The 56,193-nt window shown below is 63.1% G+C and carries 56 protein-coding genes and 1 pseudogene (2 of these 57 running past the window's edge); 23 read left to right on the top strand and 34 right to left on the bottom strand.

Annotation, left to right across the window (positions count from 1 at the left end):
* The 3 genes from araD to CO670_RS14925 all read left to right on the top strand — a co-directional run.
* A protein-coding gene (gene araD, locus CO670_RS14935; RefSeq protein WP_097590937.1) for an L-arabinonate dehydratase crosses the window boundary here: on the top strand, positions 1-148 show its final stretch. Its footprint begins 1,589 nt before the window's first position; the window shows 148 of its 1,737 coding nt (coding positions 1,590-1,737); its start codon lies off the left edge, out of view; it ends in the stop codon at positions 146-148.
* Positions 149-161: 13 nt separating this feature from the next.
* A complete protein-coding gene (locus CO670_RS14930) occupies positions 162-887 on the top strand; it encodes a ribonuclease activity regulator RraA (protein ID WP_097590936.1) in 726 nt (241 codons plus the stop codon).
* A 74-nt stretch (positions 888-961) separates the two neighbouring features.
* Complete coding sequence (locus CO670_RS14925) at positions 962-1,447, top strand: YidB family protein (protein WP_097590935.1); 486 nt, start codon at positions 962-964, stop codon at positions 1,445-1,447.
* A gap of 60 nt (positions 1,448-1,507) precedes the next feature.
* Here the strand turns inward: CO670_RS14925 and CO670_RS14920 are convergent, their stop codons facing one another.
* The 9 genes from CO670_RS14920 to CO670_RS14880 form a co-directional block, all read right to left on the bottom strand.
* Positions 1,508-3,127, bottom strand: a complete 1,620-nt coding sequence (locus tag CO670_RS14920) for a GMC family oxidoreductase (RefSeq protein WP_097590934.1) — start codon at positions 3,125-3,127, stop codon at positions 1,508-1,510.
* A gap of 2 nt (positions 3,128-3,129) precedes the next feature.
* Positions 3,130-4,659 carry an FGGY-family carbohydrate kinase gene (locus tag CO670_RS14915; RefSeq protein WP_097590933.1) on the bottom strand — a complete coding sequence of 510 codons (1,530 nt, stop codon included), beginning with the start codon at positions 4,657-4,659 and terminating at the stop codon, positions 3,130-3,132.
* Positions 4,660-4,745: 86 nt separating this feature from the next.
* Positions 4,746-5,588 (bottom strand): class I fructose-bisphosphate aldolase, encoded by an 843-nt coding sequence (locus CO670_RS14910; protein WP_097590932.1) that lies wholly within the window; start codon positions 5,586-5,588, stop codon positions 4,746-4,748.
* Positions 5,561-7,309 (bottom strand): glycerol-3-phosphate dehydrogenase/oxidase, encoded by a 1,749-nt coding sequence (locus CO670_RS14905; protein ID WP_176538938.1) that lies wholly within the window; start codon positions 7,307-7,309, stop codon positions 5,561-5,563. Before CO670_RS14905 ends, CO670_RS14910 begins: the two co-directional genes overlap by 28 nt.
* 11 nt (positions 7,310-7,320) lie before the next feature.
* Positions 7,321-8,316 (bottom strand): aldo/keto reductase, encoded by a 996-nt coding sequence (locus CO670_RS14900; protein ID WP_097590931.1) that lies wholly within the window; start codon positions 8,314-8,316, stop codon positions 7,321-7,323.
* Complete coding sequence (locus CO670_RS14895) at positions 8,313-9,320, bottom strand: sugar-binding transcriptional regulator (RefSeq protein WP_097590930.1); 1,008 nt, start codon at positions 9,318-9,320, stop codon at positions 8,313-8,315. Before CO670_RS14895 ends, CO670_RS14900 begins: the two co-directional genes overlap by 4 nt.
* Before the next feature lies 1 nt (position 9,321).
* The gene (locus CO670_RS14890) at positions 9,322-10,311 is read right to left on the bottom strand and encodes an ABC transporter permease (RefSeq protein WP_176538937.1); all 990 of its coding nucleotides are present in this window, start codon (positions 10,309-10,311) and stop codon (positions 9,322-9,324) included.
* A 22-nt stretch (positions 10,312-10,333) separates the two neighbouring features.
* A complete protein-coding gene (locus CO670_RS14885; RefSeq protein ID WP_097590928.1) occupies positions 10,334-11,860 on the bottom strand; it encodes a sugar ABC transporter ATP-binding protein in 1,527 nt (508 codons plus the stop codon).
* 63 nt (positions 11,861-11,923) lie between these two features.
* Positions 11,924-12,952, bottom strand: a complete 1,029-nt coding sequence (locus CO670_RS14880; protein ID WP_097590927.1) for a substrate-binding domain-containing protein — start codon at positions 12,950-12,952, stop codon at positions 11,924-11,926.
* A gap of 437 nt (positions 12,953-13,389) precedes the next feature.
* Between CO670_RS14880 and CO670_RS14875 the strand changes: the two genes are divergently transcribed.
* Complete coding sequence (locus CO670_RS14875) at positions 13,390-14,394, top strand: hypothetical protein (protein ID WP_097590926.1); 1,005 nt, start codon at positions 13,390-13,392, stop codon at positions 14,392-14,394.
* 49 nt (positions 14,395-14,443) lie between these two features.
* Here the strand turns inward: CO670_RS14875 and CO670_RS14870 are convergent, their stop codons facing one another.
* From CO670_RS14870 to CO670_RS14840, 7 genes are all read right to left on the bottom strand, one after another.
* Positions 14,444-15,850 (bottom strand): ATP-binding cassette domain-containing protein, encoded by a 1,407-nt coding sequence (locus CO670_RS14870; protein ID WP_245425824.1) that lies wholly within the window; start codon positions 15,848-15,850, stop codon positions 14,444-14,446.
* The gene (locus tag CO670_RS14865; protein ID WP_097590925.1) at positions 15,847-16,671 is read right to left on the bottom strand and encodes an ABC transporter permease; all 825 of its coding nucleotides are present in this window, start codon (positions 16,669-16,671) and stop codon (positions 15,847-15,849) included. Before CO670_RS14865 ends, CO670_RS14870 begins: the two co-directional genes overlap by 4 nt.
* Positions 16,668-17,621: an ABC transporter permease gene (locus CO670_RS14860; RefSeq protein WP_176538936.1), complete on the bottom strand. Its 954-nt coding sequence runs from the start codon at positions 17,619-17,621 to the stop codon at positions 16,668-16,670. The genes CO670_RS14865 and CO670_RS14860 overlap by 4 nt, the downstream gene beginning before the upstream one ends.
* On the bottom strand, positions 17,618-19,132 hold the full coding sequence (locus tag CO670_RS14855; RefSeq protein ID WP_245425823.1) for an ABC transporter substrate-binding protein: 1,515 nt from the start codon (positions 19,130-19,132) through the stop codon (positions 17,618-17,620). Before CO670_RS14855 ends, CO670_RS14860 begins: the two co-directional genes overlap by 4 nt.
* 291 nt (positions 19,133-19,423) lie before the next feature.
* Positions 19,424-20,623: an integrase core domain-containing protein gene (locus CO670_RS14850; RefSeq protein ID WP_097590923.1), complete on the bottom strand. Its 1,200-nt coding sequence runs from the start codon at positions 20,621-20,623 to the stop codon at positions 19,424-19,426.
* Between the two features lie 107 nt (positions 20,624-20,730).
* Entirely contained in the window at positions 20,731-21,453 is a 723-nt protein-coding gene (locus CO670_RS14845) for a response regulator transcription factor (protein WP_097590922.1), read from the bottom strand.
* 12 nt (positions 21,454-21,465) lie between these two features.
* Positions 21,466-22,704 (bottom strand): sensor histidine kinase, encoded by a 1,239-nt coding sequence (locus tag CO670_RS14840; RefSeq protein WP_097590921.1) that lies wholly within the window; start codon positions 22,702-22,704, stop codon positions 21,466-21,468.
* Between the two features lie 277 nt (positions 22,705-22,981).
* Here CO670_RS14840 and CO670_RS14835 point away from each other — a divergent pair, with 277 nt between their 5' ends.
* The 6 genes from CO670_RS14835 (at position 22,982) to CO670_RS14810 (ending at position 28,906) form a co-directional block, all read left to right on the top strand.
* Positions 22,982-23,998, top strand: a complete 1,017-nt coding sequence (locus CO670_RS14835; protein ID WP_097590920.1) for an ABC transporter substrate-binding protein — start codon at positions 22,982-22,984, stop codon at positions 23,996-23,998.
* Positions 23,999-24,068: 70 nt separating this feature from the next.
* Positions 24,069-25,520, top strand: a complete 1,452-nt coding sequence (locus CO670_RS14830) for a sugar ABC transporter ATP-binding protein (protein ID WP_097590919.1) — start codon at positions 24,069-24,071, stop codon at positions 25,518-25,520.
* Positions 25,517-26,464 carry an ABC transporter permease gene (locus CO670_RS14825; RefSeq protein WP_097590918.1) on the top strand — a complete coding sequence of 316 codons (948 nt, stop codon included), beginning with the start codon at positions 25,517-25,519 and terminating at the stop codon, positions 26,462-26,464. Before CO670_RS14830 ends, CO670_RS14825 begins: the two co-directional genes overlap by 4 nt.
* Positions 26,461-27,411, top strand: a complete 951-nt coding sequence (locus CO670_RS14820; protein WP_097590917.1) for an ABC transporter permease — start codon at positions 26,461-26,463, stop codon at positions 27,409-27,411. The genes CO670_RS14825 and CO670_RS14820 overlap by 4 nt, the downstream gene beginning before the upstream one ends.
* A 14-nt stretch (positions 27,412-27,425) precedes the next feature.
* The gene (locus CO670_RS14815; protein WP_097590916.1) at positions 27,426-28,340 is read left to right on the top strand and encodes an SMP-30/gluconolactonase/LRE family protein; all 915 of its coding nucleotides are present in this window, start codon (positions 27,426-27,428) and stop codon (positions 28,338-28,340) included.
* Between the two features lie 110 nt (positions 28,341-28,450).
* The gene (locus CO670_RS14810; RefSeq protein WP_097590915.1) at positions 28,451-28,906 is read left to right on the top strand and encodes a pyridoxamine 5'-phosphate oxidase family protein; all 456 of its coding nucleotides are present in this window, start codon (positions 28,451-28,453) and stop codon (positions 28,904-28,906) included.
* A gap of 1 nt (position 28,907) precedes the next feature.
* Here the strand turns inward: CO670_RS14810 and rbsK are convergent, their stop codons facing one another.
* The 6 genes from rbsK to CO670_RS14780 all read right to left on the bottom strand — a co-directional run bounded on the left by rbsK (position 28,908) and on the right by CO670_RS14780 (position 35,124).
* Positions 28,908-29,837, bottom strand: coding sequence for a ribokinase (gene rbsK / locus CO670_RS14805; RefSeq protein ID WP_097590914.1), 930 nt, complete (start codon positions 29,835-29,837; stop codon positions 28,908-28,910).
* Entirely contained in the window at positions 29,834-30,295 is a 462-nt protein-coding gene (locus tag CO670_RS14800; RefSeq protein WP_088678117.1) for an RbsD/FucU domain-containing protein, read from the bottom strand. The genes rbsK and CO670_RS14800 overlap by 4 nt, the downstream gene beginning before the upstream one ends.
* 44 nt (positions 30,296-30,339) lie before the next feature.
* Entirely contained in the window at positions 30,340-31,368 is a 1,029-nt protein-coding gene (locus tag CO670_RS14795; RefSeq protein ID WP_097590913.1) for a LacI family DNA-binding transcriptional regulator, read from the bottom strand.
* Between the two features lie 17 nt (positions 31,369-31,385).
* Positions 31,386-32,297, bottom strand: coding sequence for a carbohydrate ABC transporter permease (locus CO670_RS14790; RefSeq protein WP_097590912.1), 912 nt, complete (start codon positions 32,295-32,297; stop codon positions 31,386-31,388).
* Positions 32,297-33,415 (bottom strand): sugar ABC transporter permease, encoded by a 1,119-nt coding sequence (locus CO670_RS14785; protein ID WP_097590911.1) that lies wholly within the window; start codon positions 33,413-33,415, stop codon positions 32,297-32,299. Before CO670_RS14785 ends, CO670_RS14790 begins: the two co-directional genes overlap by 1 nt.
* Positions 33,416-33,483: 68 nt before the next feature.
* On the bottom strand, positions 33,484-35,124 hold the full coding sequence (locus CO670_RS14780) for an extracellular solute-binding protein (protein ID WP_097590910.1): 1,641 nt from the start codon (positions 35,122-35,124) through the stop codon (positions 33,484-33,486).
* A gap of 326 nt (positions 35,125-35,450) precedes the next feature.
* Between CO670_RS14780 and ugpC the strand changes: the two genes are divergently transcribed.
* On the top strand, positions 35,451-36,533 hold the full coding sequence (gene ugpC, locus CO670_RS14775; protein ID WP_097590909.1) for a sn-glycerol-3-phosphate ABC transporter ATP-binding protein UgpC: 1,083 nt from the start codon (positions 35,451-35,453) through the stop codon (positions 36,531-36,533).
* 149 nt (positions 36,534-36,682) lie between these two features.
* Entirely contained in the window at positions 36,683-36,880 is a 198-nt protein-coding gene (locus CO670_RS14770) for a hypothetical protein (RefSeq protein WP_348628104.1), read from the top strand.
* 73 nt (positions 36,881-36,953) lie between these two features.
* On the opposite strand, the gene CO670_RS32940 is transcribed toward CO670_RS14770, so the two are convergent.
* Together CO670_RS32940 and CO670_RS14765 are read right to left on the bottom strand one after the other, a co-directional pair.
* Positions 36,954-37,127, bottom strand: a complete 174-nt coding sequence (locus tag CO670_RS32940) for a hypothetical protein (RefSeq protein ID WP_176538935.1) — start codon at positions 37,125-37,127, stop codon at positions 36,954-36,956.
* Between the two features lie 190 nt (positions 37,128-37,317).
* On the bottom strand, positions 37,318-37,509 hold the full coding sequence (locus CO670_RS14765) for a hypothetical protein (protein ID WP_097590907.1): 192 nt from the start codon (positions 37,507-37,509) through the stop codon (positions 37,318-37,320).
* A gap of 176 nt (positions 37,510-37,685) precedes the next feature.
* Between CO670_RS14765 and CO670_RS14760 the strand changes: the two genes are divergently transcribed.
* On the top strand, positions 37,686-38,492 hold the full coding sequence (locus tag CO670_RS14760) for a nucleotidyltransferase family protein (protein ID WP_097590906.1): 807 nt from the start codon (positions 37,686-37,688) through the stop codon (positions 38,490-38,492).
* A 10-nt stretch (positions 38,493-38,502) separates the two neighbouring features.
* A complete protein-coding gene (locus tag CO670_RS14755) occupies positions 38,503-39,225 on the top strand; it encodes a metallophosphoesterase (RefSeq protein WP_088678108.1) in 723 nt (240 codons plus the stop codon).
* Between the two features lie 14 nt (positions 39,226-39,239).
* Here the strand turns inward: CO670_RS14755 and CO670_RS14750 are convergent, their stop codons facing one another.
* Complete coding sequence (locus CO670_RS14750) at positions 39,240-39,446, bottom strand: hypothetical protein (RefSeq protein ID WP_097590905.1); 207 nt, start codon at positions 39,444-39,446, stop codon at positions 39,240-39,242.
* Between the two features lie 207 nt (positions 39,447-39,653).
* Here CO670_RS14750 and CO670_RS14745 point away from each other — a divergent pair, with 207 nt between their 5' ends.
* Both CO670_RS14745 and CO670_RS14740 read left to right on the top strand, forming a co-directional pair.
* The gene (locus tag CO670_RS14745) at positions 39,654-40,823 is read left to right on the top strand and encodes a zinc-dependent alcohol dehydrogenase (protein WP_097590904.1); all 1,170 of its coding nucleotides are present in this window, start codon (positions 39,654-39,656) and stop codon (positions 40,821-40,823) included.
* Positions 40,824-40,834: 11 nt separating this feature from the next.
* The gene (locus CO670_RS14740) at positions 40,835-41,635 is read left to right on the top strand and encodes an SDR family NAD(P)-dependent oxidoreductase (protein WP_097590903.1); all 801 of its coding nucleotides are present in this window, start codon (positions 40,835-40,837) and stop codon (positions 41,633-41,635) included.
* A 32-nt stretch (positions 41,636-41,667) separates the two neighbouring features.
* Here CO670_RS14740 and CO670_RS14735 read toward each other — a convergent pair whose 3' ends face one another.
* Complete coding sequence (locus tag CO670_RS14735; RefSeq protein WP_088678332.1) at positions 41,668-41,931, bottom strand: hypothetical protein; 264 nt, start codon at positions 41,929-41,931, stop codon at positions 41,668-41,670.
* A 36-nt stretch (positions 41,932-41,967) separates the two neighbouring features.
* Positions 41,968-42,210: a hypothetical protein gene (locus CO670_RS14730; protein ID WP_097590902.1), complete on the bottom strand. Its 243-nt coding sequence runs from the start codon at positions 42,208-42,210 to the stop codon at positions 41,968-41,970.
* A gap of 158 nt (positions 42,211-42,368) precedes the next feature.
* Between CO670_RS14730 and CO670_RS14725 the strand changes: the two genes are divergently transcribed.
* The 5 genes and pseudogenes from CO670_RS14725 to CO670_RS14705 all read left to right on the top strand — a co-directional run bounded on the left by CO670_RS14725 (position 42,369) and on the right by CO670_RS14705 (position 46,476).
* Entirely contained in the window at positions 42,369-44,348 is a 1,980-nt protein-coding gene (locus CO670_RS14725; RefSeq protein ID WP_097590901.1) for a protein-L-isoaspartate(D-aspartate) O-methyltransferase, read from the top strand.
* A gap of 63 nt (positions 44,349-44,411) precedes the next feature.
* Positions 44,412-44,927, top strand: a pseudogene (locus CO670_RS14720) (protein-L-isoaspartate(D-aspartate) O-methyltransferase); the annotation flags it as partial.
* A gap of 10 nt (positions 44,928-44,937) precedes the next feature.
* Positions 44,938-45,390 (top strand): YetF domain-containing protein, encoded by a 453-nt coding sequence (locus CO670_RS14715; RefSeq protein WP_097590900.1) that lies wholly within the window; start codon positions 44,938-44,940, stop codon positions 45,388-45,390.
* 114 nt (positions 45,391-45,504) lie between these two features.
* The gene (locus CO670_RS14710; protein WP_097590899.1) at positions 45,505-46,032 is read left to right on the top strand and encodes a DUF4142 domain-containing protein; all 528 of its coding nucleotides are present in this window, start codon (positions 45,505-45,507) and stop codon (positions 46,030-46,032) included.
* Between the two features lie 48 nt (positions 46,033-46,080).
* A complete protein-coding gene (locus CO670_RS14705; protein ID WP_097590898.1) occupies positions 46,081-46,476 on the top strand; it encodes a DUF2934 domain-containing protein in 396 nt (131 codons plus the stop codon).
* Between the two features lie 127 nt (positions 46,477-46,603).
* On the opposite strand, the gene CO670_RS14700 is transcribed toward CO670_RS14705, so the two are convergent.
* The 7 genes from CO670_RS14700 to CO670_RS14670 form a co-directional block, all read right to left on the bottom strand.
* The gene (locus CO670_RS14700; protein ID WP_097590897.1) at positions 46,604-47,368 is read right to left on the bottom strand and encodes a FadR/GntR family transcriptional regulator; all 765 of its coding nucleotides are present in this window, start codon (positions 47,366-47,368) and stop codon (positions 46,604-46,606) included.
* 24 nt (positions 47,369-47,392) lie between these two features.
* A complete protein-coding gene (locus tag CO670_RS14695) occupies positions 47,393-48,457 on the bottom strand; it encodes a four-carbon acid sugar kinase family protein (RefSeq protein ID WP_097590896.1) in 1,065 nt (354 codons plus the stop codon).
* On the bottom strand, positions 48,454-49,446 hold the full coding sequence (locus CO670_RS14690; RefSeq protein ID WP_097590895.1) for an oligopeptide/dipeptide ABC transporter ATP-binding protein: 993 nt from the start codon (positions 49,444-49,446) through the stop codon (positions 48,454-48,456). The genes CO670_RS14695 and CO670_RS14690 overlap by 4 nt, the downstream gene beginning before the upstream one ends.
* Positions 49,446-50,453 carry an ABC transporter ATP-binding protein gene (locus CO670_RS14685; protein WP_097590894.1) on the bottom strand — a complete coding sequence of 336 codons (1,008 nt, stop codon included), beginning with the start codon at positions 50,451-50,453 and terminating at the stop codon, positions 49,446-49,448. The genes CO670_RS14690 and CO670_RS14685 overlap by 1 nt, the downstream gene beginning before the upstream one ends.
* Positions 50,450-51,409, bottom strand: a complete 960-nt coding sequence (locus CO670_RS14680; RefSeq protein ID WP_064829551.1) for an ABC transporter permease — start codon at positions 51,407-51,409, stop codon at positions 50,450-50,452. The genes CO670_RS14685 and CO670_RS14680 overlap by 4 nt, the downstream gene beginning before the upstream one ends.
* Positions 51,410-51,411: 2 nt before the next feature.
* Positions 51,412-52,368 carry an ABC transporter permease gene (locus tag CO670_RS14675; protein ID WP_097590893.1) on the bottom strand — a complete coding sequence of 319 codons (957 nt, stop codon included), beginning with the start codon at positions 52,366-52,368 and terminating at the stop codon, positions 51,412-51,414.
* 129 nt (positions 52,369-52,497) lie between these two features.
* Positions 52,498-54,135, bottom strand: a complete 1,638-nt coding sequence (locus CO670_RS14670; RefSeq protein WP_097590892.1) for an ABC transporter substrate-binding protein — start codon at positions 54,133-54,135, stop codon at positions 52,498-52,500.
* 328 nt (positions 54,136-54,463) lie between these two features.
* Here CO670_RS14670 and CO670_RS14665 point away from each other — a divergent pair, with 328 nt between their 5' ends.
* Positions 54,464-55,369 carry a dihydrodipicolinate synthase family protein gene (locus CO670_RS14665; RefSeq protein WP_097590891.1) on the top strand — a complete coding sequence of 302 codons (906 nt, stop codon included), beginning with the start codon at positions 54,464-54,466 and terminating at the stop codon, positions 55,367-55,369.
* Between the two features lie 11 nt (positions 55,370-55,380).
* Positions 55,381-56,193: the 5' portion of an exo-alpha-sialidase gene (locus tag CO670_RS14660; protein ID WP_097590890.1), read on the top strand. The gene runs 375 nt beyond the window's last position; the window shows 813 of its 1,188 coding nt (coding positions 1-813); the start codon lies at positions 55,381-55,383; its stop codon lies beyond the right edge, outside the window.

The raw sequence follows: 56,193 nt of genomic DNA, 5'->3' as shown, positions 1-56,193 counted from the left end.
TGATGCATGGAAGGCGCCGGAGCCGCATTTCCAGCGCGGCTACGGCTGGATGTTCTCCCGCCATGTGACGCAGGCCGACCAGGGCTGCGACTTCGATTTTCTCGAAACCGGCTTCGGCAAAAGCGCCGGCGAACCGGATATTTATTGAGGGAGGAATGAGCATGACCGACTATGTGCTGAGCGACGCGACCCGGGCGAAATTCAAGAAGATCTCCACCGCATCGATCGCGACCGCGCTCTTCAAGCGTGGCCTTCGAAACCAGTTCATCCAGGGCGTCGTGCCCGTGGCGCCCAAGGCCGAGGTGATGGTGGGGCAGGCTTTCACGCTGCGCTATATTCCCGCCCGCGAAGACCGCAATCCGATCAGCGTCTTCCAGAATCCGAACCATCCGCAAAGAGTTGCGATGGAGACTTGCCCTCCCGGGCAGGTGCTGGTGATGGATGCCCGCAAGGACGCGCGGGCCGCGACGGCCGGGTCGATCCTGATCACCCGGCTGGCGTTGCGCGGCGCGGCCGGCGTCGTGTCGGACGGTGGTTTTCGCGATGCGGCGGGTATCGGCGCACTCGACATGCCGGCCTACTACGCCAAGCCGTCCGCTCCGACCAATCTCACGCTGCATGAAGCGCTCGACATCAATGTGCCGATCTCCTGCGGCGACGTGGCGGTGTTTCCAGGCGACGTGCTGGTCGGCGACCGCGACGGCGTCATGGTCATCCCGGCCCATCTGGCCGACGAGATCGCCGATGAATGCACGAATATGGAGAGCTATGAGGACTTCGTCCTCGAACAGGTCAAGGCTGGGGAAACGATCATCGGCCTCTACCCCTGCACGAAGGACGAGCACCAGCAGAAATACCAGGCCTGGCGTCGGGAAAACGGCCGTTGATCCCGCCGCGCTGGCCGATGGAACCATAATCCCTTCTGCAGGTTTCCTTTGGTCAAAAACTGGAGGAGATCACGATGAACCGCAATCTTACCGCCCTGCTCGGCATCCTCGCTGTGGCCGGCTACCAGAATCGTGACAAGATCAATGAAATTCTGAAAAGCCTGACCCAGGGTGGCCAGCGCGCTCCGGGCCAGATGGCTCCAGGAGCCGCACAGGGTGGCCTCGGCGATATTCTCGGCAACCTGACGAGAGGCGGCGGCCTCGCTGATCTCATTCGCGGCGGGTCCGCCGGCGGCATCCTCAGCGGCGGCCTGGGCGGCCTTGTGGATCAGCTGACGAAAAGCGGCCGCGGCGATGTGGCGGACTCCTGGGTGAAACCCGGGCCGAACCAGCCGATCGAACGTCCCGAACTTGCCGATGCGCTGGGCGATGAAGTCCTGTCGGAACTGACTGAGAAGACCGGCCTCAGCCGGGAAGAGATCGTCGCGCGTCTGTCTCGTGACCTTCCGCGCGCCGTCGACGACCTGACGCCCGACGGCAGGGTGCCGGACAGCATATGATCGAAGCGAGATGGCGGCGCCTTGCGGACCGATGCCGCAGGCGCCGCCAACGAACCGGCTTTAATCGCCTTTCAGGATCGCTTCCGCCGCCTTCTCCGCAATCATGATCACCGGCGAATTCGTATTGCCGGAGACGATCGTCGGCATGATCGAGGCATCGACGACCCGGAGCTTCGCGACGCCGTGGACGCGCAGCCGCGTATCCACCACCGCCATCGGATCGCTGCCCATCTTGCAGGTGCCGACGGGATGGAAGATCGTCGTGGCGATGTCGCCGGCACGGCGGATCAGGTCGTCGTCGGTCTCGTATTCCCGGCCCGGCAGCATTTCCTGCGGGTTGAAGCGGGAGATGGCCCTCGTCTGCATCAGGCTGCGGGCGTGGCGGATGGATTTTGCCGCAAGCAGCCGGTCGCCGGCCGTCGACAGATAGTTCGGGCGGATTTCCGGCGGCTGGCCGGCGTCGCCGGTCGTGACATGCACGGTGCCGCGGCTTTCCGGCCGCAGATTGCAGACAGAAACGGTGACCGCGGGATAGCGGTGCAACGGCTCGCCGAGCCGGTCGGTGCTGAGCGGCTGGACATGATATTCGAGGTCCGCGGTCGCAACGGCTGGGTCGCTTTTGGCGAAGATGCCGAGCTGGCTCGGCGCCATCGAAAGCGGGCCTGACCGGTTGACGGCATATTGCAGCCCCATGCCGGCGCGGCTGAAGAGGCTGTGATAAAGTTGGTTCAGCGTGCGTGCGCCTTCGATCTTGAAGACCGTACGGATCTGCAGGTGATCCTGAAGGTTTTCGCCGACGCCCTGAAGCGCGTGGCGAACCGGAAGATCGAGCGCCGAAAGAACCTCCGGCCGGCCGATGCCGGACAGTTCCAGGATCTTCGGCGAGTTGATGGCGCCCGCCGACAGCACGACCTCGCGGGATGCGCGGGCAATGCAAAGCCGGCCGCCGAGGCGGAAGCGCACCCCGGCAACGGCCTTGCCGTCGAACTCCAGCCGTTCGGTCTCGGCGCCCGTCAGGACGCGGAGATTCCCACGCTTCATCGCCGGCCGCAGGAAGGCTTTCGTCGTGTTCCAGCGCAGGCCGCCCTTCTGGTTGACCTCGAAATAGCCGGAGCCTTCATTGTCGCCATCGTTGAAATCGTCGGTTTTCGGAATGCCGAGTTCTTCCGCCGCATCGCGGAAGGCATCGAGTATCGGCCAGGAGAGGCGCTGGCGCTCGACGCGCCATTCGCCGCCGGCGCCGTGCATGACGGATCTGCCGCGGTAATTGTCTTCCGACTTCAGGAAATAGGGCAGCACATCGTCCCAGCCCCAACCGGCGTTGCCGGCCTGCCGCCAGCCGTCATAATCGGCCGCCTGCCCGCGCATGTAGATCATGCCGTTGATCGACGAACAGCCGCCGAGAAGTTTCCCGCGCGGGTAGTTCAAGGCGCGGCCGTTGAGCCCGGCCTCGGCGGCCGTCTTCATCATCCAGTCGGTGCGCGGATTGCCCATGCAGTAGAGATAGCCGATCGGCACATGGACCCAGTGATAACGGTCGGTGCCTCCCGCCTCCAGCAGCAGCACCCGATTCCCAGGATCGGCCGAGAGCCTGTTTGCCAGAACACAGCCGGCGGAGCCGGCGCCGACGATGATGAAATCGTAGCTTCCCTCGTCCATCGGCGTTTCATTACCATCCATCGTCACGCCGCAGCTCCCGTCGCCGTAGGTTCGGCTGCCGAAAGCCGCCGCCAGAGCGGCGCCATGGCTTCCGCTATGTCATTGTAAAGCGCATAGCGCCGGCCGTAATGCGCGGCGAGCGCGGCATTCGGCCGATAGTGCCGGTCGATACGCACCATGGCATCCGCGCCTTCCGTGAAATCGGCAAACAGGCCGACACCGGTTGCTGCCGCGATCGCCGCGCCGAGGGCACCGGTTTCCCTGGAGACGGCGACAGAAACCGGCATGCCGAGCACGTCGGCAAAAATCTGCGGCCAAAGGCGGCTGCGCGATCCGCCGCCGGACAGCACCGCCTGGTCGAAGACGGCGCCGGCTGTGCGGAGCGTCTCGACATGGTGGCGGTGGCCGAAAGCGACGCCTTCGAGAAGGGCGCGGATCATGTGTCCCTTGGTGTGCCAGCCGGCAATCCCGTAGAAGCCGGCCCGCGCATGGCCGTCCTGCTGGGCGCCGTAGAGGTAGGGATGGTAGAGCGGGTCGTCGGCAGCCGGCTGAATTTTCGCCGCCAGCGCACAGCAGGCGTCGAAGGGCGAGACGCCCTCCGCATGCTCGCCATCGAAAAATTCCCGCACCAGCCATTCGAGATTGGCGGCCGACGTGGCGCTGTTTTCCATCGCCAGGCAGCGGGTGCGGTCGAAAGTCGATGACATGAAGACAGGCCTGCCGAGATCGGGCCGGTCGATGATGACCTGGTTGATGCTCCAGGTACCGGCGATGATCGAGGCGCTGCCGGTGCGCGAGACGCCCGAGCCGAGTGCCGAGGCGACGACGTCGAACAGCCCGCCGACCACCGGCGTGCCGGCGGCAAGGCCGGTTTCCGCAGCGACCTCTTCCGTCACCTTGCCGGCGATGTCGGCGCTTTCGATCAGCCGCGGCAGCAGGTCCATGCAGTCGCCGAGGCCGTAAGCCTCCATCAGCGTGCGGTCATAACGGCGGGCGGCGAGATCGAGCAGCCCTGCCCCTGACATATCCGACATTTCGCTGACACGCTCGCCGGTCAGCCGGTTGACGACGAAATCCTTGGAACAGAACACCGTGCCGATGCGCTGGAAAACCTCCGGCCGATACCGTTTCAGCCAGGCGAGCAGGGTTGGCGTCTGCGAGGGCCAGGGCCGTTGGCGGGCGATCGGATAGGTGCGATCGCCGACAGCCTCGGCCGCCCATTCCTCGACGAGCCCGGTCGCCCGCGTGTCGAGCGACTGGATGCCAAGGAAGGGCTCGCCATTTCGATCCAGCGCATAAAGCCCGTTGCCGTGGCCGGCGCAGCCGATTGCGGCGATATCGGCCGCAGCGATGCCTGCCCGGTCGAGGCAGGTGCGGATAACGCGCTTGGCGTTGGCCCAAAGCTCGCCGAGATCGCGCTCGACATGGCCGGGACATGGCATCCGGCTATGCCCCTCCTCTCCCGCATAGGCCACTTCCCGGCCGGCACGATCGAAGATTACCGCCTTGATGACGGTGTTGCCGGCGTCGAGCCCCAACAGATATTCTCCCATTGCGAACCCCTCCCAAGGTTCTGTCATTGCCTACGCAATTCCAAGGATAAACCGCTTCACGCTTTTCCGGGAATTGCTCCAGCCTCTCAGCCCTGACGGTAGATCGCGACGGCTTCTTCGCCGCTCGCATCCCGGTGAATGATCGCCATCAGCCCGCGCACGACGGCGCTCGGATTGGCATGCTGGTAGATGTTGCGGCCATAGACCATGCCCATCGCCCCCTGCCGCATCAAGGAAGCGGATTTGGCGAAGACGGCGGCGAGATCCTCCTTGCCGCCGCCGCGCACCAGCACCGGGCAGCGCGCCGCCTCGACCACGCGGTGGAAATCCTCCGCATTCGTCGTGGGATCGGCCTTGACGATATCGGCGCCCATCTCGCGGGCGAGCCGCGTCAAGGTGACGATCTTGTCGGCATCACCGTCCACCATGTAGCCGCCGCGCTCGGTGACCGGCTGCATGACGAGCGGTTCGATCATCAGCGGCATGCCGTATTTCTCGCAGTCCGCGCGGACGCGCGAAATATTCTCAACGCACTGGCGGAAGAGATCGGGCTCATCCGGCAGCATGAACAGGTTGACGACCACGCAGGCGGCATCCATCTGCAAGGCGCCGACCAGCGGCTCCGCTTCGTTCTGCAGCACCGCCCACATGTCGCGGTGGCGGATGCGGTTATAGGGATTGCCCATGTCGATGCGCATGACGAGCGCCGGCTTGTCCTTGCCGGGCAGATCCTGCAAGAGATCGGCCTGGCCGTAATTCATCTGGATCGCATCCGGTTTCGCATCGACCAGCGCCTTGACGACGGCCGGCATGTTCTCCAGTCCGTCGAGAAAGGACGGCTCGTTGCAGACGCCGTGATCGATCGCCACATCCAGGCAATGACCGTTGCCGAACAGCCGGTTCATCCGGACCTTGCGGTTGTCTCGCATAATTCACTCCTTCGTTCGTTCCTTGCGGAAAGGGTTGTTTCAGCGACGCCGTGGCGCTCGCGCAGGATGGTGAGAAAGCGGATGCGCTCTTCGGCGGCGCGCTCAGCCGACCAGCCTCTTTCGGCGGCCAGCAGGGCGAGCACGGCGTCAGCCATGTCGAGCGACAGCTCGCCTGAGATTGCCAGCGTCGTGCGGCGCAGCAGCAGATCGTCCAGATGCTCGACGGCTTCGGCGCCGAGCAGATATTTGACTTCGCGGAGGCTGTAGCCGGGATGCGGCAAAGGATGGTCGGGGCCCGCCGCGATGAAGCCGGAGACATCCTCCGCATCGGTGCCGTAGCGCTCGAAGAGGATCGCAGCGCGATCGACGGAGATGCCCGCCGACGCCGCAAGGTCACGAACCCAGCCGCCGCCATCTTTGGGGAAGGCACGCCCGCCGCCAAATGCTCTCTCCGCCGTATCGACGCGCCGTGGCCGGCCGAACCGTTCCAGCACCATGTCTGCCGCCAGCTCCCCGAAGGAGCGGAACGTCGTCCACTTGCCGCCGATCATGCAGAGCACCGGCGAGCCGCCATCAGGGCCTTCGATCATGGTGCAGAAATGGTCGCGCGGGATGCGTCCGGTAAAACTGTCCTTGCTGGCCGGCAGCGGACGCACGCCGGCGAACTGGAAGACGATCTCTTCCGGCCGGATGCGAATGCCGGGCAGCACGAAGGCAAGCGATTGCAGGATGTAATCGCGCTCGTCGCTCTCGCAGCGCACGGTGCCGGGGTCATCGACGCGAATGTCCGTCGAGCCGACCAGCACCTTGCCGAGATAGGGAAAGAGGATGCAGATGCGCCCGTCCTCGTTCTCGTAATAGATCATGTGCCCGTCGAGCATGTCGCGGAGCGCGGGATTGTCGATGATGAGGTGCGACCCCTTGGTGCCGCCCATCAGCGGGGCAGGCCGTGCGCCTTCGGGAAAGAGCGATCCGTTCGCGATGTCGATCCAGCCCCCCGTCGCGTTGACGACCAGCCTCGGCTGGATGCGAAACGTCCCCCCGGCAATGCCGTCGCGCAGCAGGAAATCCCCCGCCCCGGCCTGCTCGATCGTCGCATAGTTCAAGGCCCGGGCATTCGGCCCGGCGGACAGGCCGTCGCGCAGCAGTTCGATGCCGATCCGCTCCGGATGGCTCACCCAGGCGTCGTAATAGGTCGCGGAGCTGCGGATCCCGGGATTGAGCGCCGGCCATTTTGAGAGCGTCGCCCGGCGTCCGCGGAACTGGTGGCGGGGCATCAGCGCGCGCTTGCGCGTCAGGAAATCGTAAATGGCGAGCCCGGTCTTGATGGCCACGGCGCCGCGGCGGCTCGGACGGCGGGTGAGACCCAGGAAGCGCACGATGCCGTTGGCAAGGCCGGAGAAGACGTCGAAAACAGGAACCGTCGTCGGCAATGGCGCGACATAATGGGGAGCATTGCGCAGCAGCCGGTCGCGCTCGACGAGCGATTCCTGCACAAGGCTGAACTCGCCATTCTCCAGATAGCGCAGCCCGCCATGGACCATGCGCGAGAGGGCGGCACTTGCGCCGGAGCAATAGTCACCCTGCTCGACGAGCAGCACGTTCACGCCCTGCAGCGCCAGCTCGCGGAAGACGCTGAGCCCGTTGATGCCGCCGCCGAGGACGCAAACGTCCACCTTCGGGCTTTGGCGAAGCCCGTCCATTATTTCCACTCGGTTCATGATGGCGTCCGTTATCCGTCCATGGTGGCGAGCTGCGCCGATATGGCGGTGTCGATGGCCGCGAGATCGGCGGTTGAAAGGCGAAGCGTTCCGGCCCGCGCATTGTCGAGCGCCTGCGCCGGGTTTCTCGCGCCGCAAAGCGCGAAGGTTACGCCCGGCTGCGCCAGTGTCCAGGCGATCACCGTCTGCGCGATGCTGGCGCTGTGGCGCTCCGCCACGGGCCGGATCGCCTCGGCAAAATCTCTGGCCTTGCGGCGGTTGGCGACGGAAAAGCGCGGATTGTCCTTGCGCTGGTCGTCGCCGGAAAACACGCGCTCCGGCCCGATGGCGCCGGAAAGCAGGCCAAGCGCCAGTGAGGAATAGCTGAGCGTCGACACGCCGTTGGCGATGGTGAGCGGCAGCAGTTCCGCCTCGATCTGGCGATCGATCATGCTGAACCGCTCCTGGATCGCATCGAGCGAACCGGTCTCGATATATTGCTCGAGTTCCGACCGGTTGACGTTGCTGGCGCCGATCGCGCGGATCTTCCCGGCCTGTTTCAGCTCTTCCAGCGCCGCGACGGTCTCCTCGATCGGCGTCGTCGGGTCCTGCCAATGGGTGATGTAGAGGTCGATATGATCGGTGCCGAGGCGGCGCAGGCTTTCCTCCACCTCGTGAACGATCGAGTCCCGCCCGAGATGGCGGTGCACCGGCTTGCCGTCCTGGTCGAAGAAATGGTTGCCCTTCTGCGTATGCCAGACCAGCCCGCATTTCGTGGCGATCACCGCCTTGTCGCGGCGTCCGGCAAGCGCCTTGCCGACGATCTCTTCGGATCGGCCCAGGCCGTAGGCCGGCGCCGTGTCGATGAGCGTGACGCCGGCATCGAGCGAGGCCTGGATGGCGGCAATGGATTCCGCCTCATCCGTGCCGCCCCACATCCAGCCGCCGATCGCCCAGGTGCCGAGGCCGACGGCCGAGGCCTTGACGCCGGAGCGGCCCATTTCACGGGTCAACTGTTCGCCGCTCATGCGGAAAATCCTTCCTCGGATGCAAGTTCAAGAATGCGCGCGCCCGTCGCCTCGTCGGTGACGAGCGTATCGAGGTGGTTGCCGCGCAGGATGCTAAGGATCGGTCCGGCCTTGTTCGGGCCGCTGGCGACGCCGATCTTCGTCGGGATCGAGGCGAATTCCGCTAGCGTCAGCGAAACCAGCGACCGGTTGAGGCTGTAGTCGCAGACGCGGCCGTGATCGTCGAGCAGGTGGGCGAGCAGTTCGCAACTGGCGCCCGAACGCTCGATTGCCGCGCGATCGGTGCTGGAGGAAGGGTGGAGGTCGTAATAGCTCGAATCATCGGTCAGGATCGAGCCGATGCCGACCACCGCCACCTTGGCCTCGCGCGCCCGCCGGAAGACGTCGGCGACGGAGCGCATGTTGATCAGCATCGACCGCTGCTCGGCATCATCGGCAAAGAGCGGCGCATGGATCTGATAGGAGCGCCCGCCGAGCCTGTCGGCCATCAGCGTCGAGACATGGTTGACGTCGGTATAGTGCTTGCCCTGCACGCATCCCGTTGCCGGGATGACCTCGACATCGAAGCGGCGCGGCGCCTGCAGGCCGGCGACGACGGCGCTGACGCCCTTACCGCCGGTGATGCAGATCGTATCGCCATCGGCGATTTCTTCGAGCAGCAGGCGGGCCGCCGCCTCGCCGACCGCCTGCAGCGCCGTCTGCGGATTGTCGGAGACCGTGGGGACCACGACCGCGCGGCTGATGCCACCGAGCGCCAGAAGCCGTTCCTCCATATCGACAAGAGGTTCGATCGGCGATTTGATCTTGATCTCGACCAGGCCGAGCTGACGGCCCCGCTTGATGAGACGGTTGACCGTGGCGTGCGAGATCCCGAGCTGATCGGCGATCTGCGCCTGCGTCAGGCCCTCCAGAAAATGCAGGACGAGCGCCTGGTGCATCTGGCGGGCGATGACGATTTCTTCGCGCGGAGCTGTCGTCCTGGGTTTCAGTTTGGCGATCGGCATGTCAGGCGGCCTTCCGCTTGTGCAGGAAATGGTCGATGGATACGGCGGCAAGCAGGATGCATCCTTTGATCATGTCCTGCCAATAGACGGAAACGTTTAGCAGGATCAGCGACGAGGTGACGAGGGAAAGAAGCGCGATGCCGAGGATGGCCCCGAGGATGGTTCCCGAGCCGCCGTTCAGCGACGCTCCGCCGATCACTGCGGCTGCGATGATGTTCAGCTCCATGCCGACACCGAAAGTGGGCGTCGCGGCCCCGAAGCGGGACATGTAGATGACACCGGCGACACCGGCGAGCGTCGAGCAGAGCACCGTCACCCAAAACTTCACCTGGTTGGTCTTGATGCCGGAATAAAGCGCCGCCTTCTCGTTGCTGCCGGTATAGAAAACCTTGCGGAAGGCGGTCGCCCGGCGCAGCAGGAAATCGAACAGGATGACGACGGCGACGAAGATCAGAATGACATAGGGAACGCCGTAAAACGTGCCCTGTCCCACCGCCTTGAAGCCGGGAGGCAGCGTGAAGAGCGAGAGCGGCGTGCCCTTGGTGATGATGAGGCAAAGGCCGCGCACAATCACCATGCCCGCCAGCGACGTGATGAAGTGATTGAGGCCGACGACGGTGACGAAGAAGCCCATGATGGCGCCGATGGCGCTGCTGGCAAGAATGCCGGCAAGCGAGGCCGTCCACGGATCGAGCCCGGCGAGAAAGAGCGAGCCCGAAAGCACCATCGCGAAGCAGACGACGGAGCCGACCGCAAGATCGATGCCGCCGACGATTAGCAGGATCGTCATGCCGACGACGACAATGCCCTCCACGGAAAAGCTCATCAGCATGGCGCGGAAATTGCCGAGCGTCAGGAAGTGCGGCGAGGCGAAGCTCATGATGATGCCGAGCGCCAGGATGATCGCGATCAACCCCGCCTCGCGCATCGTACCGATGCGTTTGAAGGACGATGTCCTGGGCATGCCTGCCGCCATCGTGTCGATTGCCATTTCCCTCTCTCCCATGTTCTCTTCACGCGGCATGATCTGCCGCCCTTGCGCTGCCCATGCCGGAGGCAAGGCGGATCACGGCCTCTTCCGACATCTCGTCCGCTCCGAGTTCGCCTGCGATGCGCCCCTCGCGGACGACCAGGAGACGGTCGGAGAGACCGAGAAGCTCCGGCATTTCCGACGAGATGACGATGATGCCGATGCCCGCGCTTGCCAGCTCGCGCAGCAGGCGGTGAATTTCCGCCTTCGCGCCGACATCGATGCCGCGCGTGGGCTCGTCCATCAGAACGACTTTCGGCTTCACCGCGAGCTGCTTGGCGATCGCCACCTTCTGCTGGTTGCCGCCCGAAAGCGATTTCACCGGCGCCTCGATGCCGCTCATGCGCACGGCAAGCCTTCGAGCGAAATCATCGGCCAGCGCGGCCTCCGCGCGGCCGTTCAACAGGCCGACCGAATTGGTGAGCGCCTTCAGATCCAGCACCGATATGTTCTGGGCGATGGACATTTCCAAAAAGACGCCCGACCCCTTGCGGTCCTCGGACAGGTAGACGATGCCCGCTTTCACCGCATCCGAATAGGCGCGGATCGGTTGCGCCGTGCCGTGCAGGCGCACCGTGCCCGCAGTGCGCGGCCGCAGCCCGCAGATGCCCTCGGCGATTTCCGTGCGGCCGGAGCCGATGAGGCCGCCGATGCCGAGGATCTCGCCCTTGCGCAGGCCGAAGCTGACGTCGTGAAAACGCACGCCGTCGCCAATGCCGTCTACCTCGAGAATGGTCTCACCGGACGCTTCGCCCGCCCCGAGCTTGTCGGGATAGAGCTGCGTGATCTCGCGGCCGACCATGCGGCGCACCACGTCATCCGGCGTCACGTCGGCGATGCGGTCGGTGCAGACGTAGCGGCCGTCGCGGAACACGGTGACCCGGTCGCAGAGGCTGAAGATTTCGGCCATGCGGTGACTGATATAGATGATCGAAATGCCGTTCGCCTTGAGGTCGCGGATGATCGAGAAGAGCTGTTGCGCCTCGGTCTCGGTCAAGGCAGCCGTCGGTTCGTCGAGGATCAGCACGCGGCAGTCGAGCGTCAGCGCCTTGGCGATCTCGACCAGCTGCTGGCTTGAGATCGGCAGGTCGGCAACCTTGCGGCGGACATCGATCGCGGCAAGCCGGTTCATCACGGCCTGGGCGTCGCGCTCCAGCCCGCGGTAGTTCATGAGCGGCGCCCGGCGGCGGTTGGTCGCCGCCATGAACATGTTTTCGGCAACCGTGGCATCCGGGCAGAGCGCGATTTCCTGGTGCACCAGGCCGATGCCGAGAGACTGGGCGGCCGCGGGAGAGGAAATGCGTACAGCCTTGCCGTCGACGCGGATTTCGCCTTCGGTCGGCTGCAGCACGCCGGCGATGATGTTCATCAGTGTCGACTTGCCGGCGCCGTTCTCGCCGCAAAGCGCATGGACTTCACCGCGCTCGAGGGTGAAGTCGACATCCGTCAACGCCTTCACCGCCCCGAAATGCTTGGTTACGCCATGAATGGTGAGCACCGGCTCCGCCATCATCTTCCTCCCTCTCCGTCCGAACCATCCGCACCGAAAAGTGCGGATGGCCCTGTCGGGGTCCTATTCCTCGATGCCCTTCGTGCCGCGATGCTTCAGGTACTTGTCCCAGTAGAAGTCGTCGGCATTTGCGGCGGTCACGATGGAGAGGCCGTTGTCGACGACCGGGATGCTCATCGGGTTGAAGCCCGAGCGCTTGGCGTCGTTCATCGGGTCGATCAGTTCCGGATGCTTGGCGAGCCACAGCAGCATGAAGCCCATATAACCCTGCATGCCCTGGTTCGGGTTGATCGAGCCGAAGACTTCGCCGGCCTTGATCATGTCGAGGATGTTGGCATTGACGTCGGCGCACATGACGAGAACCTTGCCGCCGGTTTCCTTGTTGGCCTGCGCGGCGCCGATCGCCGAATTCGCTTCCGGCATGAAGACCGCCCCGAGGTTCGGATGGGCCTGGATGAGGCTGGAAAGCCCCTGATAGGCCTTGGTCGGATCCTGGTTGGACGCGGCGCGGCCGACGAGCTTCATATCAGGCCACTTCTCGTCCATGCGGGCAATGAAGGCGGCGATGCGCTTGTCGTGGTTGTCCTGACCGGGATTTTCCAGAACCGCATATTCGCCCTTGCCGCCCATCTTCTCGGCGATCGCGTCGGCGGCATAGGTGCCTTCGCGGGTATTGTCCGAGGTGATGAAGGAGACGCGCTTGGACAGCGGCGAGTCGGCCGCAAAGGTGACGACCGCCGTCCCCTGGCCGATGGCGCGGTTGATCGGCTCGATGAACGGATCGGAGTTCATCGGATGAACAAGAATGCCGGCCGGATTTTGCGCCAGCGCCTGGTCGAAGGTGGCGATCTGCTTGTTGACGTCATATTCCGGCGTGCCGGTATATTCGGTCTCACAGCCGAGCTGCTGTCCCGCCTGCTTGAACATCTCGTAAACCGGGAACCAGTATTCGACGCCCGAGACCATGACGTTCATGACGTATTTTTCGCCGGGCTTGCAGCGGAACGGGTTCTCCGTCGCAGCGGCCGCAGAGCCGGCAAAAAGGGTTGTTGCCAAGACCGCCATTGCGGTCGTCGAGAGAAAAGTGCGCAAAAGTCCTCCTCGAGGCCGAAGCCCCTCCCAAAAAGCCCGAGGGCGCCGAAACGACGCCGCTGATCGCGTTGAAGCCCGGATTTCCTCCTCGAAGTCCGGTATGAGCAGCTAATCGCAAAGCTGCATGCGTGTCAATATAATTCACATACTGAAATATATTTCACACTATTTGTGCGGAAAGGCGCGATGTCGCTCTGGCCGCGACGAACAATACGGTTCGAACCTGTCACTGAAACGGCATTGGAATTTTCCGGACTTGGCAGGCTGCCGGCTATGCCGCGCTATTCGACATCGACAAAAGCGCCGGTGGTTCGAAGTAAGTATTAAGAACTGCGGGAGCAGGATTGCGGACCGTCGGGGCTCGTGCCAACCAAGCGCGAATCCGCTATTGCTCGCGGCGTCATGTTATGATTGCCCAATGTGCAGGAGACTGCCGCATGCGCTTTACAACAAGCCTTTCCAGGCCCCTTGGCTTCGCCCTGGTCCTTGCATCGCTCCTGGCTTCCAGCCCGGCATTGGCTTTGGGGAAGACATCGCCGGTCCCAAGCTGGCTGGCCGGATATGTTGGCGAAGGGAAGGGCCAGATCGCTGCCGTCGTGCTGGAGCGGGCTCGGGCGCTTTACCTGCAAGAGATCGCGGAGGGAAAGGTCAGGAACTCCTGCTATTTCGCGATGGACGCCACACGGCCGAACGATCTTACCGACGGAACGGCGGGCGGCCGCTTCTACATGATCTGCGAGGCGGAAAAATCATTCCGGGTGATCTCGGCGGGGCATGGCGGCGGCCGCAACCTGAAGGGTGTCGTCAACTTCTCCAATGGCCGGGAGTGCGCCAGAAATTTCGGCAATGCGATGGATTCCAATCTGACGGCCGGCGGCGCCTATCTGACGAGTGAGATCAAAACCTCGTTCAAAGGCTATTACGGCGCTTCTGCCGATCAGGAGACAGTTCTCACCCGCTCATTCCTCCAGTTCGACGGCGTCGGCGAGACCGCGAACGCCAGACAGCGCGCCATCGGCGGACATGCCGCGGCGCTCGTCTCCGGCATATGCATGCAGAAAAAGCCGGAAAGCCCCTATGCCAATCGCGAGGGCTACGTCCCGTTCGGAAAGCTGGTCACCTATGCGGGCGGCCGAAGCGACGGCTGCACCAGCTGGTCGCCCGAGGAAGCTCCGCAAGTGCTGTCGATGGTGAAGGACGATCCGACCACCCTCTACATCTATCCGGAGGCCCGCGACATCAGCGCGGTCGCGGGCGCGGTGACATCGGGCCAGTCGCCGGAAGAGGCCGGAACCTACTGGAATGCTTCGTGCCTCGGCGAGATCGGCTCTCCGCAGTTCTGGCCGAAGGAAAAGCTGGAGCCGGTCATCGTCAAGTACCGGCAAGATCATCCAGCGCCGCCGCCGCGCCCCGTGCCGCTTTGCGAAATCCCTTCCCATTGAGAAACGCTCCCAGGACAGCGGCGGCATCCTGCTAACGCTTCGGTTCGGGCTATCCTTTCAGTTCTACGACCTGGGTGGATATCTTCTGGGCAATATCCCGGTCGTGGGTGACCATAAGGACGGCCAGCCCGGTTTCCTCGACGACCTCTCGCAGGAGCATGATCATCTCCATCTGGCTGACGGGATCAAGCCGGGAGGTCGCCTCGTCGGCGAAGAGAAAGGCCGGCTCGAGCAGCAATGCGCGGAGCAACGCAAAACGCTGCAATTCGCCACCGGAAATCTGGTTCGGCAGACGGTCGAGCAAGCCCTCGGACAACCGCAAACGTCGGCGCAGCTCTTCGGCCTCAGCCCAGTCTTTGCCATGAAGGCGCACCAGATCCTTCAACCCCTTACGGATGGCCTGATGGGGCGCGAAAGCGGCCGGCGGGTCCTGGTAGAGCTTCTGGAAACGCAGCGGCGAAAGGCCCGGCTTTCGTTCGACCATTCCCGCATCAGCTTTGACAAGACCAAGCAGAATATTGCCTGCGGTCGTCTTGCCGCAACCGCTCCGGCCGAAGATCGAGACGATCTCCCCGGCGGCAATCTCGACATCCAGGCCGGAAAACAGGACCTTGCCGCCATATCTCTTTTCCAGCCCGCGGCCGGCAATGATGCGCTCTCCCGACGACGCCACGACATGACGCCGCCACCGGGAAGGTTCAGCCGCGAGCAGCGCTTGGGTGTAGGCATGTTTTGGGCGATCGAACAGCTCTTCGGCGGGGCCGTATTCGACGAGCCGGCCATCCAGCATGACGCCGACGGTTCCGCCGAGCGCCCGGGCGACGGCGACGTCGTGGGTAATGGTCAGGAGCAGGCGACCCGCCTCCACTTCCTGCCTCAGGCGGGCCGTCACCGAATCCCTGAGCTCGGCATCGAGACCTTTTGTCGGCTCGTCGGCGATCAGCAGCTCCGTGTCTGCGGCATGTGCCATGGCGATTGCCGCCCGTTGCCCCATGCCGCCGGAAATCTGGAAGGGATAAAGACCCTGCGCGGATGACAGCGAAACTTCAGAGAGGTTTCCCTTCGCGGCCATCGCGCTTTCGGCCGCGGTTCTTCCCTTCACGTAGCGATGGACCTCCGCCACCTGCGGCAACAGCTGCAAGGTCGGATCGAGCGCCAGCCATGGTTCCTGCGGCAGGAGGCCGATGCTTCGGCCCCACCGCCGGCGGCGCGCGGCAGGCGTTTCCTGGAGGAGATCCGCTCCTTTGAAGATCACACGGCCGCTGGCATCCAGTTCCGACGGGAGATTGCCCATGATCGCCTGGGCGACGAGCGATTTTCCCGAGCCGCTTTCGCCGAGCAGCGTCAACGGCCGGCCGGGACCCAATGCAAGCGATACGTCCGAGACGATGCTGCCCCCGGAAGTGCGGATCGACAGGCCCGAAACCGAAAGATCGGATGCGATGTTCATGTTCATGCCCGATCCCCTTGCGCAAGCAACTGCAAGCCGAGAACGAGCAGGAAGATCAGGGCTGCCGGAAGCAGCACGTGGACCGGCGCCTCGGCGTAGTAGGGCAAAAGCTCGACGATCATGCTGCCGAGCTCGGGCGTCGGCGGCTGGAGACCGACGCTGAGCGCGCTGAGCGTCGAAACCGCGATGATCGCGGTGGCCATAGCGAAGGCCGAAAGGGTGGCGATCATCGGCCCGATGACCGGCAGGACGTAGTGAACGAGGATATAGCCCGAGTTAAAACCAAGCATACGCGCCGCCTCGATATGCGGCTGAGCCAGCACCGTTTTCGTCGTCGCCTTCGTGACCCGGTAGAACTCCACCCACAGCGTCAGCGACAGGCCGAGAAAAAGCGGCCCGTAATTGCCGGGCGAGAAGGCGAGGAAGAGAAGCACCAGCATGAGACCGGGCAAGGCAAGCACGATGGTCGCAACGAGTTCGAGAAACCGCTCCGTCCACCCGCCCTTCCAGGCGGCGCAAAGGCCGAGCAGAACGCCGGGTATCGCCGCAGCCAGCATGGTCAGGAACGCCATGCCGAAGGAGAGACGCGCGCCGTGCGCAAGCCGCGCCAGCAGACTGCGCCCGTAGTGATCGGCCCCAAGCAGGTAGTCGCCGCCGATCGGAGCAAGGCTTGCGCCGAAATCCTGCGCGGCGGGATCGAATGGAATGACCACCGGACCGGCGATGGCAAAACCGCCGAGCAGGATCAGCAAGCCGGCGCCGGCCGATCGCGCAGCCCCGATCCCGGCTTTCGACCTCGCATGGGAGATTTGGCCCACCGCACTCATGCATTTCTCCCCAAGCGTGGATCGAGCCATAGCGTGAGCATATCCACGACCGCGCCGATGACGACGAACATCAGCCCCATGATCAGCGCGGTCCCCTGCACCATCGGTATGTCTCGCTCGACGATCGCATGCACCAGGGCGTGGCCGATGCCCGGATAGGCGAAAAGGGATTCGACCACCACGACGCCTTCGACCAGATAGATCGCCTGCAAGCCGAGATAGGAGACAACCGGGATGGCTGCGTTTCGCAAGCCGTGCCGCCGCACGACGACGGACTCCGGAAGCCCCTTGTAGCGGGCAAAAGCGAAGTAAGGCGCCCGGGCAACGGTTGCAACGGAGTTGCGGGTGACGCGGCTCGACATGGCGGCCAGCCCGAGCGCCAGGGTCAGCGCCGGAAGCAGGATTTCGCGTGGCGAGCCGAAGCCGGCCGGCGGCAGCCAGCCGAGCTGTTTGGAGAAGATCAGCATCAGGATGAGCCCAAGCACGAAAGGCGGGACGGCGCGGAAGACGACGGCGCCGGCAAGCCCCATCCGGTCGACGGCTCCGCCCGGGTTCAATCCGGAGAAAATTCCGACGATCGGACCGATCAGCAGCGACAATGCAAGGGCCGCGGCCGCGAGCCAGAGCGAGGCGCCGAGCTGCACCTGCAATTCGTGGGCGACGGAACCGCCCGTCACCAGCGAGTGTCCGAGATCAAACCGCAGGAGACTGCCGAGCCATTCCAGGAACTGGACCGCGACCGGCCGGTCAAGACCCAGTTCGAGCCTCACCTTCTCCGCCGCCTCGGCAATTCGCGCATCCGGTCCGTAACGGCCGGCGGCGATGCGCATAGCCGCATCGCCGGGCAATACGCGCATCAGGACGAAGCACAATGCCCCGACCACGATAGCGACGATACCTGCCTGCAAGAGGCGCGCAAGAAGGAAGTTTCGCACCGGCCTCTTGCTCATTCTGCCCAGCGGATCGAGGAGAGGCCGTAGTTTACCTCGAGAGGATCCACCTCGACGCCGGTGATCCGCTTGCTCGACACGATGGCCAGCTCGGACCAGGTGACGGGAATGCTCGGCAGTTCCCTCTGCAGGATATCGACCGCGCCGGCCTGCAGCGGAGCGCGGACATTCGCATCGCTCGTTGCCGCGAGTTTTTCGACGACGCCCTGCATCTCCTTGTTATCCCAGCCCATGGCGCCCCAGTCGCTTCCGCCCGGCCCATAGTCCTGCAGCAAAGTGCCGACCGGATCGGGTACGATCGAGTAGAGCCGCGAGATCAGTGCCATTTCCAGCGTTCCATCCTTGTGGCGGGCTGGGACTTCCGAGCTGTTGCCGACGGATACCTTGGCTTCGATACCCACTCGCCGAAGCTGGGCCTGAAGCGCGGTTGCGATCGGCGGCAGTTCCGGCCAGCTGGAATAGGTCAGCATCGTTACGCTGAACCGCTTGCCATCCTTTTCCATGATGCCGTCGCTTCCCTGGGTCCAGCCCGCGGCCGCCAGGAGCTGCCTTGCCTTTTCCAGATCCTGCGCAAGCGGCTGAACGTCAGCGACGTTCCAGCCCTTCATCGCCGGCGGGAAAAGCTGCGTCGCGGCAAGATCGGAGTTGCGCAGAATGACCTTGGCGATCCCGACGCGGTCGATGGCGGCGCTGACTGCCCGACGCTCCTCCGCCTGGTCGAAGAAAGGTGACGCCGCATTGACCTTCAGGATGCGGGTGCGGGGGATGGTCGCGATCCGGACATCGAGCTTCGGGTTGTTTTTCAACCTGTCGACAGACACCGGAAGCATGGAAAAGACGAGATCCGCCTCCCCGCTTTCAGCCATCAGGGCGCGGGTCTCCCCCTGCCCCACGGCAAGATAGTTCACGTCCTCGATGCCGGGCTTGCCGCCCCACCAGTTGCCCGAGCCTTCGAGATCAAGCCTCGCAGGTGGCGTCAGGCTCTTTACCTTGTAGGGCCCGGACCCGACGATCCGTACGATCTTGCCCGCGGCATCGAACGAAGACGGCGCCAGGATGATGGTGCTGAAATGCACGAGGTAGGCGGGCAGAGCGGAGAAGGGTTTCGTCAGCCGAATTCGCACCTCGCCGCCTTCAGCCGTGATCGCCGCAATGGGCGCCTGAGACAGGACGCCGACGCCGGCGGTCGCTCGTTTGAGGCTTGCGGCTGCCGTTTCGGCGGTTACCGGCGTTCCGTCGTGAAAGGAGGCATTGCTGCGGATCGCAAAGCTCCAGGTGAGGCCGTCGCCCGAGACCGCCCAACTTTCCGCGAGAGCGGGAACGAGCGCGCCCTGCTTATCGGTCGTCACCAGCGTTTCGGCAACTTGTAGGCGGCTGAAGACATAGCCGGTCTGAGCAGGCTCGATTCCGGTGATTTCCCATGGACCTGCCACTTTGAGCGTCTCGGCGCAGGCGGAACCGGCCGCTATCGACGTACCGAGAGCCAAGGTGAGGAAAAGCGTTTTCATCATGCGCAGAGATCTTCCAGTGGTGGATTGGGGTTCGGATTCATTTGATCGGAGCGTCGCGAAGTCGCGATTGCATACGTAATGTTATTACGTCAGTCAAACGAAATGTTACGTAATAACATTTACTTTCTGCGCGAGACTGGGCATCAGGCGTTTATGCCGAAGGTGCAGCCGGCAATGCGAAGACGCGCGTCTCCGGCCGGCAAAGCGATGTCGGGATAGGCTGCGGCCGACGAGATCCTGAGACCGCTGTCCAGTTGAATGAGGGGTAACAGTTTGAACCGGATACATGGGTTACAGTTCCGGTGTTGTTGACGCCGCAGCAAGGGACCCGGTACCGGGTCCCTTGCTGCGGCGGCGCAGTTTATTGTGGATGGGATCGATAACGCCGAGCGGGTGGGCATGGAAGCGCACGGTCCACTGCCCGTCCTCGGTTTCCTCGACCGCCACCGGCTCGCCGACCAGGCTCTGGGCGACGTAGATCGTCTCGCCGTTCCACTTGATCTCGCCGTTGTGACGCACCCGTCTGACCGCCGCCTCGGCGGGATAGTCCGGCTCGGGCCAGTGACCGGGCATCGGGCGTAGGCTCTTCTTGTAGTGCTCGACCGGCGGCGTCTGGCCAAGCGCCTCATGCGGGCGCTCACTGTTATATTCGGTCCGGAAGGCATCGAAGGCCTGCTGCTGCTCCTGGCGGCAGCCTCGTGCCGCTCGGGCCAGCGGCATCATCGTCAGATGAAAGCGCTCATGGCGGCCATTCTGCTGTGGTTTGCCGGGCGCGATCCGCTCCAGCACGATGCCAAGCTTGATGAAGCGCACGGCAAGCGGCGTCAGTCCGGTGACGCCGGCGCTGGCAAAGGGTGCACCATTGTCGCTGCGCAGACGCTGCGGCAAGCCGAACTCATCAAACAGCCGCTCGAACACCGGCCAGGCCTCGCTTTGAGCCGTCGACGGCACTGCCTCAAGCCCAAGCATGTAGCGGCTGTTGGCATCCATTGCCGTCAATGGTTCGCAGCGGCTTTTGTCACCCAGCCGGAACCACCCCTTGTGATCGGCCGTCCACAGCGCATTCGGCGCATCCGCTTCGGCGAACGGTCCGGTGCCGCACGCCTTCCAGCGTGTCTGGCGCCGTCCCACCAGCCCGTGTCGCTTCAGAAGCTCGCCCACCGTCGAGGCCGCCGGCCAAGTCTCCTTGGGATGCTGCCGCTTCAGCCGGGCGACGATCTTCTTCGGCCCCCAGAGCGGATGCGCCTCCTTCTCAGCCACGATCCGCTCCACTAGATCTGCCGCCGTCGCCCGGCCGTGCTTCAACGGCGACCGCGGCAGATCCGCTAACCCCGCAGGCCCCCGCGCCTGAAAGCGCCCCAGCCATTTATAACCGGTCTTGCGCGATATCCCGTAGAGCGCACACAACCCCGCCATCGTTTCCTCGCCGGACAAACAGGCCGCAACAAACTTCAACCGCTCCTCCATGATGCCAGTCTCTCTCCAAACCATCGCCGGTCCTCCCGGCCTTTAGAGAACTGTCACCTATGTAAACGGTCCGTTCTGTTACCAATCTATCCGGTTCGGACACCGCGACGGGTTTACCGCCGCGCTAGAAACTACTTCCCGTCAAGCCATTCCTGCAGCTCCGCCTCGGCCCGTTCCAGGGCGCTGTAGTTCAGCAGTTTGCGCAGGAAGGCGATGGTGACGGCGCGGGCGCGGAGATTGAAGCGGCCGTCCTCGTGGTCGTCGCCGGCGGTCTGGTAGACGTCGAGCTTGTCGTAGAGCTGCTGCAGGCGGTTCTGCACGCTGCGCAGCGACAGGCCCCGGCGTTTGGCGATGGCGCGGTCGGTCAGGCCGAGGGCGATGTCGACTAGGATCTCGTATTCGGAATCGGTAAAGCCGTTCGTCTGGCCGAGGCTCTTTTGCTGCAGGCCCCGCACCTCGCGGTCGATGACGCACTGGCTCTCGATAAAGATCGAGCGCAGCGCAAGCTTCAGCCGCTCGTCGGAAGCGGATTTCAGCACATAGCCATAGGCCGCGCCATCCGGCACGATGCGCGAGACGCCACGCACATAAGCCTCGTCCGAATAATTCGACCAGAACAGGATGCGCGTCTCCGGCCGTTCCTTCCAGATCGTGCGCGCCGCCTCGATGCCGTTGCGGCTCGCCATCTGCAGATCCATGACGATATGCGCGGACTTGTGGTCCCGAGCGAGCTTTTCGCCGGCGGTTCCGTTTTCCGCCTCGATCACCGTATCGCATTCCGGCAAGGCGGCATTGACCGCCTCGTGCAGGTAGGACCGGTGCAGCGGGTCGTCCTCGACGATCAGAACCTTCATCGTGCTTTCTCCTCAGTCTGGCTCGCCCGTCGGGCCGTTCGGCGCAAGCGGCAGCACGACGCGCACCGCGGTTCCGCGATTATTGTGACCGGGACCGGTCGTGAAGCGCGCCGAGATCAGCCGCGCCCGGGTCTTCATATTGTCGATGCCGCCGCCGATCCGTCCCCGCGTCTTGGCAAGCCCGGTCCCGTCATCGGAGATTTCGATCGACAGCTGCTCGTCGTCGGCTTCGAGCCGCACCATGATCGCCAGCGGGGCGGCATGGCGCACGGCATTGTTGATCGCCTCCTGGGCGATGCGGAACAAGGCAACGCTGACGTTCGGCTCCAGCCTTTCCAGCGCGCCGTTCGTCTCGTCGGCAAGGCCCCATTCGATGCCCGACCCTGTATCGCGGGTCGATCGGTCGAGATGGTGCTCGATCGCCTGGGCGAGGCCGAAAAGCTGGAGGACGGAGGGTTTTGCCTGCTCGATGATCTGCCGCAGATCCTGCATGCAATGCTGCAGGGACCGCGAAACGGGTTCGAGCGCCTCGGGCGTCACCTCGCCGTTGCGCGACAGCCGGTCGATCCGGCGGGCAAGCCGCGTCAGATCGGCAAGCGTCTGGTCGTGAAGATCCATGCCGATGCGCTGCCGCTCCTGCTCCAGCGCTTCGGTGAGTTTCAGCGCGCCTTGCCGCAGCCCCTCCTCGCGGGCGCGGGCCTCGGCCTCCACGATCGCCGAACGTTGCGCCTGCTCGGCCGCCTGCAGCGCGAAGAAATAAGGCGTCAGAAGATCGGCGATGATCCGGGCGCGCTCGACGTCCTCCATCGTATAGACGCCCGCCCTGTGAGAAGAGCAGGAAAGGGCCGCAATGATCGTGCCCTGCACCTTCATCGGCACATGCAGGCGGCTCCTGAGCGATTGTTCGACGATCGGCCGCTTGAAGGCGCCCTCGAAATGAAAGCGCGGATCTTTCATCGCGTCGTCGGAGAGCAGGAAGTCGACCTCCCCCCGCAGCAGCGAGCGGATGGGGCTGTTGACGACAGGCGCACCGGCAATCTCGCCCCAGGCGGTTTCGATGCCCGTCTCATAGGCCGTGTGATAATTGCCGCCCTCGAGCAGCACGCACACATCGAGATGATCGTGCGGGATGATGTGGGCGACTTCGGCCGCGACGGAACGGATCGCCGAACGGAAGTCGAGCTGGCCGGCAAGCAGCCGGGAAATGCCGAGATAATGGTCGAACAGGGCTGCCGGTGCGAGATGCAGCATTGTCAGTTCCTCCCCGTCGCGACAGGCTCCTCAACCCGCCGTGATCGTTTCCCAGTAAGCGCCCGCGGATGGGCCGCCGTCTTGCGTAAACCCGCAGCTTGTTTCGCAAAACCCGCAAACGACTTGCCGCCTTGCCCCTGTACAGGCTGGCCGATCTCCCGCATCCTGCCCTTACTGAGAGGAGGAAGCTCAGTGCAAGAACAATTTTCACTTAGGCCCGCTTGAACGGCAGGAGTGAAGCGATCGGCCGACCGGCGCGATCATGAGGGAGGAAGACATGACAATCCGTAAGATGCTTCTGGCATCGGCCGCTATTGCTTGCGCCGCCATGCCCGTATCCGCCTTTGCCGACACGTCGGCCAAAAAGATCGCCCTTTCCAACAACTATGCCGGAAACTCCTGGCGCCAGGCCATGCTGACCAGTTGGGGCAAGGTGACGGGCGAAGCCGTGAAATCAGGCGTCGTTGCCGCAGCCGACCCTTTCACCACCGCCGAAAACCAGGCGACGGAGCAGGCGGCGCAGATCCAGAACATGATCCTGCAGGGCTATGACGCCATCGTGCTGAACGCCGCCTCGCCGACGGCGCTGAACGGCGCCGTCAAGGAAGCCTGCGATGCCGGCATCACCGTCGTTTCCTTCGATGGCATCGTGACCGAACCCTGCGCCTGGCGCATCGCCGTCAATTTCAAGGAAATGGGCCGCAGCGAGGTGGAGTATCTGTCGAAGAAGCTGCCGGAAGGCGGCAATCTGCTCGAGATTCGCGGCCTTGCCGGCGTCTTCGTCGACGACGAGATCTCGGCCGGCATCCACGAGGGCGTCAAGCAGTTCCCGCAGTTCAAGGTCGTCGGCTCCGTTCATGGCGACTGGGCGCAGGACGTGGCGCAGAAGGCGGTTGCCGGCATCCTGCCGAGCCTGCCCGAGATCGTCGGCGTGGTAACGCAGGGCGGCGACGGTTACGGCGCCGCGCAGGCGATCGCCGCGACCGACCGCAAGATGCCGACCATCATCATGGGCAACCGCGAAGACGAGCTGAAATGGTGGAAGGAACAGAAGGACGCCAAGGGCTACGAGACCATGTCCGTGTCCATCGCACCCGGCGTTTCGACGCTCGCCTTCTGGGTCGCTCAGCAGATCCTCGACGGCAAGCAGGTCAAGAAGGACCTCGTCGTGCCCTTCCTGCGCATCGACCAGGACAATCTCGAAACGAACCTCGCCAATACCCAGGCCGGCGGCGTTGCCAACGTCGAATACACGCAGGCAGACGCGATCAAGGTCATCGAGTCGGCAAAATAATCTCCCGGCGATTGCCGCGCGGCCGCGAATGGCCGCGCGGCATTCCTTGCGAGCAGATGTGGCAGGCAGCATGGATGACGTATTGAAGGCTGTAATCGCCGTCGATGGCGCCAAGGTGAGCTTCGGCGCGGTCAGGGCGCTCGATGGCGTTACGCTCCGCGTCATGCCGGGCGAATGCGTCGGGCTGGTCGGACACAATGGAGCCGGCAAATCGACGATCGTCAGCGTGATCAATGGCGGGCTGACGCCCCATGAAGGAAGTGTGGCGAGCGATGGCGAGCGGCTGGAGCGATACGGCATCAACGCCGCGCGCGCCCGCGGCGTGCGCTGCGTCTTCCAGGAGCTTTCGCTCTGCCCCAACCTCTCCATCATCGAGAATACGCGCATCATGCACCGCGATCTCGGCGGCTTCGGCTGGCGCAGGCGTGCAGCAAGAGTGATCGAAAAGAGCCTCGATACCGTCTTTCCCGGCCACGGCATCGACAGCGGCCGGGCCGTCGGAGATCTTTCGATCGCCGAGCGGCAGATGGTCGAGATCGCAATGGCCTTTTCCGACGCCGGTATTGCGCCGCGGCTGGTGATCCTCGACGAGCCGACCTCGTCGCTCGATGCAAGCCTTGCCCGCCAGATGCTCGACCATGTCCGCCGCTTCGTCGCGGCCGGCGACTCCGTCATCTTCATTTCGCACATTCTGCACGAGGTCCTCGAAACCTCCGACCGCATCATCGTCATGAAGGACGGCCGCGTGGTGGCCGAACGTCCGGCGCATGGCTTCGATCATCATGGGCTGGTGGAGGCCATGGGCACCGTTGCGAAGGAGGAGACGGGCCAGCGCCCGGCGCGCGAGCAGTCCTCGGCACCGCTCGTTCTCTCCCACCAGACGGCGGGCCGCCCTTTTTCGGCCCGCAAGGGCGAAATCATCGGATTGGCGGGCCTTGCCGGCCACGGGCAGACGGAGCTGTTGCTCGCGCTGCACGCCGCCCAGTCCGGCAACTGGCTGCCGGAGCGCGATCCGCTCGTCACCTTCGTCGCCGGCGACCGCCGCCTCAACGGCGTCTTCGAACTCTGGAGCATCCTGCGCAACTTTTCCATCGCTTCGCTCGGCGACCTCTCCCGGCGCGGCCTCATTCTCGCCGGCGAAGAGGAGAGCAAGGGCGCCGACTGGAAGCGGCGGATCGAAATCCGCACGCCCGACATGGAAAACCGCATATTGTCGCTTTCCGGCGGCAATCAGCAGAAGGTGCTCTTTGCCCGCGCGCTTGCGACGCGCGCGCCCGTCGTCCTGATGGATGATCCGATGCGCGGCGTCGATGTCGGAACCAAGCAGGAAGTCTACGCGATCATCCGCGACGAGGCTTCGCGCGGCCGCACCTTCATCTGGTATTCGACTGAAATGGACGAAGTGCGCCTCTGCGACCGCGTTTACGTCTTTCGCGAAGGCCGCATCACGGCCGAACTCGCCGGCGAGGCCGTCAGCGAGACGAACATTATCGCCGCCTCCTTCGAAGGGGTCGCCGCATGACGTTCCGGCTCTCGTCCGACACCATGCGTCTTGCCATTCCGGCGCTGTCGCTGACCCTGCTGCTCGCCGCCGTCTTCTGGCTGCAGCCGCGCGCAATGAGCTATGTCGGGCTCAACCTGCTGTTCAACCTGGCTGTGCCGATCGCGCTTGCGACGATCGCCCAGATGCTCGTCATGGCGGTTAACGATCTCGATCTCTCCATGGGCACTTTCGTCAGCTTCGTCGCCTGCGTCAGCGCCACCTTCCTGCGCGATAATCCTGCCATGGGCGTCCTGATCCTTACGGGGGCTATCGCAGCCTATGCGGGCCTCGGCGTCGTCATCCATCTGCGCAACCTGCCCTCCATCGTGGTGACGCTCGGCATGAGCTTCGTCTGGGGCGGCTTGGCCGTCCTGCTGCTGCCGGCTCCGGGCGGCCAGGCGCCGGACTGGGTGCGCTCACTGATGACCGTCAAGCCGCCGCTGGCGCCGATGGCGATCGTCGCCAGCATCGTCATCGCCGCCGTCGCCCATCTTCTCGTCATGCGCTCCTCGCTCGGCGTGCTGATCCGCGGCATCGGCGGCAACCAGCGTTCGGTCGAGCGCGCCGGCTGGTCGATCGTCGCGGCGCGCGCCGCAGCCTACGGTCTCGCCGGCTTCTTCGCCGTGCTTGCCGGTATCGCCCTCGTCGGTCTGACGACCTCGGCGGACGCCAATATCGCGCTGCGCTACACGCTGCTGTCGATCGCCGGCGTGATCCTTGGCGGCGGCGAGTTCATCGGCGGCCGCGTCTCTCCCGTCGGCGCCGTGATCGGCGCGCTGACGCTGACGCTCGCCGGCTCCTTCCTGTCCTTCCTGCGCATCTCGCCCGACTGGCAGATCGGAGCCCAGGGCGCGATCCTGATCATCGTGCTGGCGCTGCGCCTGATGCTGAACCGCCTGGAGAAGCGGGAGAAGCGCCGATGACCCATGTCCTTCGTCTGTTCGGCAAACCCTGGATCTGGTCATGGCTTGCCGCCTTCGTCGTCTGGTTCCTGACGATCATGGTGACGCTCGGCGCCAGCACGCTCGGCCTGTCGCAGGCAGCACTCACCTTCGCAGCCTTCTCGGTCATCGTCGGCATCGGCCAGATGTTCGTCATCACGCTCGGTCCCGGCAATATCGATCTCTCGGTTCCCGCCACCATGACGCTTGCCGGCACGGTGGCGCTGAAGCTGATGAATGTCGAAAACGGCCTGATCCTGCCGGGGCTTCTCGTCGCCATCCTCATCGGCCTCGTCGTCGGCCTCTGCAACTATGCGCTCATCAAGGCGCTGCGCATTCCGCCGATCATCGCCACGCTTTCCGTGAGCTTCATCGTGCAGTCCGCGGCGATCTGGACGAACCGCGGCCTGCGTATCAAGCCCCCGAACTGGCTTGCGGAATTCACCACCTCGAGCACGCTCGGCGTGCCGAATGTGGCGATCGTCGCACTCCTCATCTCGCTCATCGCCTGGTTCCTGCTGGAGAAGACGATCTACGGGCGCTGGATCTCGGCAATCGGCCAGAGCATGCCGGCCGCGCGCATGGCCGGCATCCCTGTCGACGGCACGCGCTTCGTCACCTATCTCTTCTGCGCCGTTCTCGCCTCCGTCGCGGGCTACCTGCTCGCCTGCTTCTCCGGCGGCGCGGCGCTTAACATGGGCTCGGAATATCTGCTGACCTCGATTGCCGTCGTGGTGATCGGCGGCACGGCGGTCGCCGGCGGCGATTCCAACGTGCCGGGCATCTGGGGCGCATCGCTCTTCATGTTCCTTGTCGTCTCCATGCTCAACACCTACGGGGTCGGCGCGGGCATCCGCCTCATCATGACCGGCCTCATCATCATCAGTGTCATCATGCTCGCCGGCGGCCGCCGGGCGGGCATGCGATAAACGGGAAGACCGACATGGCCGAGGCCAGCATCTACGAAATCCACGACCCGCGCTTCCGGCAGTTGATCGTGACGAGCGCCGGCCTCGACGAACTCCATTCAGGCTGCCGCTGGGCGGAGGGTCCGGTCTGGTTCAACGATGCCAACCAGCTTCTGTGGAGCGACATTCCCAACCAGCGCATGCTGCGATGGACGCCGGAGAGCGGGGTCTCCGTCTACCGGCAGCCCTCCAACTTCACCAACGGCCATACGCGCGACCGGCAGGGCCGGCTCATTTCCTGCGAACATGGCGGGCGGCGCGTCACGCGGACCGAAGTCGATGGTTCGATCACCATGCTCGCCGACCGTTTCAATGGCGCGCGGCTCAACTCGCCGAACGATGTGGTGGTGAAATCGGACGGCACGATCTGGTTCACCGATCCCACCTACGGCATCATGTCGAATTATGAAGGCTACCAGGCCGAGCCCGAGCAGGCGACCCGCAACGTCTACCGGCTCGATCCGGCGACCGGCGAGTTCACAGCCGTCGTCACGGATTTCATCCAGCCGAACGGCCTCGCCTTTTCGCCCGACGAGACGATCCTCTACATTGCCGACTCGGCGGCCAGCCACGACGAAAGCCTGCCGCGTCACATCCGCGCCTTCGACATGGTCGATGGCAGAAGCCTCGCCAACGACCGCGTCTTCTGCCACATCGACAACGGCATTCCCGATGGCATCCGGACCGACGTCAATGGCAACCTCTGGTCCAGTGCCGGCGATGGCGTCCATTGCTTCGATCAGACCGGAAAACTGATCGGCAAGATCCGCGTGCCGCAGACCGTCGCAAACCTCACCTTCGGCGGCCCCGGACGCAACCGCCTGTTCATCGCCGCGACACGCTCGCTCTATTCGGTCTACGTCGCCACGACAGGCGCGCAAATACCCTGAGCCGGCGACAGCCGCATTGGGGACGGTCATCACGGACGATCCGGCGGCTCGGACGGGAACAAACTCCGAGCCTGCACGCTATCCCTAGGTCCAAACGTGGGAGATGAAAAATGGCGTCCATGACACTTGAAGACCTCGCGTCGCACCTGAAGAAGATCGACTTCTGCATGCTTTCGACGCAGGCAGGATCCGGCCGTATCTCAAGCCGGCCGATGAGCAATAACGGCGACGTCGAATATGATGGCGACTCCTGGTTCTTCTCCTACGAGGAAACCCGGAAGATTGCCGAAATCGAAGGCAATAAGGATGTGTCGCTGACGTTCACGGCGCCGCCCAGCCTGCTTGGCAAGCCCGGCATCTTCATTGCGATCGAAGGCATCGCATCGCTGGTGCGCGACAAGGCCGCCTTCGAAGAACACTGGGTTGCCGATCTCGAGCGCTGGTTTCCCGAAGGGATCGACACGCCTGGCCTCGTGCTGATCAAGGTGTCGGCGTCATCGATTCAATATTGGGACGGCGAAGAGAACGGCGAAGTCACCCTCGCCGCTTCCCGCTCGCGGCCTTGAATTACTGGGAACGCAGCAAGGCGTCGATTTCGGACCGGGACGGCATGGCGGGCGCCGTGCCCGGCCGTGTCACGGCGATCGCCGCCGTCGCGCAGCCGAAGCGGATGGCCTCGATCGGCGCGCGTCCTTCGGAAATCGCCGTCGCGAAGCCGCCGAGGAAAGCGTCCCCGGCTCCCGTCGTGTCGACGACATTGCCCGCAGACAGGGCAGGTACGAGTTCGCTCTGCCCGGCCGCGTGGTAAAATGCGCCTCGTGCTCCGAGCGTGATGATCACCGCTCTCGCTCCGCGATCGACCAGCGTTTTGGCCGCCGCCCGCGCCTGTTCATCCGTTTCGATCGCATGTCCCACCAACTGGGCTGCCTCGACCTCATTGGGAACGATGAAATCACACAAGCCATAGACGCTGTCCGGAATGGCCTGAGCAGGCGCGGGGTTGAAGATCGTCGTGACCCCTGCCCTCTTGGCCATGGACAAGCCATGGATCGCCGCCTCCAGCGGCTGTTCGAGCTGCGTCATGAAAATGGCGGCGCTTTCGATCTCCGCCCGGTTCGCGTCGATATCTTCGATGCCGATAAGGCCCGCAGCACCCGGCGCGACGATGATGGCGTTGTCGCCGCTCACTTCGTCGACGAAGATGAAGGCAGCCCCTGACGAAACGCCGTCCATCTTCATCACCCTGGCTTCGACGCCGGCCGCCGCATAGGCGGCAAGCGCCATCTCCCCGAACGGGTCGTTGCCGACCCGCGAAATGAAGCTCACCTTGCCGCCGGCCTTTGCCGCGGCAATCGCCTGATTGGAACCCTTGCCGCCCGGCCCCAGCGTGAAACCCGATCCCAGCAGCGTCTCGCCGATATGCGGCAGGCGCTTTGCCTTATAGGCGGTGTCGGCGGCAAAAATGCCGAGAATGACAATTCCGCTTTTCGCGCTCATCTCAGAGCATCCTCCGCCGGAATGACGCCCTTGGTCAAAAGGAAGCATCCGTAGAACCGCAGCTCGCCCGTGGCGATCACGCAATAGGCTTTTTTGGCGATGTCATAGAACGCCATGCGCTCGACGGGATACATGGGCGACGGCTTGCCTTCGGCGCGATCGACGATGGCCTGCACTTCCTGCTGGATTGGCGGAATTTCATCCGGCTTGCCGATCACCTCCATGCGGCCCGCCGAAGGCTGGATCGGCGTGTCCAGCGGGAAGACGGACAGGATCGCGTCGATCGCCTGCGGCGCCGGAATGTTTTCCATTGTCAGGAGCCTGCCCAGACGCGTCTGACGGGCGATCGAATCCGATGGAAAATTCATGTCGGAGACGACGAGATAGTCTCCGTGTCCCATATTGCTGAGCGCTTGAAGAATGTCGCCGTTGAGTTCGGCCCTGATTCCCTTGAGCATTGATCCTTCCATCCCTTTCTGGCGGCCGCAGTGCCGGCCTTGCTTCAATTCCTGTGCCTTGGAGTATCCGGCTTGGGCTGCGGACATGGGCCGCTCGAACCACGCACGATCAGCGATCCGTCCACCATCTCGTCATCCGTGCTCGATGGCTCCTCGAGGAGAAGGCCGACCGCGCGCCGCGCCAGCATGTCGGCCGGCTGGCGTATCGTCGTCAGCCGCGGTACGACGAGATTGGCGAGCGAAATGTCGTCGAAACCCGTGACCGACAGCTTTCGCGGCACGTCGATCTTGAGATCGCGCGCCGTCCGCAGCGCCCCGATGGCCTGCTGGTCGCTGGCCGCCGCAATCGCCGTCGGCCGATCCTGTGGCGAGCGCGAAAGCAGGTCGCGGGCAATTCTCTCGCCGGATTCATAATCGAATTTGCCGTAGGCGATTTCCAATTCGACCGGGTCGCCTTTTTTGCCGAGCCGGCCGATACGGCGGACGAAGCCTTCCTTGCGCATGCGCCCGGCCTCGGTGTCGGGCGGCCCGGCAATGTAGGCGATGTGACGATGGCCCAGCTCATAGAGATGATCCGCAATCAGCGCGGCCGCCCGCGTATGGTTGGTCGACACCAGCGGAAAGGCGCCGAAGCGCCGGTCCAGCGATATGATCGGAACCGCTGTCTCCAGATGAAGCCCCGGACCATCGCTCGAAGCCACCACGATGACGCCGCGCACCGACCGGTCGAGAAACGCCAGGACGTGGCTCTCCTCCGCCCCGCGATCGTCATGCGAGCTCGCCAGCATGAGGCTGTGCCCACGTTCGAGCGCCGCGCGCTCGACGCTTGCGGCAAGCTGCGAGAAGAACGGATTGGTGATGTCGGGAACGATGAGGCCGATGACATCGGTTCTGCTGGTGCGTAGCGCTCTGGCGGTCACGTTCGGCCGGTAACCGAGCGCGGAAATGGCCTCGTTGACCTTTTCGCGCAGAGCGGGTTTGACCGCGGCTTCGCCCGACAGCACGCGCGAAACCGTGCCCACGGATACACCGGCATATTCGGCGACATCCTTGACTGTGGGCATCCTTGGCATGTTCGAGCGTCCCGCGGCTATTTTACCGCTCCTGCCGTCATTCCGGCGATGATGTGCTTTTCCAGCACGACGCCGACGATAACAAGCGGAAGGATGCCGGCGGTGGAAAGTGCTGCCATCGACCACCAGTTAATGCCCTGGCTGCCTGTCTGGCTTGCGATCATCACCGGCAGCGTATTGGTATTGGTCGAGGTCAGCAACGCGGCGAAGAAATATTCGTTCCAGCACAGGATCAGCGCCAGCAGGAACGCCGCAACCATGCCCGGCAGAACGAGCGGCACGATGATGCGGGCGAACGCGCCCCAGACCGACAGACCATCGACCAGAGCGGCCTCCTCCAGCTCCACCGGCACGGTAGCGAACTGATCGCGCATGATCCAGACGACGATCGGCAGGACCATCAGCGTGTAGACGGCGATCATGCCCACATAGGTGTCCAGCAGCGCCAGCTCCTTGTAGAGAACCAGGAACGGCAGGGCGAGAACGACCGGCGGCATGATCAGCTGCGACAGGAAGAAGAATGAAATGTCCGAATTGCGCATATGGCCGAATTTATAGGAAAAGCGGCTGAGGCCATAGGCCGCGAGCGATCCGAGCACGACCGCAAGGGCGGATGCCGTGACCGAGATGATGACGCTGTTCCAGAGCCTGCGCATGAATTCGTCGCGCACCGTCGATATCTGGAAGGCCGTATCCGGGGAGAGCCCGAGCGAGCGCCAGCCGAGCCAGCTGGGCGCGAAGTTGAACCAGGGGATCAGATTGCCGCGCATGACATCCGCGGCCGTCTTGAACGAGGTCGATACCGTCCAGAACAGCGGGAAGATGCAGACGAAAGCCCAGATGACGAGCAGGCCGTAAACCGCGAAACGCATGGCCCACCAGCGAATGCGCTGCGCCCGTCCGTATTTTTCGAGATCGATACGAACCATCAGAGCCTCCCCGTCATCCGCTTCACGATACGGTCCGAAATCTTCATCAGTCCCGTCATGCCGATGACGATAATCACGAGATAGACGAGCGCGAGCAGGGTTCCATAGCCGACATTCGAACGGTCGCGGTATTCGCGATAGATGAAGCTGGTGACAGAATCGGTCGCCCCGCCGGGACCGCCAGATGTTACCGTGATGATGATGTCGGCCAGCTTCAGCTTGAAGATGATGCGGATCATCACCGCCGTCACCGACACCGGCAGCATCAGCGGGAAAATGACCTGCCAGAAGCGCTGCCACTTGGTCGCGCCATCGACTTCGGCCGCCTCCAGCACCTCCCTGGGCAGGGCCTGCAGTCCGGCGAGCAGCATGATCATCATGAAGGGAATGAAGGTCCAGGCGTCCATGATCATGATCGAAAGCCGCGCCGTCAGCGGATCACCGAAGAAGGAGGGATTTTCCCAGCCGAGCCAGCGGGCGAAGCGCGCGACCGGGCCGAAACGGGTTTCCATCATCGACTTGCCGACCATCCAGCTCACCGCGACCGGCGATAGCATCAAGGGCACGAGGAAGGTAACGCGCCAGAATTTGCGGGCAAGGATTTCCTGGTTGAGGAGCAGCGCCAGGCCAAAGGCGATCGCATATTCGATCGCGATCGCCAGGCAGTAGAGGATCATGTTGAAGAGAGCGTTGGCATAGAATGGATCGGCGATCATCCGGCGGACATTGTCGAGCCCGTTGAAACGCCGCCCGGCCGAGGAGGCGAGGTTCCAGTCGGAAAAGCCGATCCAGAGAGCAAAGAGCAATGGAAACACCACCATCGACACGACGAAAAGCGCGGCCGGCAGGACAAAAAGCGCCTTCTTACCCGCCTCGCCGTAAATGACGACGCGGGTGACGCACAGAACCGCAGCCCAGAGAAAATAGGCATAGAGTACCGGCCGCCAGTTCGTAAAACCCCAACCGGTCCAGCCCAGTTCATGGGCACCCTGCAATGCGAACGACGCTATGAACCACAGGGCGCTCAGCCACAGAGCCGCGCGGCCCCAGAAGCGTCGGCTCGCGGAAATGGAGCCGGCTTCGACCGTGTGAAGCAGGTCGCCTTCGACTGTCGACATGATATTCCTCGCCCGGACAGAATGGGCGCTGGCGAAATCGCTTCCGCCAGCGCGTTTTAGTCAACCGGTCAGAGCCCGAGGCTCGCCCGGTAAAGTTTCAGCTGGCTGTCGCGGCCGATCTGGTCGGTGATCTTCTCCCAGGCGGCGGCGATCGCATCCGCGGTCTCCTGCGCCGATTTGTACTGCCCGGCAAAGCCCTTTGCCAGCTCGTCCTCGGCCACGGAGTAATACTGGAAGATGCCCGGGATACGCGGTTCGATCGCAGCATTCGGGTGGTTGTAGCTGTCGGCGTTCGAACCCAGATAGTCCTCGATATAGGCGCGGTCGTAACCTGCCTTTTCCCATTCGTCATAGTTGAAGTTGGACTGACGGTAGGGCTGGAAGCCGGAGGGATAGGCCGAGGTCCACAGCGACAGATCCTTGCCGCCGAGATGGGCGGCGGCGGACCAGGCCGCCTTGCGTTTCTTCTCGTCGCCGGAGACCTGCTTGGTGACGTAGATGCCCCAGCCGAGATAGGCCATGTTCGGCGCTTCGTTATACTTGTCTTCCCATTGCCCGGTCTTGCGGTTGTAGACGCGGTTGGAGCCGCGGTTGATGCCGAAGCCGACCACATCGCCGACGACCGATGTGTCCGAGGTGCGCGCGCTGGAGCCGACGTCGCCCCACCACATCAGCATTGCGCCGGTGCCTGCCAGGAACTGAGAAAAAGCGGTCGTGCCGGGGTCCGCATTGATCTGATCGGCCGGATAGGCCTTGGCCGCGATCAGATCGAGCACGTCCTGGATCGCCTGGACCCATGCGGGGTTATTGACCAGCGGCTTCATGTTTTCGGGATCGAACAGCCAAGCCGGGTCGCCCGGATATTTGGCATAGGCGGTTGCGCGGTTCTCGATGAAATAGAAGCCGAAGCCACCCCAGCCTTTCAGCGGATCGAGATAGCCATAGGCCGGCTGGCCGGTCAGCGGATCGGTCTTGCCGATCAGCGCCTTGGATGCCGCGTTGACGTCCTGCCAGGTCTTCGGCGGCTCGGCCATGCCGCTGATCGAGCCCTCGCCGAAGTAGTCCTTGCGGTAAGCGAAGGTGTGGCAGTCGCCGTCGATCGTGACGCGATAGGTCTTGCCGTCCCAGGTGCCGACCGGCGGCTTGAGGTAGCTCACCAGGTCGTCGGCTTCGATCTGCTTTGCCGCCCAGTCCGGCATCTCGTCGAGAAGCCCGCGCCCGGCGGTGTCGCCCTCGAAGGGCGCGCCCATTTCCAGAATGTCGAAATCAACCGTGCCGGTTGCGATCGATTGCTGGAGGCGGGCGTTGTAGTCGGCCTGGGCAAGGTCGATCCAGTTGATCTTGGCGCCGGTATAGGCTTCCCACGGCTTCAGAAAGCCGCGGAACAAGAAGTTGTGGAGGTTCTGGTTGTTGAGCCCCATGAAGGTCAGCTCGACACCGGCGAATTCGCCCTCCTTGACATTGGCCTTGGTCGGGCCGAGGCAGAGCTCGCCGACCTTCTGCCAGTCTGCGTCCGTTGGCGAGCCCTTGCCGACGCCGGGGATCTGCAGGATCTGGGCGCGCAGATCATCGGCCGCAAATGCCGTGCCGGGAATCCCGCCCATTGCGCCGGACAGGCCGAGCAGAGCCGCGGCACTCGCCGTTCCACGCAGGACGTCGCGGCGACTGGCCTGACGGCGCATCAATGCATCGTATATTTCGACTTTCATGTCTTCCTCCACGTTTCGTTGCGCTACCGCCGGCCGACCCGGCCTGGCTCCAGCCATTTAGGACTGGCCTGGGGCAGAACTATCTGGTAAGCAGAAAAATGAAACGTTTCATATTCTGCTTGAAACCGCTCCTCCCGGTCTCGCCGCGGAGGATCAGACGGCTCGGTGAAAAAGTCAACAAGAAATGAAACGTTTCACGGAGGAGGTTTGACACGTATTTCCAATCAGGCGCCGAGGGGCATCTGCCCGGCAGATGATCTGAAATACGCGGCAAGGCATGCACAACCCTGACGCTGCTCAGGGGCCGGAAAGCAAGTGGGAGGCACATGGCTGAGGTCAATATTTCAGGGGCGCGCAAGGCCTATGGTGCCATGGATGTTCTACATGGCGTCAATATCGAAATTCGCGACGGCGAGTTCGTGGTGCTCGTGGGTCCGTCCGGTTGCGGCAAGTCGACCCTGTTGCGCATGGTCGCGGGGCTCGAAGGCATCACCGCCGGCAGCATTTCGATCGGCGGAAAGGTCGTCAACAATCTGCCGCCGAAGGACCGCGACATCGCGATGGTCTTCCAGAGCTATGCGCTCTATCCGCACAAGACCGTCGCCGAAAACATGGTCTTTGCGTTGCGCCTGCAGAAGCAGCCGGCCGACGTGATCAAGCAGCGCCTGCAGGCGGCGGCCGAAACACTCGACCTCGTGCCCTATCTGGACCGTTATCCGCGTCAGCTTTCGGGCGGCCAGCGTCAGCGCGTCGCGATGGGTCGAGCCATCGTCCGGTCGCCGCAGGTGTTCCTGTTCGACGAGCCTCTCTCGAACCTCGATGCCAAGCTGCGCGTGCAGATGCGCAAGGAGATCAAGGAGCTGCATCAGCGGCTGAGAACCACGACCATATATGTCACCCATGACCAGGTCGAAGCGATGACCATGGCCGACAAGATCGTGGTGATGCAGGGCGGCAAGGTCGAACAGATCGGCACGCCCCTGGAACTCTACGACCGCCCCGGCAACACCTTCGTCGCAACCTTCATCGGCTCGCCGTCGATGAATCTGCTGAAGGGCCGCTACAAGGCCGATGGGGCGATCTTCGTCACCGAGTCCGGCGACGAGATTGCGCTCGGCTTCACGCCGGAAGCCGTGGACGGGCAAGCCGTGCTGCTGGGCGTAAGGCCCGAACATTTGTCGCTCGCCGACACCGGCCTGAAAGCGACGGTCGCCGTCACCGAACCCACCGGCCACGAAACGATGGTGTTCCTGCGCTATGGCCCTGGCGAGCTTGTCGCGGTGTTTACGGAACGCCACGATTTTGATCCGGGTCAGGCCGTCACGATAGCCCCACGGCCGGAGAAGCTTCATCTCTTCGATGCGGCATCCGGCAAGACGTTGCGATCGAACCAATACCCTCGCCCCTAGGCGATACGGGAACGAAAGCCGATCGATTTGGTTAGCTCTGGAAAAGCGGCTCCTTGGGAGCCGGCGGACGCGCACCCAGGGAGCATGTTGTGAATGTTATAAGTTTCAACAGAATTCGGACCGGTCATGACGATCCAGATGCAGCTTTCGTGACGACCGGCATCGACGGCCGGCGGCTTTACAGGTTCGCCCTGCAATACGAGATGGACGGCAAGACTTGGGCAACCGACATTTGGGCCTATTCGTCCGAGGATGCCGAAGATCGCGTCGCGGCGATGCGCGGATCGCTGACGCTGTGCGGGCAGCTCTACGCGGAAGTTGAAGCCGACGCTCCCCATCAAATCTAACCGCGCTGACGCGGCTCACGCGATCCCGGGAGCGAGCGGTTCAGTGGCTATCGCAACGGCGTAGCGCCGAAACCTAGGAACCCTTGACGAGGCCATAGAAGACGATCGTCGCATAAAGGATGAATGCGACGACGGCAACGGTGCCGACCAGCATCAGCGCTATTCTGCCGGCATTGAGCCTGGTCCTTTTCCCCTCGGGGGACGACGATGGCCGCTGAATGGGGTCCTTATCCGAATTCTCGGTCATCGTACCTGCTCCGTTGCCGGCGCCGGTGCTTCCTCATCGGGTTCGCCTGGATGCGTAATCACCATAAAGGCCAGGGCCAGAAGACAGGCGATGAGAAATATGGTGATGACGAATATCATCATCCGCCGCGACGGCTTCGAATTGTCATGCCTTACTCCCGAGGCCACGCTCCTGCCTTTTCTGGCGTCGCTCACGGCGCGTCCCTCTGCGCAAGATCGGTCTGTTTATCAAGTTCGTCCTTGAGATCGTCGAGGCGATCGCGCAGCAGCGAAGCCTTTACGCGATGGGTTTCCCCATCCGATGCCTCGAGCATCCAGTCGTCGCCGGGTATCCCGAAACCGCTTTCGGCAATCGTCTCGTCTCTCCGCACTTGCCTGTCCATCTCATCCTCCAAATTCAATTCTTGAATTCCTCGGACGCGGAGGTGCGTCTCATGGTCCAAACGACAAGGCGATAGCGAAGTTCCGGAAAGCACCGACTGGTTTCGCGCAAACGAGGGCGCCCGGGAACATCAAGCCCCTCCACGTGTTGCTGAGCGTATCAACACAGGGATCGACGATGACCGCGAAAAATGCTGGCAAGGGTGACGACGATGACATGCTGATGAAAGTGAAGGCGGTTCCGCAACTGATCGATCCAGACGCCGAACCGTTCGTGACGGAAGTGGTTCGCGAGCTTGCCGAATCCCACATCCCTTTCCTGGTCGCCGGCACTTATGCCGTCTGCGCCTATACCGGCATCTCGCGGCAGACCAAGGATTTCGACATTTTTTGCAAGGCGGGCGACTACGCGCGCATACTCGGACATTTCAAATCAAAGGGTTACGCCGTCGAAGTGGAAGACGAGCGCTGGCTCGGGAAGGTCCTGAAAGGCCATCATTTCTTCGACGTGATCTTTGCTTCTTCCAACGGGACCATGCCTGTCGGCGACGATTGGTTCGAGGACGCGCGCAAGGTCGAGATGTGCGGTCATACGGTGAGGATCGTAAGCCCGACCGAACTGATCTGGTCGAAATGCTTCGTGCAATTGCGCCACCGCTACGACGGCGCCGATATCGCCCATGTCATCCTCAAGGCGCATGACCAGATCGACTGGCGCAAGCTGCTCGCCTATCTCGAAGTTCATTGGGAAGTCCTCCTGATCCATCTCCTCAATTTCAGATGGATCTACCCGACCGAGCGCGACAAGATTCCGCAATGGCTGCTGGAGGAGCTTCTGGACCGGATCAAGGCGCAGCAGGAGCTGCCGCTTCCGCAGATGAAGATATGCCGCGGCCGGATGTATTCGCGCGTCGATTTCGAAATCGATGTGAAGGAATGGGGCTTTGCCGATGTCGGCGGCGAAGGTGAGCTACGAGGAGATTAGGAGAAGCGTAATGGACGATCAGCGAAAAAGCGTGCGAATTGCGGCGGTGGCCGACCTTCACGTGACGGAGGACGGCGCAAAATCCTACAAGGATCTCTTCGCCGAGATTTCCTCGGTGGCCGACGTTCTCGTCATCGCCGGCGATCTGACCGATCTCGGCAAGCCGAAAGAAGCCGAACTGCTCGCAAGCGATCTGCGCCATTGCACCGTGCCGACGGTCGCGGTCCTCGGCAATCACGATCACGAAAGCGGGCATGTCGACGAAGTCTGCAAGATTCTGACCGATGTCGGGGTAAAGCTGCTGAACGGTCAAGCCGCCGAAGTCGCCGGCGTCGGCTTCGTCGGCGTCAAGGGATTTGCCGGCGGCTTCGGCCGCCATATGCTCGGTTCGTTCGGCGAGGCGGCGATCAAGGCGATGGTTGCCGAAAGCGTCGAGGAATCGATGCGGCTCGAAAATGCGATGCGGCAGGTTCGCGCCGATCGCTCGCTCGTCGTACTGCACTACGCCCCGATCGCCGAAACCGTGGCGGGCGAGCCTCTGGAGATTTATCCGTTTCTCGGCTCTTCACGACTGGCCGAAACCATCGACCGTTTTCGCGTCGATGCCGTGGTGCACGGCCACGCCCATCGCGGCTCCTATGAGGGTCGCACCCCAGGCGGCGCCCCTGTCTACAATGTAGCTGCGCATATCGAAAAGCCGACCGGCAAACCCTATGCGCTGATCGAACTCTGAATGTTTCGCCGCCGCTATTTGTTGGTCCGCCCGCGATGACGCGGGTCGACGCCGCCCTGGGGTGTCGTAGCGTTGGCGGTATCGCCTTCGACCGTATTGTCCGCCTGAAGAGCTTCGTCATCTGGCGGCGAGACGATGCCGCGCGAGCGACCGATGCCCGGATCGTCGGTACTGTCCTTGTTCGTCGGCTTGGTTGACTTGGCATGTTTGGGCGAAGTCATGAGACTCTCCTTCTCGAACGTGGGGGTTGCCGGCGCTGGGGCGCGCAGTTGCCCGGCTTGCTGAGGAAGGAACTTGGCATCACACCCTTGGTTCCGCCGGCGCGGCTCGCGTTTTAACCCGGCCAGGCGAGCAGCCTCCCTGTCGGGAACATTTCGTCAAAGCTGGGGTTGGAGCGCCATCGATGGATTGGCCGAGGAGAAAACACCGTGAGAGCGCTCACATGGCACGGCAAACATGACATCCGATGCGACAGTGTCCCCGATCCCAAGATCGAAGACGGGCGCGACGCGATCATCAAGGTAACGGCCTGCGCGATCTGCGGATCCGACCTGCATCTCTATGACGGCGTCATGCCTGACATGCACAGCGGCGACGTCATGGGCCACGAGACCATGGGCGAAGTGGTGGAGGTCGGCAGGGACAATAGCAAGCTCAAAGTCGGCGACCGCGTCGTCGTGCCCTTCACCATTTCCTGCGGCGAATGCTTCTTCTGCAAGCGCGGCTTCTATTCCGGCTGCGAACGATCCAATCCCGACCGATCGAAGGTGACGAAACTCTGGGGCAATTCGCCGGCCGGTCTTTTCGGCTACTCGCATCTGCTCGGCGGCTATGCCGGCGGGCAGGCGGAATATCTGCGCGTGCCCTATGCCGATGTCGGGCCGGTCAAGGTGCCGGAAGGGCTCTCCGACGAGCAGGTGCTGTTCCTGTCCGATATTTTCCCGACCGGCTACATGGCCGCCGACTTCTGCAATATCCAGCCCGGCGATACGATCGCGATCTGGGGCTGCGGTCCGGTCGGCCAGATGGCGATACGCTCGGCCTTTCTGCTCGGCGCCGAGCGCGTGATCGCCATCGACACCGTGCCTGAGCGGCTGGCGCTGGCACGAGCGGCCGGAGCCATCACGCTCGATTTCCTGGACAAGGACATCTACGACGAAATCATGGCGTTGACCAATGGCCGCGGTGCGGATGCCTGCGTCGACGCCGTGGGAACAGAGGCCGAGGCCGCCGCCAGCTGGGATTCCCGCCTCGACCGCATCAAGGTCGCATTGTTCATGGGTACCGACCGGCCGCATGTGCTGCGCCAGGCCATCCACTGCTGCCGCAACTTCGGCACGGTCTCGATCGTCGGCGTCTATGGCGGTTTTCTCGACAAGATCCCGATGGGGTCTGCAATCAATCGCGGCCTCACGTTCAAAATGGCGCAGACACCGGTCCAGCATTACCTGCCGATCCTCATGGACCGGATCCAGAAGGGCGAAATCGACCCCTCCTTCGTCATCACGCACCGCGGCACGCTGGAAGATGGTCCCGAACTCTACAAGACCTTCCGGGATAAGCAGGACGGATGCATCAAAGTCGTTCTGAAACCTTAAAGGGAAACATCATGGCTGATCATGAATCAGATGGAGGCCTTGCCGTCGTCACCGGCGCATCGACCGGCATCGGCTATGAACTGGCAAAATGCGCGGCGCAGGATGGTTATGATCTCATCATCGCCGCCGACGAGGAACGCATCAACCAGGCTGCCGCACATCTCAGGGAATTCGGCACATCGGTTGACGCCGTCGAAGCCGATCTTTCGACGCTTGAAGGCGTCGACCGGCTCGTCGAGCGCATCACCGCCAGCGGCCGCTCGGTCGACCTTTTGATGGCCAATGCCGGGCGCGGCCTCGGCAAGGCCTTCCTCGACCAGGATTTCCACGCGGCGCGCAAGGTCGTTGACACCAACATCACCGGAACGATCTATCTCATCCATGAGATCGGCAATCAGATGCGCAGCCGCGGGGAAGGCCGCATCCTACTGACAGGCTCGATCGCGGGCTTCATGCCCGGCTCCTACCAGGCCGTCTATAACGGCACCAAGGCCTTCATCAACAGCTTTTCCTTTGCGTTGCGGGAGGAGTTGAAGGACTCGGGCGTCACCGTCAGCTGCCTCATGCCGGGAGCGACCGAGACCGAATTCTTCCGGCGCGCCGACCTTCTCGATACATCGATCGGCCAGGCGAAGAAGGATGATGCCGGCGAAGTCGCGCGGATCGGCTATGACGCGATGATGGATGGCGAAGGCGACGTCGTCAGCGGCTGGAAGAACAAGGTGCAGGCGGCTGTCGCCAATGTCACGCCGGCCAGCGTGCTGGCCCACCAGCATGCCAACATGACAAAGCCGGGTTCGGGCGCCAAATAACCGGGTCTCGGCAGCGGTAAGCCGCCGAACATTCAGCCGCGCTCGACGAATTTGTTGAAGCGGCTCGTCTTTCCGTCCTTGGTCTTGTCCTGGTACAGAAAGGCGAGCTTGCTTTCATCGAAGATCTTGAAGAATTCATCCCAGCCGATCTCGTCGAATTCCTCTTCCTTTTCGCCGAAATCGATGCGCAGGACACCGCCTTTGCCGCCGGCTCGGATGACCGCCGGCCTGCCCTTCCTTTCCTCCGCCCATGCACGGATCGCCTTATGGTCGGTTGTCGTCTCGGAACTGCTCATCGAAGCCTCCATTCATTTCGGTTTTGTTTGCCGCAGTCAAAGAAGCGGCTGTCTCTGCTTCCAGTCGCGATAAGGTGCGAGCACCTGGCCGGGAAAGCGCCGTTCGATTTCGCTTTCGGTCAAAGCGATCCGTGGAAGAATCTCGGCCGCGTCGTCCCTGGCAGCCTCGCTCGCTTTTTCCAGCTCGTTCATGGTCACGAACAGCTCGTCATCGGTCATTGCCTCCAGACGGGAGGCGAAAGCTTCGACCGGTTCGGTAATCAGTGGATTGCTGGACATTGGCGCCTCTTGACTGACCCTGTCCAACTTCGCTCTTCACACTAAGTTCCGCGACAGGGCGGCGCAAAACCGCTCGTCCAGGGAACTCTCCGGGCGCCCTCGTGTTTTGCCTACTTCTACAGTCCCGAAGTTGTAATCGACGACAGAGGAGCCGATCCATGGATATGACGCGCATCCGAGATCGCATGGTAGAGCAACACCTGACACGGCGCGGTATCGGCGACCGAAGCGTCATCAGGGCGATGCGCACGGTGCCGCGCGAAAGGTTCGTCGATCCCGGCTATGAGGAATTCGCCTATGAGGATGCGCCGCTGTCGATAGGCGACGGCCAGACCATTTCGCAGCCCTTCATCGTCGCCCTGATGCTCGAAAAGGCGGATCTCGACGCCGGCGACAAGGTGCTCGAGGTCGGCACAGGTTCCGGCTATGCTTCGGCCCTCATCAGCCGGATCGCCAAGCACGTCTATTCCGTGGAGCGCCATGAGAGGCTGGCGCTTCAGGCCAGGGAACGGTTCGAGGCCCTCGGATACAAGAACATCGATGTTCGCGTCGGCGACGGCAGCAAGGGCTGGGCGAAGGCCGCGCCGTTCGATGCCATTATCGTGTCCGCCGGCGCACCGGAGGTGCCGCTTGCCCTAAAGGAACAGCTGGATCTCGGAGGACGGCTTATCATTCCCGTCGGCCGCGGCGACGCGCAGCGGCTGAAGCGGATCACGCGTGTCGGAGCGGAAGCCTTCGAGGAAGACGATCTCGGCGGCGTATTGTTCGTTCCGCTGATCGGCGAAGATGCCTGGACCGCAGTCCATCCGATGTATACGGCGGCGCCGTCAGCGCGTGCGGAAGCGCCCCCTCACCAGCTCATTGCAGACGCGGCGGAAGAATTTTCGTCCCTTGACGAGAGGCGTTTTGCCGCGCTTTTCGATCGCTTTGCCGAAAGCCGCATCGTCCTGCTCGGCGAATCCACCCACGGGACGGCCGAATTTTACGAGGCTCGCGCTGCCATCAGCCGCCACCTCGTCGAGCATCACGGGTTCAATCTGATCGCTGTCGAAGCGGACTGGCCCGATGCCGCCGCGATCGACCGATGGACCAAGGGGCAAGCATCAAAAGGCGCAGCACCCTTCGGCCGTTTCCCCGAGTGGATGTGGCGGAACATCGAGTTTTCGACATTTGCCGGTTGGATGAAGGAGCAGAACCAGCGGCGCGCGGCTTTGCGAAAGGATCCGATACGGTTCTACGGGCTGGACCTCTACAACATGTCGGGCTCGATCCGCTCCGTGCTCGACTATCTCGAAAGCGTCAGCCCGGAAACCGCAGCCATCGCCAGGGAACGTTACGGCTGCCTCAGCCCCTGGCAGAGCAATCCGGCGACTTATGGCAGAGCCGTTCTTACCGACGCTTATCGATCATGCGAGGACGCCGTGCTGAAGCAGTGCACGGAACTCCTGACCCGCTCCCTGGATGATGTGGCCCCCGATGGCGACGACTTTCTGAATGCCGCGCAGTCGGCGCGCTTGCTCACCGCAGCCGAACGATATTACCGCGTGATGTATTACGGCGGCTCGCAAGCCTGGAATCTCCGCGACACCTATATGGCCGATACGATCGAACGTCTGCTCGATTTTCACGGACCGACGGCGAAGATCATCATATGGGCTCATAATTCGCATATCGGCGACGCCCGCTACACCGAAATGGGGACTGCCCGCGACGAACTCAACCTCGGCCAGCTCTGCCGGCAGCGGTTTGATGGAATGACCAGTCTCATAGGGTTGGGAACGCATTGCGGCGAGGTGATCGCCGCAAGCGATTGGGACGGAGAAGCCGAGAAAAAACAAGTCAATTCGTCGCTGCCGCAAAGCTGCGAGCGTTTGTGTCATGATTCCGGAAAGCCGCGATTTCTTCTCGATCTCAATGCCAATGAAGAGCTGCACGCAAGTCTCGTCGAGCAGCGGCTTCAGCGCTTCATCGGCGTCATCTACCGGCCGGAAACGGAACGGTTGAGCCATTACATGGCGACATCGCTCTCCCGGCAATATGACGCCTTCCTCTGGTTCGACGAGACCCGCGCGCTTTCGCCGCTGGCGCCGCAGGAGCCCGGCGTTGGTGACCAGGAGACTTTTCCCTTCGGCCTCTAGCTCGATGCGCCTGGAGAAGACCGGCAGCGGGGAACTTTTGCGCTCAGCGCCCGTTCTATGCGGGACGCATAGGGAGGGCGCATGGGAAAAATACGCAAGCCCCCACTGCCTGAAGGAATGATCGATTCAACCGTTTTCCAGCAGAGATTCTGGGCAGTTCAACGCATTTCCTGGATTGTCTTCACGCTTCTTCTAGCGGCCTGCCTCTTGGGTTTTCTGGGAAGGGGCGGTTTGTTTTCACGCCAGACGCTCGTCCTGCCGGACGGATCCGTGGATTTTCCCGCCATTTCCCGATGGAACGCTCCTGAACATATGGTCGTGAATTTCGGACCGTCATCCATAGACAGGGTCTTCACGGTCGACGCGGCCTTTCTTCAGACATTCTCGGTCCAGGGCGTCGATCCGCCGCAAAAGACGACCTTCGCGCGCGACGGCCGGATAGGCTACGTATTCCCCGCCGACCCGGCAGCACCGACGCAGATCGTGTTCCGCCTGCAGACGGAGCTTGCCGGGCCAAGCCGGGCCACCATCGGCATCGGCGCAGACACCCGCACGCAATCGACCTTCATCTTTCCGTGAGGATGCCACCGTGGATGCGGTATTACGCGGATTGATGATCTATTTCACGCTGCTGGTGATCATCCGTCTGTCGGGAAGACGGACGCTGGCGCAGATGACGCCCTTCGACCTGGTCCTCGTGCTGGTGATTTCCGAAACCACGCAACAGGCGATGCTCGGGGACGACTTTTCGATCACCAACTCCATCATCCTGATCCTGACACTGTTCACCACGGATATCGGGCTGTCCTATGTGAAAAGGTGGTGGCCCGGCGCCGCCCATATCATTGATGGCGTTCCGACCGTTCTCGTAACCGACGGCGTCTATGACGATCGTGCGCTCAAGGGCGCACGGCTCCAGAAGGAAGACATCATGGAAGCGGCGCGAAGCCAGGAAGGCATCGAGAGCGTGGCGGAGATAAAATTCGCGATCCTCGAAGTCAGCGGCAACATCAGCATCATCAAGAAGCAGAAATCCGGCTGACCATCGGTTGGCTGCAGCGGCAGGTCAAACGCGGACGGGCGACCATCGACGCGAAGTCACGGGAACTCTCGGCTGTCCCCAAAGTTCGGCGGATCATCAACTGAGGAGAACCCGATGAAACGCCTTGTTATCGCTTCGCTAGCCCTTTCCCTTGCAGTCCCCGCCTTCGCTCAATCCGCCGCCGAAAAGACGGGCGTCAACTCGCTGATCGGCGTCCCGCCGAAAACCGAGGATTTCGTCCAGGAAGCGGCCGCCAGCGACATGTTCGAAATCGCATCCAGCAAACTCGCCGCTGAGCGCGGCGACGATGCGACGAAGGCCTTTGCGCAGCAGATGGTCGCCGATCATCAGAAGACCAGCGACGAGCTCAAGGCACTGGTGTCGAGCGGCAAGGTCAAGGCAAGCCTTCCGAGCGCCATGACATCGGAGCAGCAGAGCATGCTCGACAAGCTGAACGGCCTGCAGGGAGACGATTTCAACAAGCAATATCACGCGGACCAGGAATCTGCCCACGAGGACGCCGTCGATCTCTTCAAGCGATATGGCGACGAAGGGGACAATCCCGAGCTGAAGGCCTGGGCCGCCGCCACCCGTCCCGCGCTGGAGCATCATCTTGAGATGGCCAAGGAGCTGAACAAATGAACGGTAGGGCCGCATAGCTCGGCGATGATGAGCCGGCAGGAGGTAACGATGATCGATGACGACGCCAGAAGGATCAGAGCCTACAGGATCTGGGAGAGCGAGGGCCGCCAGGACGGCCAGGCCCTCGCGCACTGGTATAGGGCAGGCGACGAGACGGCGGAGCCGGCAGGAAATATGCCTGAATATGTCCGCTATGCCGCCGGGGCGGCACCGGCCGGCTCACTGATCATCAAACTCTATCGCTCGAGCGACCAAATCCGGGGATATGTCCGCGAGGTCGCCGATACGGACCAAAATGATATGATATTCCCCGGCGAGGAAATGGAACCTGACGCTGCGTTTCAGTTGGCCGAATCCCATAGGCGCAACAGTACCAATCCCCTCCTCGTCGAGCTTGTCGAAGGCGTCGAATGGGATCCGTCCTGGGGTCGCCTCGATTATTGACTCTCGGATGAAGCTCGATCCGCATCGGACCGGCTGATCTCGATCCGAAAACGACGCACGGCATCTTCAGGCATCCCGCGCCGGCAACGCTCGTTCGCCGAAGAAACTGCGCCCGCCCTTGCGAGCTTCAGAACGACAGGTCGAGCACCCTGCCCTCGAACAGGCGGTCGCGGGAACCTTCGAGATGCGCTTTCATCAGCCGTTGCGCATCGTCGGCGCGGCCGTCGGCGATCGCCTTGTAGATGGCGTTATGTTCTTCATAGACCTGTTCCAGCCCTTGCCGTGGCCCGAGCAGGGAGAGGCCATGGAGATGCATGCCGACGGCGATATGGGCTTTCAGCGCATCGATCGAGGCGGTGTAATAATGATTGTTGGCCGCTTCCGTCACGGCGCGATGGAAGCTGAAATCGGCGTCGGAGCGGTGAAGCTGGTGGCTGGTCGCCTCGCGCAGATCCGCGAGCGCGCTGGCGATTTTCTGGATCGCCTGCTCATTGCGCCGCTTGGCGGCGAAATAGGCGGCGGCCGGCTCTATCGTCAGACGGAATTCGTAGCAGCGCTGGATATCGGCAATGGTCTTGACAGGCGAATAGGCGAGCTGCGTGGTCGGCGAGCCATGGGCGCTGACGAAGGTGCCGGCGCCTTGCCGAGCATAGACCATGCCCTGGTCGCGCAGCCGCGCCAGCGCATCGCGGACGATTGGCCGGGAAACGCCCAGCATCGAGGCCAGCTCGTGTTCGCCGGGAAGGCGTGAATCCGGCGGATAGTTTCCGCCGCGAATGCGCTCGAGCAGCTGGTCGAAGACACGATCGACCAGCTTGACGGCCTTGCCGCGTTCGGGCTTGCCCGGCGGGCCGGCTTCCGCGTTCAAAGATTCGCCATTTGCTTCAACCACGTCATTCTCCCCGACGGTATCCTACTAGGCCGCCTGATTCCGAAGAACCAGTCTTAGCAAACTATCGGGCGTGCCGAAGCCCCCCGACTTGACGGCGCACCGAAAATGCCGCCCGTCAGCGGCCGTGACATCGAACCAGGGAATACCGGCTTCGATCTCGCCCTTCGGCACCAGCACGCTGACCCCGAGCGCACGGAAAACGGCAAGTGCGGTATCGCCGCCGCCGACCATCAGCATATCGGCCTTCGTATCGTCGATGACAATCCTGACGCCTTCCGCAAAGCGGCTGGCGACGAGCCCGGCATCGGCCGCCATGTCGCCGGTGCAGCGCAGCAGCGCCGGCAGCGCCAGGCCCTCTCCGCATTCGAACTCGCCCATCGGCGCGTCCACCACCATGCGCAGGGAACCCGAGGCTTCGAGCCGGTTCATCTGGACCTCGGTAATCGGATCGCGCGAGCCGAAGGCAAACAGCGTGCGCGGGGTCGCGGCAAATTCCGATGCCGGCCAGCCCGCTTCGCCGAGCCAGCGGGCGAGCGCCGCGCCGAGGCCGCGCGCACCGACCGCAAGCGACTTTTGCCAGTCATGGCCTTCGGCGATCTGGTCGAGATCGTTATCGTCTTCTGCATCGGCAACGACGACATTGTCTGCGCCACGGCCCTCGAACAGCCTGGCGATCGGCAGCGGCTTGTTGACGCCACGCCCGATGACGCAGCCTCGGTAGGTCAGGCGCTCCTGATCGGGAATGGCGGGCGCCACGAGAATAGTCTTCAGGCCAAACACATCCGCCAGTGCCAGGCTTTCGGCCGCGACATTGCCCTTCAGCCGGGAGTCGATCTTCTTCATGATGACGCCGGGCTTCACGTCGCGAAATATCCTGGCCGCCGATCGGACCCTGTCGGCGGCCTCACGCTCGCCAAGGGCGCGCGAGGCGGTGTTGACGACGACGACATCGCAGCCCGTGGCAACCGCATCCTGCGCCGCCTCGATATCGACGGCGACCGCGACCGAAAGGCCGGCCGCGACGAAGGGCGTGCCGGTATCGAGCGCCCCCGTCAGATCGTCGGCGATGATCGCGGCCTTCAGCGTCATGCGATCTCTTCCGTATTGACGGCGTGGCAGGCGACGAGATGGCCGGGCTTGGCCTCCTTCCAGACGGGTATGACCTTGCTGCAGACATCCATGGCGATCGGGCAGCGCGTGTGAAAACGGCAGCCGGATGGCGGGTTCAGCGGGCTCGGCACATCGCCCTGCAGGATCTGGCGCTGGCGGGTGCGCTCATGTTCTGGATCGGTCTCCGGGACGGCCGACAGAAGCGCTCTGGTATAGGGATGCAGTGGATTGTCGAAGAGCTCCTCGCGGGTCGCCAGTTCGGCGAGCCGCCCGAGATACATGACGCCGACACGGGTGCTGATATGGCGCACCACCGCGAGGTCATGGGCGATGAAGAGATAGGTCAGGCCGTATTTCTCCTGCAGATCGAGCAGGAGGTTGATGATCTGCGCCTGGATCGACACGTCAAGCGCCGAGATCGCCTCGTCGCAGACGATGAATTTCGGCTGGCAGGCGAGCGCGCGGGCGATGACGACGCGCTGGCGCTGGCCGCCGGAAAGCTCGTGCGGGTAACGCTGGGCGAAGCGCGTGGGCAGGCCGACATCCGTCAGCAGCATCGCCACCTTCTCCTTGAGTTCAGCCTTGGTGCAGAGCTTGTGAAACAGAATCGGCTCACCGATCGCCTCGCCCACGGTCATGCGCGGATTGAGCGTCGAATAGGGATCCTGGAAGACGATCTGCAGGTCGCGGCGGAAGGGCCGCATCTGCTTCTCGTCGAGCGTGGCGAGATCCTGTCCCTTGTAGACGACCCTGCCGCTGGTCGCCTTGTAGAGATTGAGGATGGTGAAACCGGTCGTCGATTTGCCGCAGCCGGATTCACCGACGAGGCTCAGCGTCTCGCCTTCCATGATGTCGAGATCGACATTGTCGAGGGCATAGACGGTGGCCGAGCGTTCGCCGAAGGCCCCGAGCTTGACGTGGAAATGCTTGACGAGGTTTTCGACCTTGAGCAGCGGTTGCGCAGCCATCACGCGGCCTCCTGCATTCTCTGGACGACGAAACAGGCGGCACGATGGTTGCTGCTGCCGCTCAAGGGTTCGAGCCGCGGCACCTTCTCGTGACAGATCGCCTCGACGAGCGGGCAGCGCGGCGCAAAGGGGCAGCCCTTCGGCCGGCGACCGGGCTCCGGCGGCGTGCCGCCGATCGAGGAGAGCCGGCTTGCCGGCGGATCTGACAGTTTCGGGATCGAGGAGAGCAGGCCGCGCGTATAGGGATGGCTCGGGCGGGCATAGAGTTCGTCGACCGGTGCGTCCTCGACCACCGTGCCGGCATAGAGCACGGCGACGCGATCGACGAGGCCGGCGATCAGCGCCAGATCATGGGTGATCCAGACGACCGACATGCCGAGCTTGGCGCGCAGATCCTTCACCAGATCGACGATCTGGGCCTGGATGGTGACGTCGAGCGCCGTGGTCGGCTCGTCGGCGATCAGGAGCTTCGGGTTACAGGCAAGGCCGATCGCGATCATCACGCGCTGGCGCATGCCGCCGGAAAGCTCATGCGGGAAGGCTTGCAGCCGCTCTTCCGGGCCGGGAATGCCGACGAGCCGCAGAAGCTCGACGGCGCGGGCGCGGGCCTCCGCCTTTTTCATTTTACGATGATAGATCAGCGGCTCGCAGATCTGGTCGCCGACACGCATGACCGGATTGAGCGACGTCATCGGATCCTGGAAGACGAAGCCGATATCGCCGCCACGCACCTTGCGCAGCTCGCCATTCGACATCGTCTGCAGGTCGCGGCCGTCGAAGCTCGCCGTTCCTTTGGCGACCTTGATCTTGTTCGGCAGGAGCCGCATCAGGCTCAGCATGGTGAGGCTCTTGCCGCAGCCGGATTCGCCGACGACGCCGAGCGTCTCGCCCTTGTCGACATGGAGGTCGATGCCGTCGACGACGACGGCCGGGCCGTTGCGGCTGTCGATCTCCACGGTGAGGTTCCTGACGTCGAGCAGGCGTTCTCTGTTTTGCGTGTCCATCATTTGCTGCCCCGCGGATTGAGCGCGTCGTTGAGACCGTCGCCGAGGAAGCTGAACGCAACCGAGGCAAGGCCGAGCACGGCCGCCGGAGCGGCGAGAAGATGCGGATAATGCTGCCAGACGCGAAGGCCGTCCGAGATCATGTTGCCCCAGCTCGGCGTCGGCGGATTGACCCCGACCCCGAGGAAGCTGAAGGCGCTTTCCAGCACCATCGCCGTGCCGAGACCGGCGCTGACCGAGACGATCAGCGGCCCGAGTGCATTCGGCACGACATAGCGCTTGATGATGACCCAGTTCGACAGGCCGAGCGCCTGGGCCGCGGTGATATAGGGCCGGCTGCGGATCGACAGAACCTGGGCGCGCACCAGGCGGGCATAGGGCGGCCAGGAAATCAGCGCCATCGACCCGAAGACGAGGATGAAATCCACCCAGATCGTCTGGCGGTAGAAGGGATTGAGGGTCTCGAGGTAGCGCGCTTCCATCCATCGGGTGATCGGCGATTTCAGCGAGGCGTTGATGACGACGACGAGCAGCAGGTTGGGGACCGACATCGTGACGTCGGTCAGCCACATGATGGCGCGGTCGAAGGGATTGCCGAAGAAACCGGCCACCGCGCCGAGGGTGAGGCCGATCAGCACGGCGAAGAAGGTGACGATAACGGCGACGAGGAAGGCGGTGCGCGTGCCGAAGACGACGCGGCTGAAGACGTCGCGGCCGAGATCGTCGGTTCCGAAGAGGTGACTCATCGACGGCAGCGCGTTGCGGGCGTTGAGGTCCTGGCTGAGATAATCATAGGGCGTGAGGTAAGGCCCGAAGATCGCGGTGAAGGCGAGGATCAGGACGACGATGAGGCCGAAGACGGCGAGCTTGTTGCGCCGCAGCCGATGCCAGGCGTCGCGCCACAGGCTGACCGGCGGCTCCTCGATGGTCTCGGTGGTGGAAAGAGGGATTGCGGACATGGTCAGCGGCTCCTTCTTGAATCGTTGGCGCGCGGATCGAGCAGCGGATAGAGCACGTCCACCAGGAGGTTCGACACCATCACCAGGAACGATCCGATCAGCGTGATCGCCAGGATGACGGGATAATCGGAATTGATCAGCGCCTGCACCGTCAAGCGGCCGAGGCCGGGCAGGCCGAAGACGAGTTCGACGAAGATGGCGCCGTTGACGATGGTGATCATGATCAGGCCGAGCTGGGTCACCACGGGCGTCAGCACCGGCCGCAGGATATGGCGCAGCGCCACGACGATCTCCGGCACGCCCTTGGCGCGCGCGGTGCGGACGAAATCTTCCGACAGCACCTCGATGACGGCGGCGCGCGTCTGGCGCACGATCAGCGCGATCGGCTGGAAGGAAAGCACGATCAGCGGCAGCAGGATGCGGACATCGAAGACCCCGCCCCAGCCATAAGGCACGCTCGTGCCCGGCAAGAGCACGATGAGGCCGACCATCAGCAGCGGACCGGCGACATAGGCCGGGATCGCCCAGAGGAAGAGCGCCGAGCCCAGAATGGCATAGTCGAGGCGCGAATTCTGGTTCAGCGCAGCGATCATGCCGAGCGGGATCGCGACGACGGCCGTCAGGATAATGGAACAGAGGGCAAGCTGGAAGGAGACGGGGGCCGCGGCCGAGACCATCGCCCAGACGGCGCGGCCCGATGTCAGCGAATTGCCGAACTGGCCGTGCAGCAGGTTCCAGATGTAAAGGCCGAATTGCTCGATGAAGGGCCGGTTGAGACCCGCGCTTTCGCGGATGGCCTCGATGCGCTGCGGATTGTAGGCGACGTCGCCCGGCGCGCGCAGGAAGATGAGCTTGATCGGATCGCCGGCGCCGTAGAAAGCCAGCGCGTAGACGGCCAGCATCACCACGAGAACGGACGGAATCCAGATGGCGAACCGGGTTAGCACGTAGCGCAGCAAGGCCACCTCCCACCTGTTGTACGATGCGTTCCCGCCCTTGCAGAAGCGGCGGATCGCATCTCTTCTTGAAACTTGCGCGAAGGCCTTGCGGCCTTCGCGCGCTTATTGCCAGGAGACTATCGTTCCGGATCAGCCGATGGAGATGTTCCAGGGTTCGGCGATCTGCCAGTCGAGGTTCTTCTCCATGCCCTTGACCTCCTTGGTGGCCCAGCGCGACATCGCCTGAGAATACCATGGAATGAAGGCCCAATCCTCGCGGAACGCCTTCTGGGCCTCCTGGGCGAGAGTAACGCGCTGCGGATCGTCCGCAGCCTTGGTCGCCGCTTCGGCAAGAGCGCTGTCGACCTTGTCGTTCTTGTATCCGCCGAGCTTGTTCTGCGCGTTCGACGAGGTCGAGGCGATGCTACCCGCCAGATAGGAAACGGCATCGGGAACGCGGGTGCCGACGTCGTCGCGGAAGATCTGGACCGAGTTTTGGTCCGGACCGGCATAGGCGTCCTGCTGCGGCTTCATGTCGACGGCCGTGATGCCGAGGTTCTGGCGCCACTGCTCGGCGATGAACTGGGCGGCGGCCTGAATGGCCGGCGCCGAGATGCCGACGAACAGAAGCTTCGGCAGGCGCTCGGGCCCGCCATAGCTCGATTCGGCGAGCAGCTTCTTGGCGGCTGCCGGATCATAGGGAAAAGGCTCGAAGCCTGAATTGTCGGCGCCGGGAACCGAATTGAGGATCTGGTCGGCCTTCTTGTGCGGCCCATCCGGATAGGAGGCCTTGAACAGGCCGTCGCGATCGACCGCCATGATCAGCGCCTGGCGCACCTTCGGATCGTCCATCGGCGCGCGCGAGATGTTGAACCAGAAGTGCTGGCTGGTCGGGATCAGCGGGCCGGCCGAGAATTCCGGGCCGAGATCCTGAATGATCGTCGAGGTGACGAGCTCGGTATGGGCGTTGAACTCGCCAGACTTGATCAGCGACGTCGCGGTGACATTGTCCTCGATCGAGGTGATGTCGATGCGGGCAAGCTTCGGCTTCTGCCCGAAGAAGTTCTCATTCGGCTCGAAGGTGATCTTGCCGGCATCGATATCGATGCTCGTCAGCTTGAACGGGCCGGAGAAGACCGGATTGTTCTCCGGCTTGTACCAGTCGATGATTTCCTCGCCGTCGCTGCCGCGCGACTGCGATGCCTTGGTGATCGGCGCGATGTGGTTTGCCAGACGCATGAAGAAGATCGGATCGGCAGCGGCGAGCGTCACCACCACCGTCCCCTCGTCGGGCGTCGCGACACCGGTCAGCTCGTTGCCCGAGCCGGCGGCGATTTCGGCGTAGCCCTTGACCTTGCTCAGCACCTGGTCGGCGCGCTGGCTCTTGGTGTTCGGCATCGAGGCGACTTCCCACGATCCCTTGACATCGGCCGAGGTGATCTTGCTGCCGTCGGAGAAGACGGCCTTCGGATCGATCTTGAAGGTCCAGACCGTGTTGTCGGCCGATTCCCAGCTGGTGAAGACATAAGGCTTGATATTGCCTTCACTGTCGAAATACATCGGCGAAGCCCACCAGATCGAATTCCAGCGGAAGGTCCTGCCGCCGCCGCGCAGCGGCGACCAATCCTGGTCGAAGGCCGGATGCGCGACCTTCAGGACCTGGCCTTCATCGGCCATTACGATACGGGCATTCATTCCGAAGACGGTGAGGCCGACGCCGGCAGCAAGGCCAAGCTTCAGCGCATTGCGACGCGAGATATTGGTTTTATCAGATTGATCAAAAGACATGCGTTCCTCCCACGGTAAATTCGGCAGCGCTCTCCCTGCCCCTTGCCAGGCGCAGCACAATCCGTCCCATATCGTTCTCCCGTTATTGTAAATATGTCAACAAAAAATCGCGTTTTTCAGTCGAACAAAATTTATCATCAAAAATAGATATGTAAAAACAAATAGATAGTTTTTTGGTTTTCAACGAGACCATTTTGTCTTCTTGACAAAAGCGCTGCAATGGAAAAGTTCTTGGCACTCCATCGCGACAGGCGAATGACAAATGCACGCGCAACCGGCCGGTTCGAAGACGGATCGGCAAGATGGGACGCGCCGAAGGGAGGACAGGATGAGCCATCACAGGATCACGGGCGTTTTCAGCGCGGCCGCAACGCCGCTGACCGCAGAGAACAGGCCGGACCTCGCCCTTTTCACCGATCATTGCCGGCGGTTGCTGGCCGAGGGCTGTCATGGTGTGGCCCTGCTCGGCACGACCGGCGAGGCCAATTCCTTCTCCTCCAGCGAGCGCCGTGCCATTCTGGAAGCGGCGCTGGAGGCCGGCATTCCGGCCGACAGGCTGTTGCCGGGCACCGGCGTCGTCGCCATTCCCGAAACCGTGGAACTGACGCGGCACGCCCTGTCGGTCGGCGTCACCAAGGTGGTGATGCTACCGCCCTTCTACTACAAGGGCGTTTCCGACGACGGCCTCTTCGCCGCCTATTCGCAGGTGCTGGAAAAGATCGCCGACACGCGCCTGCAGGTCATCCTCTACCACATCCCGCAGGTTTCGGGCGTGCCGCTCTCCATTCCGCTGATCGGCCGGCTGATTGCGGCCTTCCCCGAGACTATTGTCGGCATCAAGGAATCTGCCGGCGATTTCAATAACATGCAGGCGATCATCGCCGCCTATCCCGGCTTTTCGGTGCTGGCCGGCGCCGATCCGCTGCTGCTGCCGCTCATGAAGGCCGGCGGCGCCGGCTGCATCACCGCAACCTCCAATCTCGTGGCGGATTCGCTGCGCACCGTCTACGACCATGTCCATGACGAGGCGCGCGCCGCCGATGTCGAGGCGGCGCAGGCGCGCATCAACGCCTATCGCACGCTTTCCAACTCTTACGTCCAGATCCCGACCATCAAGGCAATGGTGGGGCTGAAGACAGGCAATCCCGCCTGGAAGCGCACACGTGCGCCGCTGCTGCCGCTCGGCGATGCGGATTATGCCGCGCTCGCCGAAAGCTACGCCAAGCTGCCTTGAGGAGATCCGCCATGAGTTTTACCGGTCTTTCCCCCGAAGCCGTCCCCGCCCTGATGACCGGGGCCATCACCCCTCACCCCACCGTCGTGGGCCGTGCCGATGCCTATCTGCCTTCCCCCTGCATCCAGAACCATGCGGCCAATCTCGCCTTTCTGCCTGACGGCACCCTAAGCTGCGTCTGGTTCGGCGGCACGATGGAGGGCATGGGCGACATCTCGATTTACATGTCGCGGCTGGCGCCGGGGTCGAAGCGCTGGTCCCAGCCTGAAAAGATGAGCGACGATCCGCAGAAATCCGAGCAGAACCCATTGATTTTCAATGCTCCTGACGGAAAGACATGGCTGCTCTATACCTCGCAGAGCTCGGGCAATCAGGACGGTTCCGTTGTCAAATGCCGGATCTCCGATGATGGCGGCCGAAGCTTCGGCCCGGTCCGCATCCTCTGCGACAGCCCCGGCACATTCGTTCGCCAGCAGATCGTCGTCAATGGCAGAGGCGAATGGCTGCTTCCGGTGTTCCGCTGCGTCGGCCTCAACGGCCAGCGCTGGAGCGGCGACGCCGATACGGCGGCCGTGCTGATCTCACGCGACGGCGGCGCAAGCTGGCAGATGCACGACATTGCCGACAGCACCGGCGCCGTGCATATGAACATCCTGCCGCTCGGCGGCGACGAGATGATTGCCTTCTACCGCAACCGTTTCGCCGAAAGCATTCTTTCCAGCCGATCGAACGATGGCGGCAGAACGTGGAGCGCGCCCGAGCCCACCGAACTTCCGAACAACAACTCCTCCATTCAGGCCACGGTTCTGAATGATGGAGGAATC

This window comes from Rhizobium sp. J15 (genome assembly GCF_002531825.1).
In the GTDB taxonomy this organism is placed as follows: domain Bacteria; phylum Pseudomonadota; class Alphaproteobacteria; order Rhizobiales; family Rhizobiaceae; genus Rhizobium.
Note: the sequence above shows the minus strand (reverse complement) of the source record. Positions and strands in the feature narration are given on the sequence as shown.

Bases quoted from the DNA above. Each gene is read 5' to 3' on its own strand.
- CO670_RS14930 (WP_097590936.1), top strand. From the start codon at position 162: ATGACCGACTATGTGCTGAGCGACGCGACCCGGGCGAAATTCAAGAAG.
- CO670_RS14925 (WP_097590935.1), top strand. From the start codon at position 962: ATGAACCGCAATCTTACCGCCCTGCTCGGCATCCTCGCTGTGGCCGGC.
- CO670_RS14920 (WP_097590934.1), bottom strand. From the start codon at position 3,127: ATGGATGGTAATGAAACGCCGATGGACGAGGGAAGCTACGATTTCATC.
- CO670_RS14915 (WP_097590933.1), bottom strand. From the start codon at position 4,659: ATGGGAGAATATCTGTTGGGGCTCGACGCCGGCAACACCGTCATCAAG.
- CO670_RS14910 (WP_097590932.1), bottom strand. From the start codon at position 5,588: ATGCGAGACAACCGCAAGGTCCGGATGAACCGGCTGTTCGGCAACGGT.
- CO670_RS14905 (WP_176538938.1), bottom strand. From the start codon at position 7,309: ATGAACCGAGTGGAAATAATGGACGGGCTTCGCCAAAGCCCGAAGGTG.
- CO670_RS14900 (WP_097590931.1), bottom strand. From the start codon at position 8,316: ATGAGCGGCGAACAGTTGACCCGTGAAATGGGCCGCTCCGGCGTCAAG.
- CO670_RS14895 (WP_097590930.1), bottom strand. From the start codon at position 9,320: ATGCCGATCGCCAAACTGAAACCCAGGACGACAGCTCCGCGCGAAGAA.
- CO670_RS14890 (WP_176538937.1), bottom strand. From the start codon at position 10,311: ATGGCAATCGACACGATGGCGGCAGGCATGCCCAGGACATCGTCCTTC.
- CO670_RS14885 (WP_097590928.1), bottom strand. From the start codon at position 11,860: ATGGCGGAGCCGGTGCTCACCATTCATGGCGTAACCAAGCATTTCGGG.
- CO670_RS14875 (WP_097590926.1), top strand. From the start codon at position 13,390: ATGCGCTTTACAACAAGCCTTTCCAGGCCCCTTGGCTTCGCCCTGGTC.
- CO670_RS14870 (WP_245425824.1), bottom strand. From the start codon at position 15,850: ATGAACATGAACATCGCATCCGATCTTTCGGTTTCGGGCCTGTCGATC.
- CO670_RS14865 (WP_097590925.1), bottom strand. From the start codon at position 16,671: ATGAGTGCGGTGGGCCAAATCTCCCATGCGAGGTCGAAAGCCGGGATC.
- CO670_RS14860 (WP_176538936.1), bottom strand. From the start codon at position 17,621: ATGAGCAAGAGGCCGGTGCGAAACTTCCTTCTTGCGCGCCTCTTGCAG.
- CO670_RS14855 (WP_245425823.1), bottom strand. From the start codon at position 19,132: ATGATGAAAACGCTTTTCCTCACCTTGGCTCTCGGTACGTCGATAGCG.
- CO670_RS14850 (WP_097590923.1), bottom strand. From the start codon at position 20,623: ATGGTTTGGAGAGAGACTGGCATCATGGAGGAGCGGTTGAAGTTTGTT.
- CO670_RS14845 (WP_097590922.1), bottom strand. From the start codon at position 21,453: ATGAAGGTTCTGATCGTCGAGGACGACCCGCTGCACCGGTCCTACCTG.
- CO670_RS14840 (WP_097590921.1), bottom strand. From the start codon at position 22,704: ATGCTGCATCTCGCACCGGCAGCCCTGTTCGACCATTATCTCGGCATT.
- CO670_RS14835 (WP_097590920.1), top strand. From the start codon at position 22,982: ATGACAATCCGTAAGATGCTTCTGGCATCGGCCGCTATTGCTTGCGCC.
- CO670_RS14830 (WP_097590919.1), top strand. From the start codon at position 24,069: ATGGATGACGTATTGAAGGCTGTAATCGCCGTCGATGGCGCCAAGGTG.
- CO670_RS14825 (WP_097590918.1), top strand. From the start codon at position 25,517: ATGACGTTCCGGCTCTCGTCCGACACCATGCGTCTTGCCATTCCGGCG.
- CO670_RS14820 (WP_097590917.1), top strand. From the start codon at position 26,461: ATGACCCATGTCCTTCGTCTGTTCGGCAAACCCTGGATCTGGTCATGG.
- CO670_RS14815 (WP_097590916.1), top strand. From the start codon at position 27,426: ATGGCCGAGGCCAGCATCTACGAAATCCACGACCCGCGCTTCCGGCAG.
- CO670_RS14810 (WP_097590915.1), top strand. From the start codon at position 28,451: ATGGCGTCCATGACACTTGAAGACCTCGCGTCGCACCTGAAGAAGATC.
- rbsK (WP_097590914.1), bottom strand. From the start codon at position 29,837: ATGAGCGCGAAAAGCGGAATTGTCATTCTCGGCATTTTTGCCGCCGAC.
- CO670_RS14800 (WP_088678117.1), bottom strand. From the start codon at position 30,295: ATGCTCAAGGGAATCAGGGCCGAACTCAACGGCGACATTCTTCAAGCG.
- CO670_RS14795 (WP_097590913.1), bottom strand. From the start codon at position 31,368: ATGCCAAGGATGCCCACAGTCAAGGATGTCGCCGAATATGCCGGTGTA.
- CO670_RS14790 (WP_097590912.1), bottom strand. From the start codon at position 32,297: ATGGTTCGTATCGATCTCGAAAAATACGGACGGGCGCAGCGCATTCGC.
- CO670_RS14785 (WP_097590911.1), bottom strand. From the start codon at position 33,415: ATGTCGACAGTCGAAGGCGACCTGCTTCACACGGTCGAAGCCGGCTCC.
- CO670_RS14780 (WP_097590910.1), bottom strand. From the start codon at position 35,124: ATGAAAGTCGAAATATACGATGCATTGATGCGCCGTCAGGCCAGTCGC.
- ugpC (WP_097590909.1), top strand. From the start codon at position 35,451: ATGGCTGAGGTCAATATTTCAGGGGCGCGCAAGGCCTATGGTGCCATG.
- CO670_RS32940 (WP_176538935.1), bottom strand. From the start codon at position 37,127: ATGACCGAGAATTCGGATAAGGACCCCATTCAGCGGCCATCGTCGTCC.
- CO670_RS14765 (WP_097590907.1), bottom strand. From the start codon at position 37,509: ATGGACAGGCAAGTGCGGAGAGACGAGACGATTGCCGAAAGCGGTTTC.
- CO670_RS14760 (WP_097590906.1), top strand. From the start codon at position 37,686: ATGACCGCGAAAAATGCTGGCAAGGGTGACGACGATGACATGCTGATG.
- CO670_RS14755 (WP_088678108.1), top strand. From the start codon at position 38,503: ATGGACGATCAGCGAAAAAGCGTGCGAATTGCGGCGGTGGCCGACCTT.
- CO670_RS14750 (WP_097590905.1), bottom strand. From the start codon at position 39,446: ATGACTTCGCCCAAACATGCCAAGTCAACCAAGCCGACGAACAAGGAC.
- CO670_RS14740 (WP_097590903.1), top strand. From the start codon at position 40,835: ATGGCTGATCATGAATCAGATGGAGGCCTTGCCGTCGTCACCGGCGCA.
- CO670_RS14735 (WP_088678332.1), bottom strand. From the start codon at position 41,931: ATGAGCAGTTCCGAGACGACAACCGACCATAAGGCGATCCGTGCATGG.
- CO670_RS14730 (WP_097590902.1), bottom strand. From the start codon at position 42,210: ATGTCCAGCAATCCACTGATTACCGAACCGGTCGAAGCTTTCGCCTCC.
- CO670_RS14725 (WP_097590901.1), top strand. From the start codon at position 42,369: ATGGATATGACGCGCATCCGAGATCGCATGGTAGAGCAACACCTGACA.
- CO670_RS14710 (WP_097590899.1), top strand. From the start codon at position 45,505: ATGAAACGCCTTGTTATCGCTTCGCTAGCCCTTTCCCTTGCAGTCCCC.
- CO670_RS14705 (WP_097590898.1), top strand. From the start codon at position 46,081: ATGATCGATGACGACGCCAGAAGGATCAGAGCCTACAGGATCTGGGAG.
- CO670_RS14695 (WP_097590896.1), bottom strand. From the start codon at position 48,457: ATGACGCTGAAGGCCGCGATCATCGCCGACGATCTGACGGGGGCGCTC.
- CO670_RS14690 (WP_097590895.1), bottom strand. From the start codon at position 49,446: ATGGCTGCGCAACCGCTGCTCAAGGTCGAAAACCTCGTCAAGCATTTC.
- CO670_RS14685 (WP_097590894.1), bottom strand. From the start codon at position 50,453: ATGATGGACACGCAAAACAGAGAACGCCTGCTCGACGTCAGGAACCTC.
- CO670_RS14680 (WP_064829551.1), bottom strand. From the start codon at position 51,409: ATGTCCGCAATCCCTCTTTCCACCACCGAGACCATCGAGGAGCCGCCG.
- CO670_RS14670 (WP_097590892.1), bottom strand. From the start codon at position 54,135: ATGTCTTTTGATCAATCTGATAAAACCAATATCTCGCGTCGCAATGCG.
- CO670_RS14665 (WP_097590891.1), top strand. From the start codon at position 54,464: ATGAGCCATCACAGGATCACGGGCGTTTTCAGCGCGGCCGCAACGCCG.